This is a genomic window from Orrella dioscoreae (genome assembly GCF_900089455.2).
Lineage (GTDB): Bacteria > Pseudomonadota > Gammaproteobacteria > Burkholderiales > Burkholderiaceae_B > Orrella > Orrella dioscoreae.
Genome location: NZ_LT907988.1, coordinates 909,901 through 965,491, shown reverse-complemented (window position 1 = coordinate 965,491; position 55,591 = coordinate 909,901). Strand labels below are relative to the sequence as shown.

At 69.6% G+C, this 55,591-nt stretch carries 55 protein-coding genes (2 of these 55 running past the window's edge); 36 read left to right on the top strand and 19 right to left on the bottom strand.

All coding sequences use genetic code 11. The features are described from left to right. The 3 genes from atzF to uca all read right to left on the bottom strand — a co-directional run. On the bottom strand, nt 1-331 hold the 5' end (the start) of the coding sequence (gene atzF / locus ODI_RS04370) for an allophanate hydrolase (RefSeq protein WP_067752695.1). Its footprint begins 1,481 nt before the window's first position; 331 of the gene's 1,812 nt are visible here — the first part of the coding sequence; it begins with the start codon at nt 329-331; its stop codon lies beyond the left edge, outside the window. 259 nt (nt 332-590) lie between these two features. Beyond that, entirely contained in the window at nt 591-2,519 is a 1,929-nt protein-coding gene (locus ODI_RS04365; protein ID WP_067752692.1) for a putative bifunctional diguanylate cyclase/phosphodiesterase, read from the bottom strand. 165 nt (nt 2,520-2,684) lie between these two features. Next, on the bottom strand, nt 2,685-6,305 hold the full coding sequence (gene uca, locus ODI_RS04360) for an urea carboxylase (RefSeq protein ID WP_067752689.1): 3,621 nt from the start codon (nt 6,303-6,305) through the stop codon (nt 2,685-2,687). Between the two features lie 254 nt (nt 6,306-6,559). Between uca and ODI_RS04355 the strand changes: the two genes are divergently transcribed. Continuing rightward, nucleotides 6,560-7,753, top strand: a complete 1,194-nt coding sequence (locus tag ODI_RS04355) for an amino acid aminotransferase (RefSeq protein WP_067752687.1) — start codon at nt 6,560-6,562, stop codon at nt 7,751-7,753. Between the two features lie 82 nt (nt 7,754-7,835). Here the strand turns inward: ODI_RS04355 and ODI_RS04350 are convergent, their stop codons facing one another. Further along, nucleotides 7,836-8,498, bottom strand: coding sequence for a DUF883 family protein (locus tag ODI_RS04350; protein WP_067752685.1), 663 nt, complete (start codon nt 8,496-8,498; stop codon nt 7,836-7,838). After that, nucleotides 8,488-8,886: a phage holin family protein gene (locus ODI_RS04345; RefSeq protein WP_067752683.1), complete on the bottom strand. Its 399-nt coding sequence runs from the start codon at nt 8,884-8,886 to the stop codon at nt 8,488-8,490. The genes ODI_RS04350 and ODI_RS04345 overlap by 11 nt, the downstream gene beginning before the upstream one ends. Before the next feature lie 350 nt (nt 8,887-9,236). Here ODI_RS04345 and ODI_RS04340 point away from each other — a divergent pair, with 350 nt between their 5' ends. From ODI_RS04340 to ODI_RS04290, 11 genes are all read left to right on the top strand, one after another. Further along, a complete protein-coding gene (locus ODI_RS04340) occupies nt 9,237-12,341 on the top strand; it encodes a response regulator (RefSeq protein WP_067752804.1) in 3,105 nt (1,034 codons plus the stop codon). 68 nt (nt 12,342-12,409) lie between these two features. Further along, nucleotides 12,410-13,225: a CheR family methyltransferase gene (locus ODI_RS04335; RefSeq protein WP_067752681.1), complete on the top strand. Its 816-nt coding sequence runs from the start codon at nt 12,410-12,412 to the stop codon at nt 13,223-13,225. Further along, entirely contained in the window at nt 13,222-13,866 is a 645-nt protein-coding gene (locus tag ODI_RS04330) for a chemotaxis protein CheB (RefSeq protein WP_067752679.1), read from the top strand. Before ODI_RS04335 ends, ODI_RS04330 begins: the two co-directional genes overlap by 4 nt. After that, nucleotides 13,863-14,942, top strand: a complete 1,080-nt coding sequence (locus ODI_RS04325) for a hybrid sensor histidine kinase/response regulator (protein ID WP_067752675.1) — start codon at nt 13,863-13,865, stop codon at nt 14,940-14,942. The genes ODI_RS04330 and ODI_RS04325 overlap by 4 nt, the downstream gene beginning before the upstream one ends. Further along, nucleotides 14,926-15,546 carry a tRNA-uridine aminocarboxypropyltransferase gene (locus ODI_RS04320; RefSeq protein WP_074046791.1) on the top strand — a complete coding sequence of 207 codons (621 nt, stop codon included), beginning with the start codon at nt 14,926-14,928 and terminating at the stop codon, nt 15,544-15,546. Before ODI_RS04325 ends, ODI_RS04320 begins: the two co-directional genes overlap by 17 nt. 138 nt (nt 15,547-15,684) lie before the next feature. Further along, nucleotides 15,685-16,839, top strand: a complete 1,155-nt coding sequence (locus ODI_RS04315) for an ABC transporter substrate-binding protein (protein WP_067752672.1) — start codon at nt 15,685-15,687, stop codon at nt 16,837-16,839. 104 nt (nt 16,840-16,943) lie between these two features. Beyond that, a complete protein-coding gene (locus ODI_RS04310; protein WP_067752669.1) occupies nt 16,944-17,825 on the top strand; it encodes a branched-chain amino acid ABC transporter permease in 882 nt (293 codons plus the stop codon). Between the two features lie 5 nt (nt 17,826-17,830). Next, nucleotides 17,831-18,697, top strand: coding sequence for a branched-chain amino acid ABC transporter permease (locus ODI_RS04305; protein WP_067752667.1), 867 nt, complete (start codon nt 17,831-17,833; stop codon nt 18,695-18,697). Further along, entirely contained in the window at nt 18,690-19,478 is a 789-nt protein-coding gene (locus ODI_RS04300; RefSeq protein WP_067752664.1) for an ABC transporter ATP-binding protein, read from the top strand. The genes ODI_RS04305 and ODI_RS04300 overlap by 8 nt, the downstream gene beginning before the upstream one ends. A gap of 61 nt (nt 19,479-19,539) precedes the next feature. Beyond that, on the top strand, nt 19,540-20,250 hold the full coding sequence (locus ODI_RS04295) for an ABC transporter ATP-binding protein (protein ID WP_067752661.1): 711 nt from the start codon (nt 19,540-19,542) through the stop codon (nt 20,248-20,250). Between the two features lie 105 nt (nt 20,251-20,355). Then, nucleotides 20,356-21,003: a carbonic anhydrase gene (locus ODI_RS04290; protein ID WP_067752658.1), complete on the top strand. Its 648-nt coding sequence runs from the start codon at nt 20,356-20,358 to the stop codon at nt 21,001-21,003. Between the two features lie 64 nt (nt 21,004-21,067). Here the strand turns inward: ODI_RS04290 and ODI_RS04285 are convergent, their stop codons facing one another. Beyond that, complete coding sequence (locus ODI_RS04285; protein WP_067752655.1) at nt 21,068-21,442, bottom strand: MAPEG family protein; 375 nt, start codon at nt 21,440-21,442, stop codon at nt 21,068-21,070. Nucleotides 21,443-21,483: 41 nt separating this feature from the next. On the opposite strand from ODI_RS04285, the gene ODI_RS04280 reads away from it, so the two are divergent. Genes ODI_RS04280 through murI form a run of 3 tightly spaced genes read left to right on the top strand, consistent with a single transcriptional unit; the run spans nt 21,484 to nt 23,393 of the window. Further along, nucleotides 21,484-22,062, top strand: a complete 579-nt coding sequence (locus tag ODI_RS04280; RefSeq protein ID WP_082985272.1) for an Lcl C-terminal domain-containing protein — start codon at nt 21,484-21,486, stop codon at nt 22,060-22,062. Next, nucleotides 22,059-22,538, top strand: coding sequence for a lysozyme inhibitor LprI family protein (locus ODI_RS04275; protein WP_067752652.1), 480 nt, complete (start codon nt 22,059-22,061; stop codon nt 22,536-22,538). Before ODI_RS04280 ends, ODI_RS04275 begins: the two co-directional genes overlap by 4 nt. Nucleotides 22,539-22,577: 39 nt before the next feature. Continuing rightward, the gene (gene murI, locus ODI_RS04270) at nt 22,578-23,393 is read left to right on the top strand and encodes a glutamate racemase (RefSeq protein ID WP_067752649.1); all 816 of its coding nucleotides are present in this window, start codon (nt 22,578-22,580) and stop codon (nt 23,391-23,393) included. 48 nt (nt 23,394-23,441) lie between these two features. Here murI and ODI_RS04265 read toward each other — a convergent pair whose 3' ends face one another. Then, a complete protein-coding gene (locus ODI_RS04265) occupies nt 23,442-24,134 on the bottom strand; it encodes an SDR family NAD(P)-dependent oxidoreductase (protein WP_067752646.1) in 693 nt (230 codons plus the stop codon). A 111-nt stretch (nt 24,135-24,245) separates the two neighbouring features. Between ODI_RS04265 and ODI_RS04260 the strand changes: the two genes are divergently transcribed. Together ODI_RS04260 and ODI_RS04255 are read left to right on the top strand one after the other, a co-directional pair. Next, on the top strand, nt 24,246-24,881 hold the full coding sequence (locus ODI_RS04260; protein WP_067752643.1) for a CDP-alcohol phosphatidyltransferase family protein: 636 nt from the start codon (nt 24,246-24,248) through the stop codon (nt 24,879-24,881). Nucleotides 24,882-24,936: 55 nt separating this feature from the next. Beyond that, complete coding sequence (locus tag ODI_RS04255; protein ID WP_067752641.1) at nt 24,937-25,278, top strand: thioredoxin family protein; 342 nt, start codon at nt 24,937-24,939, stop codon at nt 25,276-25,278. Here the strand turns inward: ODI_RS04255 and ODI_RS04250 are convergent. Next, a complete protein-coding gene (locus ODI_RS04250; protein WP_067752640.1) occupies nt 25,275-26,180 on the bottom strand; it encodes a LysR family transcriptional regulator in 906 nt (301 codons plus the stop codon). The two genes, ODI_RS04255 and ODI_RS04250, sit on opposite strands and share 4 nt — an antisense overlap. A gap of 54 nt (nt 26,181-26,234) precedes the next feature. On the opposite strand from ODI_RS04250, the gene ODI_RS04245 reads away from it, so the two are divergent. From ODI_RS04245 to ODI_RS04220, 6 genes are all read left to right on the top strand, one after another. Further along, nucleotides 26,235-27,566, top strand: coding sequence for an MFS transporter (locus tag ODI_RS04245; protein ID WP_197707136.1), 1,332 nt, complete (start codon nt 26,235-26,237; stop codon nt 27,564-27,566). Nucleotides 27,567-27,651: 85 nt separating this feature from the next. Further along, on the top strand, nt 27,652-28,134 hold the full coding sequence (locus ODI_RS04240) for a MarR family winged helix-turn-helix transcriptional regulator (protein ID WP_067752639.1): 483 nt from the start codon (nt 27,652-27,654) through the stop codon (nt 28,132-28,134). Beyond that, the gene (locus ODI_RS04235; protein WP_067752637.1) at nt 28,131-30,191 is read left to right on the top strand and encodes an FUSC family protein; all 2,061 of its coding nucleotides are present in this window, start codon (nt 28,131-28,133) and stop codon (nt 30,189-30,191) included. The genes ODI_RS04240 and ODI_RS04235 overlap by 4 nt, the downstream gene beginning before the upstream one ends. Further along, a complete protein-coding gene (locus ODI_RS04230) occupies nt 30,188-30,406 on the top strand; it encodes a DUF1656 domain-containing protein (RefSeq protein ID WP_067752634.1) in 219 nt (72 codons plus the stop codon). The genes ODI_RS04235 and ODI_RS04230 overlap by 4 nt, the downstream gene beginning before the upstream one ends. Next, the gene (locus tag ODI_RS04225) at nt 30,403-31,311 is read left to right on the top strand and encodes an HlyD family efflux transporter periplasmic adaptor subunit (RefSeq protein WP_067752632.1); all 909 of its coding nucleotides are present in this window, start codon (nt 30,403-30,405) and stop codon (nt 31,309-31,311) included. The genes ODI_RS04230 and ODI_RS04225 overlap by 4 nt, the downstream gene beginning before the upstream one ends. Further along, complete coding sequence (locus tag ODI_RS04220) at nt 31,308-32,813, top strand: efflux transporter outer membrane subunit (protein ID WP_067752629.1); 1,506 nt, start codon at nt 31,308-31,310, stop codon at nt 32,811-32,813. The genes ODI_RS04225 and ODI_RS04220 overlap by 4 nt, the downstream gene beginning before the upstream one ends. On the opposite strand, the gene ODI_RS04215 is transcribed toward ODI_RS04220, so the two are convergent. Further along, entirely contained in the window at nt 32,791-33,153 is a 363-nt protein-coding gene (locus ODI_RS04215; RefSeq protein WP_067752627.1) for an I78 family peptidase inhibitor, read from the bottom strand. The genes ODI_RS04220 and ODI_RS04215 overlap by 23 nt on opposite strands. A gap of 121 nt (nt 33,154-33,274) precedes the next feature. On the opposite strand from ODI_RS04215, the gene ODI_RS04210 reads away from it, so the two are divergent. From ODI_RS04210 to ODI_RS04195, 4 genes are all read left to right on the top strand, one after another. Further along, entirely contained in the window at nt 33,275-33,643 is a 369-nt protein-coding gene (locus ODI_RS04210; protein WP_067752626.1) for a winged helix-turn-helix domain-containing protein, read from the top strand. Nucleotides 33,644-33,770: 127 nt separating this feature from the next. Continuing rightward, the gene (gene modB, locus ODI_RS04205; protein WP_067752624.1) at nt 33,771-34,445 is read left to right on the top strand and encodes a molybdate ABC transporter permease subunit; all 675 of its coding nucleotides are present in this window, start codon (nt 33,771-33,773) and stop codon (nt 34,443-34,445) included. A gap of 28 nt (nt 34,446-34,473) precedes the next feature. Then, a complete protein-coding gene (gene modA, locus ODI_RS04200) occupies nt 34,474-35,223 on the top strand; it encodes a molybdate ABC transporter substrate-binding protein (RefSeq protein WP_067752622.1) in 750 nt (249 codons plus the stop codon). A gap of 20 nt (nt 35,224-35,243) precedes the next feature. Further along, nucleotides 35,244-36,026: an ABC transporter ATP-binding protein gene (locus ODI_RS04195; protein WP_067752620.1), complete on the top strand. Its 783-nt coding sequence runs from the start codon at nt 35,244-35,246 to the stop codon at nt 36,024-36,026. A 71-nt stretch (nt 36,027-36,097) separates the two neighbouring features. Here the strand turns inward: ODI_RS04195 and ODI_RS04190 are convergent, their stop codons facing one another. After that, a complete protein-coding gene (locus ODI_RS04190) occupies nt 36,098-37,366 on the bottom strand; it encodes an adenosylmethionine--8-amino-7-oxononanoate transaminase (RefSeq protein WP_067752617.1) in 1,269 nt (422 codons plus the stop codon). A 90-nt stretch (nt 37,367-37,456) separates the two neighbouring features. On the opposite strand from ODI_RS04190, the gene ODI_RS04185 reads away from it, so the two are divergent. From ODI_RS04185 to bioD, 3 genes are read left to right on the top strand one after another with little or no spacing between them, the layout of a single operon-like run. Further along, complete coding sequence (locus tag ODI_RS04185; protein WP_067752614.1) at nt 37,457-38,650, top strand: aminotransferase class I/II-fold pyridoxal phosphate-dependent enzyme; 1,194 nt, start codon at nt 37,457-37,459, stop codon at nt 38,648-38,650. Further along, nucleotides 38,647-39,333: an alpha/beta fold hydrolase gene (locus ODI_RS04180; protein WP_067752611.1), complete on the top strand. Its 687-nt coding sequence runs from the start codon at nt 38,647-38,649 to the stop codon at nt 39,331-39,333. Before ODI_RS04185 ends, ODI_RS04180 begins: the two co-directional genes overlap by 4 nt. Beyond that, nucleotides 39,330-40,754 (top strand): dethiobiotin synthase, encoded by a 1,425-nt coding sequence (gene bioD / locus ODI_RS04175; RefSeq protein ID WP_098020837.1) that lies wholly within the window; start codon nt 39,330-39,332, stop codon nt 40,752-40,754. The genes ODI_RS04180 and bioD overlap by 4 nt, the downstream gene beginning before the upstream one ends. Nucleotides 40,755-40,821: 67 nt before the next feature. On the opposite strand, the gene ODI_RS04170 is transcribed toward bioD, so the two are convergent. From ODI_RS04170 to ODI_RS04155, 4 genes are read right to left on the bottom strand one after another with little or no spacing between them, the layout of a single operon-like run. Beyond that, complete coding sequence (locus ODI_RS04170; protein WP_067752211.1) at nt 40,822-41,304, bottom strand: YajQ family cyclic di-GMP-binding protein; 483 nt, start codon at nt 41,302-41,304, stop codon at nt 40,822-40,824. Between the two features lie 18 nt (nt 41,305-41,322). Further along, a complete protein-coding gene (locus ODI_RS04165; RefSeq protein ID WP_067752214.1) occupies nt 41,323-41,823 on the bottom strand; it encodes an OmpA family protein in 501 nt (166 codons plus the stop codon). After that, nucleotides 41,816-43,123, bottom strand: coding sequence for a diguanylate cyclase (locus tag ODI_RS04160; RefSeq protein ID WP_067752217.1), 1,308 nt, complete (start codon nt 43,121-43,123; stop codon nt 41,816-41,818). Before ODI_RS04160 ends, ODI_RS04165 begins: the two co-directional genes overlap by 8 nt. After that, a complete protein-coding gene (locus ODI_RS04155; protein ID WP_074046787.1) occupies nt 43,120-43,710 on the bottom strand; it encodes a YfiR family protein in 591 nt (196 codons plus the stop codon). Before ODI_RS04155 ends, ODI_RS04160 begins: the two co-directional genes overlap by 4 nt. 380 nt (nt 43,711-44,090) lie before the next feature. On the opposite strand from ODI_RS04155, the gene ODI_RS04150 reads away from it, so the two are divergent. Beyond that, nucleotides 44,091-44,666, top strand: a complete 576-nt coding sequence (locus ODI_RS04150) for a DNA-3-methyladenine glycosylase I (protein WP_231968195.1) — start codon at nt 44,091-44,093, stop codon at nt 44,664-44,666. After that, entirely contained in the window at nt 44,653-45,768 is a 1,116-nt protein-coding gene (locus tag ODI_RS04145; protein WP_197707135.1) for a CaiB/BaiF CoA transferase family protein, read from the top strand. Before ODI_RS04150 ends, ODI_RS04145 begins: the two co-directional genes overlap by 14 nt. Before the next feature lie 14 nt (nt 45,769-45,782). On the opposite strand, the gene ODI_RS04140 is transcribed toward ODI_RS04145, so the two are convergent. Then, nucleotides 45,783-47,000: a GGDEF domain-containing protein gene (locus ODI_RS04140; RefSeq protein WP_067752353.1), complete on the bottom strand. Its 1,218-nt coding sequence runs from the start codon at nt 46,998-47,000 to the stop codon at nt 45,783-45,785. A 243-nt stretch (nt 47,001-47,243) separates the two neighbouring features. Here ODI_RS04140 and ODI_RS04135 point away from each other — a divergent pair, with 243 nt between their 5' ends. Further along, a complete protein-coding gene (locus ODI_RS04135) occupies nt 47,244-48,737 on the top strand; it encodes an NAD(P)H-hydrate dehydratase (protein ID WP_231968194.1) in 1,494 nt (497 codons plus the stop codon). A gap of 25 nt (nt 48,738-48,762) precedes the next feature. Here the strand turns inward: ODI_RS04135 and ODI_RS04130 are convergent, their stop codons facing one another. Beyond that, nucleotides 48,763-49,695, bottom strand: coding sequence for a LysR substrate-binding domain-containing protein (locus ODI_RS04130; RefSeq protein WP_067752223.1), 933 nt, complete (start codon nt 49,693-49,695; stop codon nt 48,763-48,765). Nucleotides 49,696-49,810: 115 nt separating this feature from the next. Between ODI_RS04130 and ODI_RS04125 the strand changes: the two genes are divergently transcribed. The 3 genes from ODI_RS04125 (at nt 49,811) to ODI_RS04115 (ending at nt 51,985) form a co-directional block, all read left to right on the top strand. Further along, on the top strand, nt 49,811-51,199 hold the full coding sequence (locus ODI_RS04125; protein ID WP_067752226.1) for an L-serine ammonia-lyase: 1,389 nt from the start codon (nt 49,811-49,813) through the stop codon (nt 51,197-51,199). A 187-nt stretch (nt 51,200-51,386) separates the two neighbouring features. After that, nucleotides 51,387-51,686: a type II toxin-antitoxin system RelE/ParE family toxin gene (locus ODI_RS04120; protein ID WP_067752359.1), complete on the top strand. Its 300-nt coding sequence runs from the start codon at nt 51,387-51,389 to the stop codon at nt 51,684-51,686. Nucleotides 51,687-51,688: 2 nt separating this feature from the next. Next, on the top strand, nt 51,689-51,985 hold the full coding sequence (locus ODI_RS04115) for an addiction module antidote protein (RefSeq protein ID WP_067752229.1): 297 nt from the start codon (nt 51,689-51,691) through the stop codon (nt 51,983-51,985). Between the two features lie 27 nt (nt 51,986-52,012). Here the strand turns inward: ODI_RS04115 and ODI_RS04110 are convergent, their stop codons facing one another. The 3 genes in view from ODI_RS04110 to ODI_RS04100 are tightly spaced (at most 36 nt apart) and all read right to left on the bottom strand, a layout consistent with a single transcriptional unit that may run on beyond the window. Beyond that, on the bottom strand, nt 52,013-53,185 hold the full coding sequence (locus tag ODI_RS04110) for a M20 aminoacylase family protein (RefSeq protein ID WP_067752232.1): 1,173 nt from the start codon (nt 53,183-53,185) through the stop codon (nt 52,013-52,015). Between the two features lie 36 nt (nt 53,186-53,221). Beyond that, a complete protein-coding gene (locus ODI_RS04105; RefSeq protein WP_067752234.1) occupies nt 53,222-54,739 on the bottom strand; it encodes an aldehyde dehydrogenase family protein in 1,518 nt (505 codons plus the stop codon). Continuing rightward, nucleotides 54,736-55,591 carry the 3' portion of an NAD(P)-dependent oxidoreductase gene (locus tag ODI_RS04100; protein WP_067752237.1) on the bottom strand. 38 nt of this gene lie beyond the right edge of the window, so only the last 856 of its 894 coding nucleotides appear in the window; the start codon falls outside the window, past its right edge; the stop codon is at nt 54,736-54,738. Before ODI_RS04100 ends, ODI_RS04105 begins: the two co-directional genes overlap by 4 nt.

The following is a 55,591-nucleotide window of genomic DNA, read 5'->3' as shown; positions in this document are numbered from 1 at the left end:
CGGCGGGGGTGTAGGCGTAAGCCGGGCACGCGGCCGTGGTGGGCCAGCCCGCCACGTCGATGTTGTCCTTCACGACGAAGGGCACGCCGTACAGCGGGAAGCCTGCCAGCGAACCGCCCGCCGCCGCCACGCGGGCGGCCAGCGCCTCGGCCTGCTGGGTCAGCCGCGCCGCATCGGCGCGCAGGATCAGCGCGGGATCGGCATCGTTCGCGCGCGCGGCGAAATCCGCCAGCACGTCCGCCAGCGCGAGCCCGTCACGCCGGTAGGCCGACTGCCAGTCGGCAAGGGTCCAGCCCTGGCGGGGAAAAGAGGCGGAGGGTTGCGCCGGCATGTTGAATTCCTTCTTGTATACAAGTGCGGTTCCCTCCTCTTAAGCAAGCGCTGTGCCAACTTGGCGGCCGTGTGGCGCCGGGGCGGGCATCACGAGGCAAGGCCGATCCCATGGAACACCGCGATGCGCGCACCGGTGCGGCGCAGGCACCAAAGCCGGTCGCGCGCACGCGGGCATGCACCGTCATGGCGCATGCCGCGAGGAAGGAAAGCAGGAGGAAGGAAGAAGGCGGGCCGTTGCCGGCGCCTGTGCGCCAGCGCTAATGCGCCAAGGGCTCGTCTGGAAACAGCACGCCGGCCGGCACCGGACGGCCGAAGAAATACCCTTGCGCCAGGTCACAGCCATGGGCCACGAGGAAGTCAAGCTGGGCCTGCGTCTCGACGCCTTCGGCCAGCACCTTCAAGCCCAGTTGATGGGCCAGGGAAATGATGGCCAGCACGATGGCGCGGTCGCCCTGGCTGTCCGGCAGGCCGCGCACGAAACCCTGGTCGATCTTGAGCTTGTGCAGCGGCAGCAGCTTCAAGCGCAGCAGGGAGGAATAGCCCGTGCCGAAGTCATCGAGCGCCAGCCGCACGCCACGCACGTGCAGGCGGTCGAGTTGCGCAAGCGCCCGGTCGGGCTGGTCCATGATGGCGCTCTCGGTCACCTCGATCTCGAGCAGGCTGGCGTCCATGCCCGTCTGGGCCAGCACCTCCTCGACGCGCGGCAACAGCATGTCGCCGCCGAAGAGACGGCTGGACACGTTCACCGCGACGAAGCCCGGGGAAACGCCGCGCTGCCGCCAGGCCTGCATCTGGGCACAGGCTTCGCCCATGACCCAGGCGTCGACCCTGTCGATGAGACCCATTTCCTCGGCCAGCGGGATGAACTCGCCCGGCGGCACGAGCCCGTGCACCGGGCGCTGCCAGCGCACCAGCGACTCCACGCCAGCCAGGCTGCCGGTGCGCAGGTCATGTATCGGTTGGTAGTACAGCACCAGTTCCTTGCGTTCGACGGCAAGCCGCAAGGCCGCGCCCAGCTCCAGCCGGTGGCGCGCCTGCAAGGTGAGTTCTTCGGTGTAGAACGCGAAGGAAGGCCTGCCGCCGCGGGTCGCCTCGGCGTAGGCGGTGGTGGCGTTGCGCAGCACTTCGTCGACGCCAGCCGTGCCTTGCGGGAACAGGCTGATACCCATGTAGGCCTGCACGAACACCGTCCGCTCGTTCACCTCACAGGGCGCCAGCATGCCCTGCAGCACGCGCTCGGCCAGGCCCGCGACGCGCAAGGGATCGGCGCTCTTCTCATAGAGCAGCGCGAACTCGTCCGCGCCCAGGTGATAGAGCGAGGCCTGTCCGTCGCAGAGTTTCGCCAGGCGCTTGCCGGTGGCACGCAGCACCTCGTCGCCCACGGCATGGCCGTAGCTTTCGTTGACGTGGCGGAAGTGATCGAGGTTGACGACCATCAGCGCGCCGCCGCGGCCTTCAGCCTGCAGGCGCGAGAAGGCGTGGCCCAGCCGCTCCATGAAAAGCAGCCGGTTGGGCAGGTCCGTGAGCGGGTCGTAATGCACGAGGCGGGCGCGCTCATCCTCGGAACGCTTGATGGCGCTCAGGTCCGAGAACACGGCCACGAAATAGCGCGGCTCGCCCGCCTCGTTGCGCAAGACGCGCAGCGTTTGCCACTGGGGATAGATATCCCCGCTTTTGCGGCGATTCCAGATTTCGCCCTGCCAGACATCGTCACGGACCAGGGCATGCCAGAGGGCGTCGTAGAACGGCTTGTCGTGGTAGCCGGATTTCAGCACGCGCGGGTTCTGGCCGCGGATCTCGCTCTCGCTGTAGCCGGTGATGCGCGTGAAGGCGGGATTGACGTGGACGACCTGGTTGTGCGCGTCGGTGATCAGCACGCCTTCCTGGGTGCTATCGAAGACGGCGGCGGCCTGTACGAGGTAATCGCGCATGGCGGCATCGAGCTGGCTCTCGCGCTCGACCCGGCGCAGCAGGAAGTAGAGCCCCACGGCGGTGAGCAGGACGAAGAGCAGACTGGCGACCAGCGACCCCAGTACCCTGCCGGCGGGCGGGCCGGCGAGCAGCCACAGGTCGATGACGACAGCGCACCCCGATGCGGCCGTGCCATACAGCAGGCTGTACCAGCCCGCGCGGCTGCGCGGTTTTTTCTGCTTCGTTGCCAGCGGACTCTCCCGGTGTTTCGGCATCCGGGACGGGCCACGCCGGCCAGCGTGGCACGGCTTGATACGCCCCGGAAGCGTCGGGCGCAAACCTGGCGATGGCCGCCAGCCCGACAGGGGGCGATTCTAACGCGATCCCAACAGATGCTTACAAATAGGGATGACGCCACGCACGTGCGCAGGCGGCCGGGCTCAAGCCGCCAGGCTGTCCTCCGTCTCTTCCATCACGACCAGGGCATCGCCCGTGACCACGGCCTGGCCGGGCACGCAGGCGACTGCCTTGACCACGCCGTCAGCCGGCGCCAGCACGGCCAGTTCCATCTTCATGGCCTCCACCACCACCAGCGTGTCGCCCGCCCGCACGGCCTGGCCCGGCTCGGCCAACACCTTCCAGACGCTGCCGCACATGTCGGCGGCCACGACGCGCCCCGCGGCCAGTTCCGCCTGCGGCGCGACAGGCGCCTCCTGCGGCGCCGCCGCGTCATCGGCCTGCCACAGCGCCACTTCCTCGGCGTACGCGCGCTGCTGGCGCGCGGTGAAGGCTGCGATGCTTCCGGCCTGCTCGGCCAGGAAGGCCCGATGCCGCGCAAAGTCGAACACTTCCTCTTCGATGCGCACGCTGGCGCGGCCCTCGCGGAAGTCTTCGCGCAGCACCGCCAGCTCGTCCTCGGTCACCTTGTAGAAGCGCACCTGGTCGAAGAAGCGCAGCAGCCAGGGCTTGCCGTCGGCGAACACCGGGTTCTTCAGGAACTTGTTCCAGATGGGCAGGGTGCGCCCCACCAACTGATACCCGCCGGGCGAGTCCATGCCGTAGATGCACATGTAGACGCCGCCGATCCCGACCGTGCCCTCGGCCGTGAAGGTGCGGGCGGGGTTGTACTTCGAGGTCAACAGGCGATGGCGCGGATCGATGGGCACGGCGCAGGGCGCGCCCAGGTAGACATCGCCCAGCCCCATGACCAGGTAGCTGGCGTCGAACACGACGCGCTCGACGTCCTCGCGGCTTTCCAGGCCGTTGATGCGCTGGATGAAGTCCACGTTGTTCGGCAGCCAGGGCGCCTTGGCCCGCACGGTCTCGCGATAGCGCTGCACCGCGCCCAGCGTCGCCGTGTCCTCGAAGGCCATGGGCAGGTGCACCACGCGCGTGGGGATGCGCAGCGTATCGACGTCCGGCAGGCCGCGCTCGATCTCCAGCAGGCGTTCGATGAGGGTTTCCTGGCGGATGACGCGGCTGTCGTAGCGCACCTGCAGCGAACGCACGCCAGGCGACAGCTCAGCCACGCCCTGGATGGGCCTGGCGTGCAGCGCCTCCATCATCAGGTGCACGCGCATGCGCAAGGCCAGGTCCAGGATGTTCTCGCCATACTCCAGCAGCAGATAGCCATCGCCTGCCTGGCGGTAGGTGATGGCGGGCTGGGTTCCCTGGGCGGGCAGGCGCGCGCAGACGGCGTCGGCCCGGACCGGCATGGTTGCGGGCGCGGCGGGCGCGGCGAGCGTCTCGACGGCACGGTCCTGCGCGGCCTCCAGCGCCACCGCCTCGGCGTAATCCAGGCGGCGGAAGCGGATGCGGTCGCCGGGCTTGACCTGCCCCACCTTCCACAGCTCGGCGCGGGCGATGGTGGCCGGGCAGACGAAACCGCCCAGGCTGGGACCGTCGCGCGTCAGGATGACGGGGCTGTCGCCCGTGAAGTTGATGCTGCCGATGGCGTATTCGCAGTCATGGATGTTGGACGGATGCAGGCCCGCCTCGCCGCCGTCGCTGCGCGCCCACACGGGCTTGGGCCCGATCAGGCGCACGCCCAGGCGGTTGGAGTTGTAATGGACTTCCCACTCGGCGGCGAAGAAGGCCTCGATGAATTCAGGCGCGAAGAAATCAGGCGCGCCGTGCGGGCCGTACAGCGCGCCGATCTCCCAGGTCGTGCCGTAATGCGGCACCAGGGCGTCGGGCAGCGGCGCTGCCGAGGGCGCCGCCACGGGCGCCGGCGCCAGCGTGGCTGGCAGGTCCGCCTGGGCCAGCGCCAGCATGTCGCCGGGCCGCAGCGTGCGGCCGGCGTGGCCGCCGAACTGGCCCAGCACGAACGTAGAGCGGCTGCCGAGATAGACCGGCACGTCCAGCCCCTGGCGCACGGCAAGGTAGCTGCGGCAGCCTTCCATCACGCGGCCCAGCGCCAGCACCTGGCCGGCCTTGACCGGCACCGCGCGCCAGAACGGCACGGGCTCGCCGTCCAGCGTGGCGGGCGAAACGCCGCCCGTCAGCGCCACGACGGCATCGCAATGGAAGCGCAGTGTCGGGCCGACCAGCGTGGCCTCCAGGCCCGCCGCGCCCGCATCGTTGCCCACCAGCCGGTTGCCCAGGCGGAAGGCGTAATCGTCCATCGGTCCCGAGGGCGGCACGCCGATGTCCCAATAGCCGGTGCGCCCCGGATAGTCCTGCACGCTGGTATAGGTGCCGGGTTCCAGCACCTCGATCATCGAGGGGCGGAAGGTGAAGTCTTCCAGGAAGCGCGTGGACAGGCGGGCCTGGACGAAGCGCGGCTCGTCCACGATCTGGCGCAGGTAGTCCAGGTTGGTGGCGATGCCGTGCAGGCGCGTCGCCGCCAACGCCCGGGCCAGGTTGGCGCGGGCGGCCTCGCGGGTCTCGCCGTGCGCGATGATCTTCGCCAGCATGGGATCGTAGAAGGCCGGCACCTCGGTGCCCGTGGCCACCCAGCCATCCACGCGCACGCCATCGGGGAAATGCACGTCCGTCAGCACGCCGGGCGAAGGCTGGAACTGGCGCACCGGATCTTCGGCATAGACCCGCACCTCGATGGCGGCGCCGCTCGGCGCGGCTTCCAGCGCGGCCCAGTCCAGCGCATCGCCGGCTGCAACCTTCAGCATGCAGTCGATCAGGTCCAGGCCTGTCACGGCTTCCGTCACCGGGTGCTCGACCTGCAGGCGCGTATTGACCTCGAGGAAATAGAACGCGTCGCGCGCGCCGTCGTAGATGAACTCCACCGTGCCCGCGGACTGGTACGAGACCGACTCGCCCAGCCGCACGGCAGCGGCATGCAGGGCGCGGCGCGTGCCTTCGGGAAGATCCGGCGCGGGCGTTTCCTCCAGCACCTTCTGGTTGCGGCGCTGGAGGGAGCAGTCGCGCTCGCCCAATGCCACCACGCGGCCCCGCCCGTCGCCGAAGATCTGCACTTCGATATGGCGGGCGTGCTCGACATAGCGCTCCAGGAAGGCGCCGGCGTCGCTGAAGAACTGCTTGCCCATGCGCTGGACCGTCTCGAAGGCCGCCGCCAGCGCGGCCGGATCATCGCAGCGCTGCAGGCCGATGCCGCCGCCGCCCGCGGTGCTTTTCAGCATGACCGGATAGCCGATGCGCGCGGCTTCGCGCAGCGCCTCGTCCGCATCCGCCAGCAGGCCGGTGCCCGGCGTCATGGGCACGCCCGCGGCGGCGGCCAGTTCACGCGCGCGGTGCTTCAGTCCGAAATCGCGCAGTTGCGCGGGCGTCGGCCCGACGAACACCAGCCCCGCCGCCGCGCAGGCTTCCGCGAACTCGGCGCTTTCGGACAGGAAGCCATAACCGGGATAGATCGCCTGCGCACCGGTCTGGCGCGCGGCCTCCAGCAGCTTGTCGATACGCAGGTAGCTGTCGGCCGGCTTGTCGCCGCCCAGCGCCACGGCCACGTCGGCCTGCGTGACGTGCGCCGCGTTGCGGTCCGCATCGGAATGCACGGCCACGCCGCGCACGCCCAGGCGTTTCAGGGTGCGCAAGGTCCGCACGGCGATCTCGCCACGGTTGGCGATGAGGACGGTATCGAACACGGTCTGCTCCTGGAGAGAGTGGGGCCCGACAAGTCCTCCGCGCCGCGGCGCTTGGATTCCTTGTTGTATACAAGCCGATTCCCCGTTGAAGCAAAGCCCGTGCCACCCTTCGCGCCAGAGGGAAGCAGCCCGCCGGAGACCCTTGCCCGCACCGTGACGGGGCACCAAAGCCGTGCGCCCGGCACCGATCTGGGACAGGACTAGAATGGTCGGTTTCCGCCTTCCCCCTTGCCTCCTTTTCCGGATTGCTTGCCATGTTCGAACACGTTGACGCCTATGCCGGCGACCCCATCCTGACGCTGAACGAGAACTTCCAGAAGGATCCTCGCCAGGACAAGATCAATCTGAGCATCGGCATCTATTTCGACGACGCGGGCCGCCTGCCCGTGCTGGATTCGGTGCGCCGCGCCGAGACGCAAGTGCTGTCCGCCATCGGCCCGCGCCCCTACCTGCCCATGGAAGGCGCGGCGGACTACCGCCAGGCAGTGCAGGAACTGCTGTTCGGCGCCGAGCACGACGCCGTGCGCGGCGGCCGCATCGCCACCATCCAGACGATTGGCGGCTCGGGCGGCCTGAAGGTCGGCGGCGACTTCCTGAAGCGCTATTTCGGCGACGCCGAGGTGTGGGTCAGCGATCCCACCTGGGACAACCACCGCGCCATGTTCGAGGGCGCGGGCTTCCCGGTGCACACCTATCCCTATTACGACGCCCGGACGGGCGCGCTGGCCTTCGACGCCATGCTGGCCGCCATCCAGGCGCTGCCCCGCGGCAGCATCGTGCTGCTGCACGCCTGCTGCCACAACCCCACGGGCGTGGACCTGTCGGCCGAACAATGGGCCGCGCTGATCCCGGTGCTGAAGTCGCGCGCGCTGGTGCCCTACGTGGACATCGCCTACCAGGGCTTCGGCGATGGCCTGGAAGAGGACACGCACGCCTTGCGCGCCATGGCCGACGCCGGCCTGTCCTTCTTCGTGGCCAGCTCGTTCTCGAAGAGCTTCTCGCTGTACGGCGAGCGTTGCGGCGCGTTGAGCGTGGTCTGCCACGACGACGAGGAAGCCGGCCGCGTGCTGGGCCAGTTGAAGGCGGCCGTGCGCCGCAACTACTCCAGCCCGCCCACGCACGGTGCGCGCATCGTCGCCACCGTCCTGCGCGATCCGCAATTGCGCGCCGACTGGTCGGCCGAGCTGGCGGCCATGCGCGAGCGCATCAAGGCCATGCGCCAGGCGCTGCACGACGCCGTCGCCAGCCGCCTGCCGGGCCGGGACGTGTCGTACTTCGTGAAGCAGCGGGGAATGTTCAGCTATACGGGCCTGTCACCCGCGCAGGTGGACACCTTGCGCGAAACGCATGGCGTGTACCTGGTGCGCTCGGGCCGCATCTGCATGGCCGGCCTGAACCGCAACAATGTGGAAGCGACCGGCAAAGCCATCGCCGCAGTGCTGGCGTAAGGCTTTCCGGCCGCTGGTCTCTCTTGGCAGTGCAGGTCACCTGCCGGCGCGGCCCTCCCCGCGCCAGCAAGCCGGACGCGCCTTAGCGGCGGCCGACCAGCAGGCCCAGCAGGAAGGCGATGCCCGCCGCCGTGCCCACCGATTGCAGCGGACGCGTGCGGATGTGGTCTTCCGCGGTGTCCACGGCATCCTGCACGAAGCCCGCGGCCAGGCCGGCGGCCTGGTCGGCAGCCTCGCGGGCCTTGCCGATCTGTGCGTTCAGGCGGGTGCGCAGGGCCTCGATATCGGTATCCGAGTTGCTGCTCAGCGTCTCTTCCAGATCAGCCAGCAGGTTGTTGAAGTTGACGCGCACGTCTTCCTGGGCCTCACGGCCCGTGGCGCGCAATTCGCGGCTGGCGCGGCGGCCAGCGCGCTTGGCATCGTCGATGCCCCGGTCCAGTTCACGTTCGGTACGAGCGAAAACACCCATGTCATTCTCCTTGCTGGTTTGCGCGGTCGAGGTAAGTTGCATTCGAAGCCAAGGGCGCACGTAATCGCGCAAGATTACAGGTGCAGCCACTCCGATGGCGGAACGCACGAGCGGGGGGGAACGCCAGGCCAGAAGACCCAGCAGGGCGGCGCCCCCCGCGAGATAGGCGCCGGGCACGGAACGTCCCGACGGCACATAACGATAGGTGTAGACCGCCAGGCGATCCTTGTCCATGCGTTCGAGCAGGGCGCGGCGGCTATCGGTGTCAGTGGTCATGACGGTCTCCCTTGTCGCCCGCCCCGGCCCCGCGGATGGCGGCCAGGTCCAGGTTCAGTTCTTCGCTCAGGGTGGAGAAGACGGGCCGGTCCCGGTTGGCGGCGCGCGCCAGCCCCCAGGAGGCCAGGGCCAGCACGCCCCAGAGGGCGGCGATCCCCCAGGCGGCCTGCACCCGATACGCGCTGTCCCAGTAGCTGACGATCACCGCCACCGAGATGAACCCGGCGCACGCCAGGCCGCATACGACCAGCGCTATCCAGCCGACCATCCCCAGCACGACACTGCGCCGGTATTCCACGAGTTCCAGTTTCAGCAACTCGGCGTAATCCGATATTCGCCCGGTCGCAAACGCGGCGACGACCCTGGCACGGGCGATCTGGCTCAGCATGGCGTTCTCCTCCGTCTTGAAAAGCGGCCCGACCGGCGGGCCTCCCCTTCCTGCGTCCCTGTTGGTGCCCATTATGGAGCGCGCAGTCGGGCAAGCCGTATGTCCGAATGCAATAATCTGCGAGCGCATGACTCGGGGCGCAGCCCCCTCTCCCGGCCCGATGAGGGCCTGTGCCGGGCGGTCCCAAAAAGCGGGGGACGCATGGCTTGCGGGATGCAGTAACATCGCCTTGCCTCATCGCCTCAATCCTGCCTGTTTCTCTCTTCGTGGAAGGACGCCCCGGCCGGGCGCCTCCCGCTCCGCCGCGCGGCCCTCCCGCCGCCATCGGCAGCTTGCCCGAAGCGTTCACCATGCCCGCACAACAGAACACCAACTCCCTGATCCATCTCTCCATCGGCCTGTTGTGCGCCATCATTCTGGTGCTGGAAAGCGCCACGCAGATGGGCGTCATCCTGTGGGTGCTTTACCTGGTGCCGGTGCTGCTGACCGCCCTGCTCAACAACCGCAATCTGCCCCTGATCGTGGCGGGCGTGGCATCGGCGCTCATCATGCTGAGCCTGGTGAGCAGCACGACCAATGTCTCCATGGGCATCCTGGTGGCCAACCGCCTGATCGGCGTGGCGCTGGTCTTCGGCATCGCGTTCCTGATCCGCCACATCATCATCGAACGCCAGCGCGTTGCCCACCTGCTGTGGCTGCAGAAGGGCGAGAGCGAAGCGGCCGCCAGCGTGATCGGCGAGCCGAATGTCCAGGACGTGGGCAACAACGCGCTGGCGGTGCTGGCCGCCTACCTGGATGCCCAGGTCGCGGTGTTGCATCGGGTGGACCGGGGCAATCTTCTTCCCGCCGGCAGCTACGGCCACGACAGCAGCCTTCCCCTGCCTAACGGTTCGGGCTTGAGCCAGGAGGTCGCGCGGCACGGCAAGCCCGTCCTGGTGACGGACGTGCCGGCGGATTACCTGCGCGTGAGCTCCGGCCTGGGCGCGCGCGCGCCGCGCACGCTGCTGATCGTCCCCTTGCGCGCGGAAGGCCGCACGTCGGCAGTCGTCGAATTCGGATTCATGCGGGAAAAGATCGACATGACCCGCAAGACCGAGCTGCTCGACCACATTGCGAGCCTGCTCATCACCGCCCTGCGCGCCGCGGCCTATCGCCAGCACCTGGCCGAGCTGCTGGAGCAGACCCAGCGCCAGAGCGAAGAGCTGCAGGCGCAACAGGAGGAACTGCGCGTCTCGAACGAAGAACTGGAGGAGCAAAGCCGCGTGCTGCGCGAATCGCAGGCGCGGCTGGAAAACCAGCAGAGCGAACTGGAGCAGACCAACGTCCAGCTGGAAGAACAGACCCAGCGCCTGGAACGCCAGAAGCGCGAACTGCTGGATGCCCAGCGCGCCCAGGAGATCAATGCCAGCGAACTGGCGCGGGCCAACCGCTACAAGTCCGAGTTCCTGGCGAACATGTCGCATGAACTGCGCACGCCGCTGAACAGTTCGCTCATCCTGTCGCAGATCCTGTCGGAGGCCCGCGCCAAGGAACTGGACGAGGAGCAGGCGCGCAAATACGCCCGCACCATCCACGAGGCGAACAACGACCTGCTCGCCCTCATCAACGACATCCTGGACCTGTCCAAGATCGAGGCCGGCCACGTCGAGATCGACGCGCAGCCCGCCACGGTGGCCGGCGTGCTCGGTTCGGTACGCCAGCAGTTCGAACCCATCGCGGCTTCCAAGCAGGTGGAGTTCGTGGTCAACATCCAGCCCGGCACGCCCGCCACGCTGGTCACCGACCAGGGCCGCCTGCAACAGGTGCTGAAGAACCTGCTGTCCAACGCCTTCAAGTTCACGTCCGCGGGCAGCGTGACGCTGGAGGTCTCGGCCCCGCAAGGGGGCCGCCTCGCCTTCGCGGTACGCGACACCGGCATTGGCATTCCCGCGGCGCAGCAGGACATCATTTTCGAGGCCTTCCGCCAGGCGGACGGCACCACCAGCCGCCGCTATGGCGGCACGGGCCTGGGCCTGTCGATCTCGCGCGAACTGGCGCGCCTGCTGGGCGGCAGCATCCGCGTGGAAAGCACGCCGGGCCTGGGCAGCACCTTCACCGTGGAGGTCACGACCGACCTGAGCAGCGCCGTGGTCGAACGCGAGGAAACGCCTGCGCCCCTCCCGCCCCCCATGCCCGAGGCGCCCGCGCCGCGCCCGGAAGAGGTGGCCAGCGCCCCCGCCTCCAGCACGGACTGGATGCTGCGCACGCAATCCATCGAAGACGACCGGGCGCGCCGCCAGCGCGACAAGCTGGTGCTGGTGGTGGAAGACGACGAGCACTTCGCCTCCGTCCTGTACGACATCGCCCACGAACAGGGCTTCGACTGCATCCACGCCAGCAGCGGCGCCGAGGCCATCCGCCTGGCGCGCGAGACGCCGCCACACGGCATCCTGCTGGACATCGGGCTGCCCGACCAGTCCGGCCTGAGCATCCTTGAACAGTTGAAGCGCGATCCGGCCACGCGCCACGTGCCCATCCATATGCTGTCGGTGTCCGATCACGTGCAGACCGCGCTGGAACTGGGTGCCGTGGGCTACGCGCTGAAGCCCGTGGCCCGCGACGAACTGATCGAGGCCTTCCGCCGCGTGGAAGAAAAGCTGCAGGCCCGCGCGCGCCGCGTGCTGGTGGTGGAAGACGACGAGACGCTGCGCGAGAACATCGGCCTGCTGCTGCAGGCCGACGATATCGAGATCACCACCGTGGGCACCGCCGCCGAGGCGCTGCAGCACGTGGCCGAGCACACCTTCGACTGCATGGTCATGGACCTGATGCTGCCCGATGCCACCGGCTACGAGCTGCTGGAGCAGATGGCCTCGGGCCAGAAATATTCCTTCCCGCCGGTCATCGTCTATACCGGCAGGCAGCTGGACCGCAGCGAGGAACAGCGCCTGCGGCAGTACTCCAAGTCCATCATCATCAAGGGCGCGAAATCGCCCGAGCGCCTGCTGGACGAGGTCACCCTCTTCCTGCACCGGGTGGAATCGTCCCTGCCGGCCGACCAGCGCCAGCTGCTGCAGCAGGCCCGCCAGCGCGACCAGGCCTTCGAAAACCGCCGGATCCTGCTGGTGGAAGACGATGTGCGCAATATTTTCGCGCTCTCCAGCGTGCTGGAGCCGCTGGGCGCGAAGCTCGTCATCGCCCGCAACGGCCGCGAGGCGCTGGAGCTGGTGCAGAAGGACCCCGACCTGGACCTGGTGCTGATGGACCTGATGATGCCGGAGATGGACGGCCTGACGGCCACCCGGGCGCTGCGCAAGCGTCCCGAGCTGGCACGCCTGCCCATCATCGCGCTGACGGCCAAGGCCATGCCCGATGACCGCCGCAACTGCCTGGACGCCGGCGCCAACGACTACATCGCCAAGCCCATCGACGTGGACAAGCTGGTGTCGCTGTGCCGCGTGTGGCTGCCCAAGTGAGCCACGCCCTGCCCCGGCCCCAGACACGAACCCGATAACACCAAGCCCGATACGTGCCGGAATCTTCCATGAACACGCTTTTCGACATCGAGCTCAAGCTGCTGCTGGAAGGCGTGTACCTGCGCTACCAGCATGATTTCCGCGGCTATTCGATCGCCTCGATGCGCCGGCGCATCAAGCAGGCGGTGGAACATTTCGGCTGTGAGTCGGTGTCGCAGTTGCAGCATATGGTGCTGCACCAGCCGGCCGTGTTCGCCCAGATGCTGCAGTACTTCACGGTCCAGGTCAGCGAGATGTTCCGCGACCCGGCCTATTTCCTGGCCCTGCGCGAGGAAGTCGTGCCCGTGCTGGACACGTATCCATCCATCAAGATCTGGGTGGCGGGCTGCAGCACCGGCGAGGAAGTCTGGTCGCTGGCCATCATGCTGGAGGAGGAAGGCCTGCTGTCGCGCAGCCTGATCTACGCCACCGACATCAACCCCGAGGCGCTGAAGACGGCCGAGGCCGGCATCTATCCGCTGGAGCGCATCGCGCAGTTCAGCATCAACTACCGCCAGGCGGGCGGCAAGCAGTCGCTGTCGGACTATTACGTGGCCACCGGCGACGGCGCCCTGTTCCAGCGCGAACTGCGCAAGCACATCGTGTTCGCCGACCACAGCCTGGCCACCGACAGCGTGTTCTCGGAAGTCCACTTCGTGTCCTGCCGCAACGTGCTGATCTATTTCAACCGCGCGCTGCAGGACCGCGCCATCCAGCTCTTCGACGAGTCGCTGGTGCACCGCGGCTTCCTGGGGCTGGGCTCGAAGGAAAGCCTGCGCTTCACCGCGCGGTCCGACAGCTACACCGAGCTGCCCTCCGGCCAGAAGGTGTACCAGCGCCTATGAGCCCGAGCGACGTGACCGCCAGCACGCTGCCCACCGTGCCCGCCGGTGTCAAACTGATATGCGTGGGCGCGTCGGCGGGCGGCGTGGAAGCGCTGGGCGTGCTGCTGGGCGGCCTGCCCGCCGGCTGCCAGGTGGCGGTGGCGGTGGTGCTGCACATTCCGCCGCGCCACACGAGCCGCCTGGCCGAAGTCTTCCAGCCGCGCTGCAAGCTGCCGGTCAAGGAGGTCGAGGACAAGGAGCCCGTGCTGGCCGGTTGCGTCTATGTCGCGGCCCCTGCGTATCACATGCTCGTCGAGCCCGACCATAGCTTCTCGCTGTCCTGCGACGAGCCGGTCAACCATTCCCGCCCGTCGATCGATCTCCTGTTCGAATCGGCGGCCGCCGCCTATGGCAAGCAAGTCCTCGGTATCATCCTGACCGGGGCAAGCGCGGACGGGGCCGTGGGATTGGCGGCGATCCGCGAGCTGGGCGGCGCCGCCTGGGTCCAGGATCCCAACGACGCGCGCGTGCCGGCCATGCCTGCCGCCGCGCTGGCGCAAGCGGGCGCCGACCACGTCCTGACAGTCCGGAACATGGCGCAAGCCCTGTCCAGGCTGCCGGCCAGGCCACAATCATTCCAAGCTGACCCTCCGAGACAATGAATATCAACGTACTGGTTGTCGACGACATTTCGCAGAACCTGGTCGCCATCGACGCGCTGCTCGCGCGCCCGGGGCTGACCGTGCTGCAGGCATCGTCCGGCACCGAGGCCCTGGAACTGCTGTTGACGCACGAGGTGGCCCTGGCTCTGATCGACGTGCAGATGCCCGGCATGGACGGCTTCGAACTGGCGGGGCTCATCCGGGGCAGCGACCGCACCCGCAACGTGCCGCTCATCTTCCTGACGGCGGCGTCGCGCGAGCCCCAGACCAGCTTCCGCGGTTACGAAGCCGGCGCCGTGGACTTCCTGTACAAACCCATCGACCGCCACGTCCTGCTCAGCAAGGTCAACGTCTTCGTCGAGCTCCACACCCAGCGCCAGCAGTTGGCCACCCAGCTGGAGGCGCTGCAGCAGGCGCTGCACATGAACGACCTCTTCACGGCCGTGCTGGGCCATGACCTGCGCAACCCCTTGTCGGCCGTGGTCAGCGGCGCGGTGCTGCTGCAGCGTGTCTCGGAAGATGGGTCGGTGCAATCCGTGGCGCAGCGCATCGAAGCCGCCGCCACGCGCATGAACCGCATGGTGAGCCAGTTGCTGGACGTCGCGCGCATCCGCGCCGACGGCCTGGTGCTGGCCCGCAGTGAAACCGACTACGGCCAGTTGTGCCACACCATCGTCGACGAACTGGTCAGCGCCAATCCCGAGCGCCAGGTCGACATCCAGGTGCAAGGCAACGTGCGCGGTCCCGCCGACGTCGACCGGCTGTCGCAGGTCATCTCGAACCTGGTCGGCAATGCGCTCAAGCACGGCGCGCCCGACGCGCCCGTGCGCCTGGACGTGGACGGCACCGATCCGGCGCGCATCGTCGTGCAGGTCGCCAACCGGGGCGCCATCCCCCCCGACCGCATGAGCCACCTATTCGAGCCCTTCCGTGCCGGGCTGAACGAGGCCCGCCGGGAAGGCTTGGGATTGGGCCTGTACATCGTGAAGCGTTTCATCGACGCGCATGGCGGCGAAGTGAGCGCGCGCTCCGATGCCGAGACCGGCACGGTGTTCGAGCTTGTCCTGCCCCGCTGAGGCTGCCCCGGCGCGGCGCGCCACCTGCGCGCGCTGCGCCCGCCCCCTGTCGCATTGCCTGTGCGACCGGATTCCCCGCCTGGAGAACCGCACGCCCGTGCTGATCCTGCAGGACAGCCGGGAAAGCCGCCATCCGCTGAACACCGCCCGCCTGGCCGCCCTGGGGCTGGCGCGCGCCACGCTGCTGGCCGGCACCGATTTCGACCCGGCGCTGTGGGCCACGCCCGGCGCGATGCTGCTGTTTCCCGGCCCGGATGCCAGAGTGCTGGCGCCTGACGGGCCGGTTCCCGCGCCCAGCCTGCTGGTCGTGCCCGACGGCACCTGGCGTCAGGCGCGCGGCCTGCTGGCACGCCACCCCACCCTGGCTGCCCTGCCCCGGCTGACGCTGCCAGACGGCCTGCCTGCCCGGTACAGGGTGCGGCGCGCCCCGGATACGGGCGCGCTGTCGACGGTGGAGGCCATCGCCCACGCCCTGGCCGCGCTGGAGGCGCCCAGGCGTTTCGACGCCCTGCTTGCGCCTTTCGAGGCGCTGGTCCAGGGGCAGATTTCCGCCATGGGCCCCGCCATTTATGCCCGGGATCATCTCGGCCCGCGCCAGGACTAGGCCTGCGGGCCAGCCAAGTGTGGGGTTTCCCCCACTCACTCGGGCTTAACGCCGAGTTTCCGGAAGAAACAAAAAAGGTAATATTGCAGGCTTCCCGTCGAGCGGGAAAGAGACCATAACGATTAGGGTGGTGCATCCATGACAAGCAAATTCAAGACCCTGCTGGCCGCGCTGGTCGCCGCTGGCGCCATCCCCGCCGCGCATGCGGCCGACCTGAAGATCGGCGTCGCCGCAGCCCTGTCGGGCGGCGCCGCCCAGTACGGCATCTCGATCCGCAACGGCTTCGAGCTGGCCGCTGCCGAAGTGAACGCCGCTGGCGGCGTGAACGGCAACAAGATCAGCCTCGTGGTCGAGGACGAGCAGGGCCGCAAGGAAGAGGCCATCAACGTCTTCCGCAAGCTGGTGTTCCAGGACAAGGTCCTGATGGTCTTCGGCCCGACGCTGTCGAACTCGGCCCAGGCTGCCCACCCGATCGCCCAGGGCGCCAAGACCGTGGCATTCGGCACGTCCAACACCGCCGACGGCATCACCTCCATCGGCAACTTCATTTTCCGCAACTCGGTCACCGAAGCCGACGTGCTGCCCGCCACCATCGAGATGGTCAAGCGCAAGACCGGCCTGAAGAACGTGGCCGTGCTCTATGGCAACGACGACGTCTTCACCAAGAGCGGCTACGACAACTTCGCCAAGGCACTGAAGGACCAGAACATCCCGGTCACCACGACCGAGACCTTCGCCAAGGGCGACGTGGACTTCAAGGCCCAGCTCACCAAGATCAAGAGCACCAACCCCGACGCCCTCGTGATGTCGGCGCTGATCGCCGAAGGCGCGCCCGCCATGGTGCAGGCCCGCCAGGTCGGCCTGAACGTGCCGGTCATCGGCGGCAACGGCATGAACTCGGTCAAGATCTTCGACCTGGCCCCCGGCGGCAACTCCAACAACCTGTGGATCGGCAGCCCCTGGTCCATCGAGAACAAGGCTGCTGAAAACGCCAAGTTCATCGAAGCCTACAAGGCCAAGTACAATGTTGCGCCCGATCAGTTCGCCGCCCAGGCCTACGATGCCCTGTACATCGTGACCCAGGCGCTGAAGAACACCCAGATCACCGGCAACCTGCCCGCCGATCGCATCGCGCTGCGCGATGCCCTGCCCGCAGTCCAATGGACCGGCGCAACCGGCCCCTTCAAGTTCCGCCAGGCTACCGACCGTGCCGGAAAACCCGCAGGCTACGACGCCGACCAGGCGCCGATCGTCAGCGTGACGAAGGATGGCAAGTACGTGATCGAGAAGTGATCGACAGTCAGTAAGGCTCTACCCAACCGCTAAGCGCGGGTGCGCCTTGCGGACGACGCGTGTGCGTCGTCCGCAAGGCGTTTTGATTTGGAAAACCCCTCATCATGCTTGAACAACAACTCATCAACGCGCTCTCGCTGGGCAGCGTGTATGCCCTGTTCGCGCTGGGCTTCACGCTGGTCTTCGGCGTGCTCGGCGTGATCAACCTTGCCCACGGGGCCGTGTTCATGGTGGGCGCGTATGCCGCGCTGACCGTCATCACCGCGCTGAACCTGCCGCTGTGGGCCGGCCTGATCGCCGCCATGCTGGCCGCCGGCGTCGTGGGCGCGCTGATCGACTTCCTGGTGCTCAAGCCCCTGCGCCGCCGCAACGCCCCCCACCTGATCCCCATGATCGCCACCATCGGCGTGGGCATCATCCTGAACAACACCGTGCAGGGCATCTTCGGCGCCAGCAACCTGCGCTTCCCGCACGGCACCGTGCCCGAGGAGTCGATCCAGATCGGCGACCTGCACGTGACCGCCATCGAACTGGGCATCATCCTGGCCTCGTTCGTGCTGATGGCGATCCTGATGATCGTCATGCGCCGCACGCAGTTCGGCCGCGCGCTGCGCGCCATCGCCGAATCGCCCAAGGCCGCCTGGCTGCTGGGCATCAACGTCGAGCGCCTGTTCCTGGTGACCTCGTTCGCGGCAGCCGCCCTGGGCGGCATCGCCGGCGTGCTGATCGGCCTGTACTCCAATGCGCTGTTCCCCCTGATGGGCCAGCCGATGCTGCACAAGGGCATCGCGGTCATCATCCTGGGCGGCATGGGCGACATCCGCGGCGCCATGATCGGCGGCCTCTTCCTGGGCTTCGCCGAGGTGCTGTCGGTCGTCTACATCGGCTCGACCATGCGCGACGCCGTGGCTTTCGGCCTGCTGTTCCTGATCCTGCTGATTCGTCCGCAGGGCCTGTTCGGCAAGATCGTGCAACGCAAGGCATAACGGCAATGAGCGGATTCGAGAATTTCTGGGCCATCTACGGCAACCTGGTGCTCAGCCTGGGCACCAACTCCCTCCTGGCGCTGTCGATCTGGCTGACGCTGTCCTGCGGCATGCTGGCCATGGCCAACGCCGCCTTCATGGGCATCGGCGCCTACACGGCCTCCATCCTGACGATGAACTACGGCGTGTCCTTCCCGGTGGCGCTGGCCGGCGGCATGGCCGCGCCTGCCCTGGTGGCCGCCATCATCGCGCTGCCCACCTTGCGGCTGTCGGGGGTATACCTTGCGATGGCCACGCTGGGTTTCGGCGAAGTGGTGCGCATCACGGTGCTCAACACGGAATCGCTGACCGGCGGCGCGCTGGGCCTGAATGGCATCCCGCAGGTCACCCAATGGTGGCACGTGCTGCTGGCCGTGGTCATCGTGGTGTTCGTGCTGTGGCGCGTGCGCGCCTCGAAGGTGGGCCGTTCCTTCGACGCCATCCGCGGCGACGAGACGGCTGCCGGCCTCATGGGCATCAACGTCCGCTCGGCCAAGACCCTCGCCTTCGTGGGCGGCGCGGTCATCGCCGGCCTGGCGGGCGCCCTGAACGCGCACCTGACCTTCTTCATCGGCCCGCAGGAATTCGGCTTCGACCGCGGCGTGGAAATCCTGACCATGGCCATCCTGGGCGGGATCAACAGCCTGGCCGGCCCGATCCTGGGCGCCACCATCATCACCATGCTGCCCGAGCTGCTGCGTGGCTTCAACGACTTCCGGCTGGTCGTGAACGGTCTCATCCTGGTGCTGATCGTTCTTTTCCTGCCGCAAGGTATCTGGGACCCCGCGCGCATGAAGCGCTGGTTCCGCAAGGAGGGACGCCGCCATGCTTGAACTGGGCGCCATTTCCAAGAATTTCGGCGGCCTGCATGTGCTGCATGACGTCAACGTGTCGGTGCCGCAAGGCGCCATCTTCGGCCTGATCGGCCCGAACGGCGCGGGCAAGACCACGGTGTTCAACCTGATCACCGGCCTGCTCGCCCCGTCCGGCGGCACCATCCAGTTCGATGGCCAGAGCCTGCTGCAGAAGAAGCCGCACGAGATCACCCGCCTGGGCATTGCCCGCACCTTCCAGAACATCCGTCTCTTCAAGGAGATGACGCTGCTGGAAAACGTGGTCGTCGGCGCCTATCGCCACATGCACTACGGTTTCGGCGGCCTGCTGCTGGGCCTGCCGGGCTACCGCAAGCACGAGGCCCAGGCGCGCACGCGCGCCCTGGAGCTGCTGTCGTGGATGAAGCTGGACCACAAGGCGCACGACCTGGCCGACAACCTGTCCTACGGCGAGCAGCGCCGCCTGGAGCTGGCGCGCGCGCTGGCCACCGAGCCGCGCCTGCTGCTGCTGGACGAGCCCGTGGCCGGCATGAACACCGGCGAGCGCGCCGAGCTGATGCGCGAGATCACCGCCATCCGCGACCGCGGCTACACCATTCTCATGATCGAGCACGACATGCGCTTCGTCATGGGCCTGTGCGAACGCATCGCCGTGCTGAACTTCGGCAAGATCATCGCCTGCGGCCGTCCCGACGAGATCCGCAACAACGAACAGGTCATCGAGGCCTACCTGGGCCGCGAGGACGACGACGAGCCGAGCGCTGAAGGAGTCACCCAATGAGCGCCGCACGGCCGCCCGAAGGCGCGAAATCCGGAGCCCGCCAGGGCGGAGGTAAAACCCAATGAGCGCACTGCTGGAAGTCCGCGGGCTGGAGATCAACTACGGCCACATCGAGGCGGTGCGCGGCATCGACTTCGACCTGAAGGACAAGGAAATCACCGCCCTGGTCGGTGCCAACGGCGCCGGCAAGTCGACCACGCTGCTGGCCCTCTCGGGCCTGATCCCGAAAGTGCGCGGCACCGTGCGCTTCGCGGGCGAAGACGTGAGCCGCCTGTCGCCCAGCGACCTGGTGGCCCGCGGCATCGTGCAGGTGCCCGAGGGCCGGGCCATCCTGACCACGATGACCGTGCTGGAGAACCTGGAACTGGGCGCCTACCGCCGCGGCATGAAGAACGCCGCGCAGGACCTGGAATACGTCTTCCACCTGTTCCCCCGCATCAAGGAGCGCATCGATGGCCTGGCGGGCAACCTGTCGGGCGGCGAGCAGCAGATGCTGGCGATCGGCCGCGCGCTGATGGCCAAGCCGCGCCTGCTGCTGCTGGACGAGCCGTCGATGGGCCTGGCCCCCATCGTGGTGCAGGACATCTTCCGCTCGCTGCGCACGATCAACGGCGACGGCATCACGCTGTTCCTGGTCGAGCAGAACGTGCGCCAGGCGCTGAAGATCGCGCAGCACGGCTATGTGCTGGAAAACGGCGCCATGGCGCTGACCGGCACCGGCCGAGAACTGCTGAACCATCCCCGCGTGCTGGAAGCCTACCTGGGCGCCTGAGCCCCAGCCGCCACGCGCCGCGCCATCCCTGCCCCGCCATCCGGCGGGGCCGCAGTCCCGCCGGCCGCCTGCCCCGGCCGCAAGCAGACAGAAGGAGTCGACCCCGTGAAAGTTTTCCCTCAACGACTCAACGAGGGCTACCGCAACTTCCTGGAAGGCCGCTTCAACAGCGAGCGCCAGCGATACCGCGACCTGGCCGAGAAAGGCCAGAACCCCGAGATCCTGATCATCGGCTGTTGCGATTCGCGCGTCTCGCCCGAGGTCATCTTCGACGCCGGCCCCGGCGAACTGTTCGTGGTGCGCAACGTGGCCAACCTGGTGCCGCCCTATGAGCCGGGCACCGGGTCCTATCACGGCGTCAGCGCGGCCATCGAGTTCGCCAACAGCGGCCTGAAGGTCAAGCACATCGTCGTGCTGGGCCATGCCTCCTGCGGCGGCGTGAAGGCGTTCTATGAAGACGGCAAGCCGCTGTCGGACAGCGACTTCATCGGCAAGTGGATGTCGCAGATCCAGCCGGCGGCCGACGCGCTGGGTGAGCTGGGCGACGACCACATCGCCAACCTGCGCAAGCTGGAGCTGGCCACGGTCAAGCTCAGCCTGCGGAACCTGATGACCTTCCCCGGCGTGCGCCGCCGCGTGGAAGCCGGTGAGTTGCAGCTGCACGGCACGTATTTCGGCGTGGCGACGGGGCTGCTGTTCATCCTCGACCACGAAAGCGACGACTTCAAGCCCTGCGTGGAACAGCCGGGCTGATCGGTCCCGTCACGGGCCGCGGCGCACTGCCCCGGCCCGCTCGCACCGCCCCGCCTGTCCGGGCCTAGAGTCCCGCGAACAGGATGATGGCATTGACCGCCAGCGCGGCCGCCCAGCACAGCGAGCGCAACAGGCCCTGGCCGGCGATATACAGGCCCAGGTAGGCCACGCGCAAGGCCAGCCAGATTCCCACCAGGCCGTCGAGATAGGCGGGATCCACCTGCCTGACGAGGGCGAACAGCACCGCGGCATAGAAGAACGGCAGCGCCTCGAAGGCGTTGTTCTGCGCCGCATGCGCACGCGCGCGCCACCCCTGCTGCTTGGCCAGCCACTCACGCGGCGCATTGTTGTTGAACCCCTTGCCGCCCACCTTGGCGATCAGCGCGCTGACCGGGGGCAACAAGGCGGCGGCCAGCATCAGCCAGGCGATCGTGATCATGACATCTCCTGCGCAACGCGCGCGATCCGGAAGTGCCCATTATGCAGCCAGGAAGACCGGCAACCGCCAGTTTCCAGTTTTGCTACGCTAGCCGCTTTTTTTCCATGCCCATAATCCCGCGCCGCCTCCCTCCCGCCCTTGTCCTGGCCGCCTGCACAGCCCTTGCGCAGGCACAGTGCCCACCTGCCCAGCCCGACCGATACCGCATCCAGGGGGCGCAGGTCGCCGATCGCGCAACCGGGCTTGAATGGCAGCGCTGCAGCATGGGCACGACCGTGACCGCCAGCGGGCAATGCCAAGGCGTACCGGCACTGTTGAGCCTGCCCGACGCAGGCAAGGCTGCCGCAAGCGCGGGCCAGGGGTGGCGCCTGCCCACCGCGCAGGAACTCCTGACCCTGGTGACGGCGCCCGGCTGTCCCGCGCCGACGCTGGATGCGGCCGTTTTCCCGGGACTGGCGGACCTCGGCGACGGCATTCCCTATTGGAGCGACACGCCCGCCGACCTGCCCGTTCCCATGCGCATGCACTACTACGTCGATTTCGCGGATGGCCGGGTGGATGCCCACACACTGGGTTTTCCGCTGGCGGTGCGCCTCGTGCGCGGGGGAGCTGGGCAATGAAGCATGCCGCGCTCGCAAGCGCGATGGCCTGGCTGGCATTGGCTGGGGGCATGGCCTGCGCGGCGCAACCTGACTCGCCGGGTTGCGCCGATGGCGTGGACGACAGCCTGGTCGCCGCGCAGCAATGCGCCAGCCTGGATCAGGAGACCCAGCACGCACGGTTGTCCGGCGCCCACCAGGCCTTGCAGGCCCGCCTGTCCCGCGAGGAGGTCGAAGGGCTGGCCGCTGCGCAGGCGCAGTGGCAGTCCTATCAGACCAGCCACTGCGCGCTCGTCGTGGCCATCGCCGGCCGGGACAACCCGGCGTGGCGTATCTCCTGGGCGGAGGTCGCGGACCTGACGTGCAGGGCCGAACTCGCTCAGGCACGCGCGCTGCAACTCGAGGACCTGCTCGCCATCGCACAGCGCCTGGACGCAAGGCAGGCCAGCCGGGAACCTGCGACGGCGCCCGCCACAAACGCAGGCCCTGGGCGATAATGCGCCCCTGAACTCCCGCGTCTCCTGCTCACGGCAACCATGCGCCCGCCTTTCCTCCCGCACGCTCCCATCGGCATCTACGATTCCGGGGTGGGCGGTTTCAGCGTGCTGGCCGACATCCAGCGGCTGTTGCCGCGCGAGCGGCTGCTTTACGTGGCCGACACGGCGCACGTGCCCTATGGCGAGAAAACCCCGCAGTACGTCCTGGCGCGGGCCTGCCGCCTGGCGGATTTCTTCGTGTCGCGCGGGGCCAAGGCCATTGCCATTCCCTGCAACACGGCCACCGCGGCCGCCGTCGCGCAGTTGCGCGCGCGGCACCCCGGCCTGCCCATCATCGGCATAGAGCCCGCGGTGAAGCCCGCGGCCACGCTGACCCGCAGCGGGGTGGTCGGCGTGCTGGCCACCTCGGGCACGCTCGCCAGCGCGCGCTTCGCCGCGCTGATGGCGCGCGAGGCGCCGAACGCGCGGGTGCTGATGCAGCCCTGCCCGGAATGGGTCACGCTGGTGGAGCGCGGCGAACTGGATACGCCCGCCGTACAGGCCAGCGTGGACCGGGCCCTGACGCCGCTGCTGGCGCAGAGCGCCGACGTGCTGGTGCTGGGCTGCACGCACTTTCCCTTCCTGCAGGCGGCGCTGCGGCGCCGCGTGGGGCCCGACCTGCCGATCCTGGAAACCGGCGCGGCATTTGCGCGCCAGCTGCAACGGCGGCTGGCCGAGCAAGGCACGCTGCGGCCAAGCGGCATCGGACGCTGCGTGCTGCTGGCCAGCGGCGACCCGGCGCCGTTGCGCGCGCACGCGCGGGCCTTGCTGGGCCAGGCGTTTCCCGTTGGCGCCTTGCCCGCCGACTACTGCTGAACGACACGCCGCGCGGGCCTGCCGCGGCGGCCCGCCACGGCGAGACGCTTACCAGGCCAGCGTCTCGTTCCGGTAATCCACGAACACGCAGTCCGACCCCGCCTGCGCATGATGCTCGATGGTCGTGACCAGGCCATCCGCGCTTTCGTCCACGGAAAGGTCGGCGCCGCTGCCGCCCATGTCGGTGCGCACCCAGCCGGGGTGCAGGGCCAGCAAGGCGAACGGCAATGCCTTGTCTTCCTCGGCCCACCAGTTGCGCATCAGGCTGTTCAGCGCGGCCTTGCTGGCGCCATACAGGGGGATGCGGGCCGACAGCGCCAGCTCGACGCTGCCCATCTGCGAGCTCAGGAAGGCCACGGCGCCGCCCTTCACGACGCGCGGCGCAAGGCTGCGCGCCAGGCGCAGCGGCGCGACCGCATTGGTCACGAACAGGCGCGCGGCGTCGGCGTCGCTCAGGTCGTAGAGGCTGTCGAGCTTGGGCTGCGAAATGCCTGCGTTGACGATGACGCGGTCCAGCAAGGCATCGCCCTGCACCGCCAGCAAGCGCTCGGCCACGTCGCGGTCGGTGATGTCGGCCGCCAGCGTGCGCAGCGTGCCGGGATAGCGGCGCGCGAGCGCGGCCAGGCCTTCGGATTGCTCGGGTTGGCGGGCCAGCGCCAGGACATGATGGCCTTGCGCCAGGTAGCGGTCGGCCAACGCCAGGCCGATGCCGCGCGAGGCGCCGGCAATGAGGATATGCATGGAGGACTCCCGGTATGTTCCGCCGTCCATTGTCACACGCCGCCCGGGCGGCGCGACGCGCAGGCCCGTGAGGCGCTACAGTGGAGGGGTTTGCGACACGAGGAACCCGACATGACCGACCCCACCCGTCCCCCGCGCCGGCATTTCTCGATGATCCGCGAGTTCCATCTCGCCGATTTCTTCACGCTGGGCAATGCCGCCTGCGGCATGGTGGGTGTGTTCCTGGCCATGCGCTACATGGCGCAGCAGTCCCCGGACATCTTCCTGTGGGCCGCGGCCATGGCGCCCGCCGCCTTCGCCTTCGACGTGCTGGACGGCCACGTGGCGCGTTGGCGGCAGAAGCACTCGGCCTTCGGCCGCGAGCTGGACTCCCTGGCCGACGTGATCTCGTTCGGCGTGGCGCCCGCCGCCCTGGGTTACGCGGCGGGCATGCAAGGCGGCTGGGACCTGGTCGCGCTGATCTATTTCGTCTGCTGCGGCGTCAGCCGCCTGGCGCGTTTCAACATCACCGCCGAGACATTGTCCGAAGGCGGCGCCAAGGTGCGCTATTTCGAGGGCACGCCCATCCCCACCAGCGTGGTGTTGACCGGCGTGCTGGCCTGGGCCTGCTGGGCCGGCAAGCTGGGCCCCGCCCTGCCGGGCGGCGTCTGGACCATCGGGCCCTGGCAACTGCATCCACTGGCGCTGCTTTTCGTGGTGTCCGGCTCGCTCATGGTCAGCAAGACGCTGCGCATCCCCAAGCTGTAAGCTTTCACGCGCGCCCGGCCGGGCGCCGCCCCCCCCTCCCCCGCAAGCCCCACGCATGAGCACCGACACCCTGGACCTGGACGATGGCACCGCCGACCGCGCGCTGCTGGATGCGCGCGGCCTGACGCTGCTGGTTTTCACGAGCCAGGGCTGTCCCAATTGCCGGCAGGCGCGCGAGGCGTTGCCGGACATGAACCTGAACGTGGACCGCATCGCGTGGGTCGACGCCGGCCGCAGCGGCGGCCTGGTGGCGCGCTATGAAGTGTTCCACCTGCCGGCCATGTTCGTGATCCGCGATGGCGTGTACTACGGCGCGGTGCAGGCCTCGCTGGCGCACTGGGACATTTCGCGCCAGGTGGCGCTGGCGCTGGACGGCTATCCCGCCGAACTGCCCTAAGACGGCTCGCGCGCGGCGGTCGCCTCCGCCATGAGGCCGCGAAACGCCGCGACCAGGGCAGAGGTTTCGTCGCGCCGCGTCACCAGCCACATCGCCGAGGTCGCGCCTTCGTCTTCGAGGCGCCGGTACGTCACCCCTTCCATGCGCGTGCGCCGATAGGTCTCCGGCAGCACCGTCACCCCCATGCCCGCCGCCACGAGCCCGATGATGATGAGGGTCTCGCTGGCCTCCTGCACGATGTTCGGCGTGAAGCCCGCGCGGCGCGCGAGCGTCAGCAGCTGGTCATAAAGCCCTGTGCCGAAGCTGCGCGGGAAGAACACGAAGGGCTCGCCAGCCAGCGCAGCCAGCGGCAGGCTGTCGGGATGCCGGCTCGCCAGGGGATGGTCGGCGCGCAGGGCCGCCACCAGCGGCTCGCGTTGCAGCGCCAGGGCTTGCAAGGCGTCGGGCAACACGATGGGCCGGATCAGCCCCACCTGCAGGCTTCGGGCCAGCAAGGCATCGGCCTGCTGGCGGCTGCTCATTTCCTGCAGGTCCAGGTGGACGTCCGGGTGGGACTGCCGGAACGCGAACAGCGTACGCGCGATATTGGGCACGAAGGGCGAGGACGAGGTGAAGCCCACGCGCAGTTGCCCGAGCTCGCCCCGCTGCGCGCGGCGGGCGACGGTGACCGCGCGCTCCACCTGGGCCAGGGCCTGGCGGGCCTCGTCCAGGAACAGCCTGCCGGGTTCGGTCAGCGCCACCTTGCGGTTGGTGCGCTCCAGCAGGCGCACGCCCAGCGCCTGCTCCAGCGCCTGGATCTGCTGGCTGAGCGGCGGCTGGGAGATGCCCAGCTGTTCGGCGGCCCTGCCGAAATGCAGGTGTTCGGCCACGGCGACGAAGTAGCGGAGATGCCGGAGTTCCATGAGGTGCCCTGCGCTATTGATATTTTTTACGAATCATTCCTGTCGAACAATATATTGGAAATATCGTTCCCCGAGGCGTATCGTGAAGTCCTGCCGCGCGCCGTCGCCGCGCCGCCCCTCTTCCCGCCTGCCGTGAACGCCGTTCCCTCTCCTGCCCGCCCCCCGTCCGGAACCTCGGACAGCCCCTATCTCCAGAAAAACACGCGTGCCTTCGTGCACGCCATGCTGGCCCTGTTCTGCGGCGGCTTCGCCACCTTCGCGCTGCTGTATTGCGTGCAGCCCATGATGCCGGGCTTCTCGCAGTCCTTCGGCCTGAGCGCGGCGCAAAGCAGCCTGGTGCTGTCCATCGCCACCGGCCCCATGGCGCTGGGCCTGCTCATCACCGGCCCGATCTCGGACGCCGTGGGCCGCAAGCCCATCATGGTGGTGGCGCTCTTCACCGCCGCCGTCTGTACGCTGGCGGGCGCGCTGATGCCCAACTGGGAAGGCCTGCTGGCCATGCGGTTGCTGGTGGGCCTGTCGCTGTCGGGCCTGGCGGCGGTGGGCATGACCTACCTGGCCGAAGAGATCGACCCCGCCCACATGGGCTATGCCATGGGCCTGTACATCAGCGGCAACGCGATGGGCGGCATGAGCGGACGCCTGATTTCCGGCGTGATGATCGATTTCGTGTCGTGGCGGGTCGTGCTGCTGGTGCTGGGCGTGATCGCGCTGGCGGCGGCCACGCTGTTCGCGCGCCGCCTGCCGCCTTCGCGCCATTTCGAGCCGAGTTCGCTGCGCCCGCGCGATCTCTACGCCAATTTCGCGCTGCACTTCCGCGACCCTGGCCTGCCCTGGCTGTTCCTGGAAGGCTTCCTGCTGATGGGCGCCTTCGTGACGCTTTTCAACTACATCGGCTACCACCTGCTGGAAGCGCCGTACGCGCTGAGCCAGGCCGTGGTCGGCCTGGTGTCGGTCGTCTATCTGGCCGGCATCTACAGCTCCGCGCGCGTCGGCGCCCTGGCCGACCTGCTGGGCCGCCGCCGGGTCTTCTGGATGGTCATGGTGGTGATGGGCGCCGGCCTGCTGCTGACGCTAGCAGAAACGCTGTGGCTGGTCCTGCCCGGCGTGCTGATCTTCACCTTCGGCTTCTTCGGCGCGCACTCCGTGGCCAGCAGCTGGGTGGGCCGGCGCGCCCTGCATGCGCGCGGCCAAGCCTCCTCGCTGTACCTCGCCAGCTACTACCTGGGCTCCAGCGTGGCGGGCACGCTGGGCGGCCTGATGTGGCAATGGGGCGGCTGGGAAGGCGTGGTCGGCTTCATCGGGCTGATCCTGGCGGCAGGGCTCGCGGTGGCGGCAAGGCTGGCGCGGCTGACGCCGCTGCAGGCCGCCAGCACACGACACTGAGCCCCTGACGCGCCACCGTTCAGGCGCCTGTCAAGCGTCCGTCCATATACTTAGCAAGCTAATTAATTACTTGCTAAGCATTCCGATGACACGCCCACGCACGCCTCCCCCCGCCGCCAGCGACACCTGCCTCATGGACATGACCATGAGCCTGACCCGCACGGCCCGCCGCTACCGCAACGCGGCGGACCGCCAACTGGCCGAGCTGGGCCTGTCGCAGGCCACCGCCTGGCCCATCTACCTGATGGGCCGCCTGGGCGATGGCGTGCGCCAGGGCGCCCTGGCGGAGGAACTGGGCGTGGAAGGCCCGACGCTGGTGCGCGTGCTGGACCACCTGGAGGCTGCCGGCTACCTGCAGCGGCGCGAAGACGCCAACGACCGGCGCGCCAAGACGCTGCACCTGACGCCCGCCGGCGAGGCATTGCGCAAGCAGGTCGAAACGCTGCTGGCCGACTTCCGCCGCCAGGTATTCGCCGGCATCGCCGAAGCCGACCTGGCCGTGTGCCTGAAGGTGTTCGCGCGCGTCACCACCAGCCTGCGGGGAGGCAACTCGGAGGGCGCGCGATGACCTCGCCCCTTGCCTTGCTGCCCACCCGCGACGAAGCCGTCTTCTCGCTGAAGTGCTTCGGCAGCGCCACCCTGGCGCTGTACCTGGCCTATGCCATGGGACTGCCCCGCCCGTTCTGGGCCATGATGACCGCCTATATCGTCGCCCAGCCTTGGTCCGGCGCGGTGCGCTCGCGCGCCTTCTACCGCCTGTGCGGCACCTTCGCGGGGTCGGCCGCCACGATATTCCTGATCCCGCGCCTGTCGCATTCGCCCGAGTTGACCGTGCTGGCGATGGCGGGCTGGGTGGGGCTGTGCCTGTACGTGTCGCTGCTGGACCGCACGCCGCGCTCCTATCTTTTCATGCTGGCCGGCTACACCGCCGCGCTGGTGGGCTTTCCCAGCGTCAGCGATCCGTTCACGGTCTTCGACGTGGGCCTGGCCCGCGTCGAGGAGATCAGCCTGGGCATCGTCTGCGCGGCGCTGGTGCACAGCCTGGTGCTGCCGCGCGGCATCGCGCCCGCCGTCATGGACAGGCTGGACGCGATCATCCGCGACGCCGGTACCTGGATCACCGACACCCTGGCCGCGCGCGCGCCCGCCGACCGCGACAAGGCGCGCCGCACCTTCGCCAGCGACCTGACGCAGTTGCGCGTGATGTCCATGCACGTGCCCTACGACACCGGCAACATCCGCTGGACGAGCCGCGCGCTGCACCGCATGCAGGACAGCCTGGCGGCGCTGACGCCCGTGGTCTCGGCCGTGGAAGACCGCTTGGCCGCCCTGCGCGCCGACGGCACGCCGCTGCCCGCGCCCGTGGCGGCCCTGCTGGCCGATATCGAGACCTGGGTGGCGCAAGGCACGCACGCCGATCCTGAACGCGCCATCGCCTTGCGCGCCAGGCTGCGCCAGCAGATGCCGGCCGTGGACAGCCGCAGCGCCTGGCGCGATCTGCTGCTGACCAGCCTGCTGGCACGCCTGCACAACCTGGTGGACGGCTATGCCGACAGCCTGCGCCTGCGCCGCCGCATCCAGGCAGGCCTGGCGGGGCTGCCCACGCGGCACACGCGGCGCGGTCCCGGCGCGAACCAGGGCCTGCACCGCGATCACGGCCTGGCCTTGCTGTCGGGCATGGCCGCGGTCATCGCCATCGTGGCCTGCTGCGTCTTCTGGATCGGCACGGCGTGGACCAACGGCGCCACCGCCGCCACCATGGCCGCCATCTTCAGCAGCTTCTTTGCCGCGCAGGACAACCCCACCCCCAGCATCATGGGCTTCCTGCGCTACACGCTTTATTCCGTGCCGCTCTCGGCGCTGTACCTGCTGGGCATCCTGCCCGCGCTGCATTCGTTCGAGATGCTGGCGCTTGCGCTTTTTCCCACGCTCTTCGTGCTGGGCGTGCTGATCGCGCGGCCGCAGCACTTCGGCAAGGCCATGCCGCTGCTCTTCGGCGTGCTGGGCAGCCTGGCGCTGCAGGATACCAACACCTCGGACCTGGTGTCCTACCTGGACATCACGATGGCCCAGGTGGCGGGCGTGGGCCTGGCTGCGCTGGTCGCCTCCCTCATCCGCACCGTCAGCGCCGACTGGGCCGCGCGCCGCCTGCAGGGCGCCAACTGGCGCGAGCTGTCCACGCTGGCCGCCGCCGCCGATGCGCCGACGGGCCACGGCTATGCGCTGCGCATGCTGGATCGCGTGGGACTGCTGCTGCCGCGCCTGGCCTTCACGGTGCGGCCCGACGACGCCTTGCGCGACCTGCGCATCGGCCGGGAGATCGTCACGCTGCAACGTGCGCGCCGCCAGCTGCCCATGACGCGCGCGGCGCTTGCGCCCGTGCTGGCCACGCTGGCGCGCCACTTCGGCGACCGCTCGTCGGCGCGCAGCCTGGCGCGCCATCCGCGCCTGCTGCCCGACATCGACCGCGCATTGGCCGCGGTGGGCGCCAGCACGGGCAGCATTCCCGGCCGCCTCCGTGCCGCCGTGGCGCTGGTGGGCATCCGGCGCGGGCTGTATCCGGACGCGCCGGCATACCGGCACGGCCAAGGCCCCGAGTCCGCCGCCCTGGAGACCACGCCATGATCGGCGAATTCAACCTGTACGGCGTCTACCTGCCCTGGCTGCTGGTGCTGGCCTTCGCCACCCTGCTGTGCGCAAAGCTGCTGCGCCGCGTGCTGGCGCGCGCGGGTTTCTATCGCCACGTCTGGCATCCCGCCCTCTTCGACCTCGCGCTGTTCGTCGTGCTGCTGTATGCCGCCGCGCAGGTCTCACCCCTCATCCTGTCGAGCACGTCATGAAACTCCCCTATGCCTTGCGCCCCGCCGCCCTGGGCCGCTACGCGGTCACCGCGATTGCCGTGACCGCCGCGGTGATCGCGGGCTGGCGCCTGTGGGTGCGCTATGAAGTCGAACCCTGGACGCGCGATGGCCGCGTGAAGGCCTACGTGGTGCAGGTCGCCCCCGATGTCTCGGGCCTGGTCGCCGCCGTGCCCGTGCACGACAACCAGGATGTGCGCGCGGGCGACGTGCTGTTCGAGATCGACGGCGCGCGCTATCAACTGGCCCATGACCAGGCCGCTGCGCAGGTGCGCGCGCAGGCAGCCGCACGCGACCAGGCTCGCCGCGATGCCCGCCGTGATCGCGCGCTTGGCACGCTGGTGGCCGCCGAGGCGCGCGAACAGAGCCAGTCCCGGCTGGCCCAGGCCGAAGCCGCGCTGGCGCAGGCAATCGTGCGGCGCGATGCCGCCGCGCTGGACCTGAAACGCAGCAGGATCGTGGCGGTCAGCGATGGCCGCGTCACCAACCTGGACTTGCGCGTGGGCGCCTATGCCACCGCCGGCAAGCCGGTGCTGGCCCTGATCGATGCGCAATCCTTCTATGTGGAAGGCTATTTCGAGGAGACCAAGCTCACCCGCATCCATGAAGGCGATCCTGTCACCGTCACGCTGATGGGCGACTCGCGCGCCCTGCGCGGCCACGTCGAAAGCGTGGCCCTGGGCATCGCCGAACGCGAGCGCAGCACGGGCGCCAACCTGCTGCCCAACGTGAACCCCACCTTCAACTGGGTACGGCTGGCGCAGCGCATTCCGGTGCGCGTGCGCATCGACGACGTGCCCGAGGGCGTCCGGCTGGTGGCCGGACAGACGGCGACCGTGGCGGTCGATGGCTCGGCTCGGCCTGCCGGCAAGGGGAGCGCATCATGAACGCGCGCGTCGCACGCCTGGGCGCGGTGAGCCTGCTCACGCTTGCAATGGCTGGCTGCGGCGCGCTGGGCCCGGACCATGCCGTGCCGGACAATGCCGCCGTGCGCCAGCCCGCCGCCCAGGCGGCGTTCCTGGGCGCGCAGGAAGCGAGCTTCCGCCGCGAGGAGCCGCCCGGCCGCTGGTGGCATCTGTATGACGATCCGCGCCTGGACGCCCTGGTCGAGGACGCGCTAGCGCGCAACGCCAGCCTGCGGCAGGCCGCGGCCAACCTGGCGCGCGCGCAGGCCGTGGTGGATGAGGCGGGCGCGCAGCAATCGGCGCAGGTCGGCGTGAACGCCTCTCCCACCTATGGCCATCCGTCAGGCGTGCAGGTGCTGCAACCGGGCGCGCGGCCAGCGAATCGCTGGCGCTATTCGGGCGGCATCAGCGTGTCGTACCAGCTGGACCTGCATGGACAGATCCAGCGCGCCATCGAAGCGGCCCAGGATGATGCGCAAGCCGCGCAGGCCGCCTACGACGCCACGCGCGTGGCCGTGGCCGCCCACACCGCCGATGCCTACGCGCAGTTGTGCGGCGCGGGTCTGCAACTGGCCTCGGCACGCCGCTCGCTCGCCTTGCAGCAGGACGCGCTGGACATGGTCGAACAGCTGGCGCGCGCGGGCCGCGGCACCGCGCTGGATGTCAGCCGCGCCCGCAGCCAGGCCGCGCAACTGAAGGCCGCCCTCCCGCCGCTGCTGGCGCGGCAACGCATCGCGCTTTATCAACTGGCGGCCTTGCGCGGCAAGGCGCCGGCCGAGATGCCTGCCGCCCTGGCCGAGTGCGCCACCCCGCCGCGGCTGGCCCAGGCGCTGCCGGTGGGCGATGGCGCCAGCCTGCTGCGCCGGCGTCCCGACATCCGCCGGGCCGAGCGCACGCTGGCCGGCGCGACCGCGCGCATCGGCGTGGCCACCGCGGATCTTTATCCCCGCATCTCGCTGGGCCTGTCGGCGGGCTCGGCCGGTCCCGCCTCCCTCATCGGGGAACGCGGCACTTTCAGCCTGAGCGCGGGGCCGCTGATTTCCTGGACGATTCCCAACACCGGCGCGGCGCAGGCACGCATCGCGCAGGCCGAGGCAGGCGCGCAAGGCGCACTGGCGGCATTCGACCAGACGGTGCTGGACGCCTTGAAGGAAACCGAGAGCGCGCTGACCCGGTATGCCCGCCAGCGCGACCGCGTGGCGGCGCTGGCCGAGGCACGCGATGCTGCGAAGCTGGCCGCCACGCAGGCGCGCACGCTGTTCGGACACGGCAAGATCGATGCCTTGCAGGCGCTGGATGCGGACCGCACGCTGGCTGCCACGGAAAGCGCCCTGGCGGACGCCCAGGTGCAGCGCAGCGCCGCCGAGATCGGGGTGTTCCTGGCGCTGGGTGGCGGCTGGGAAGACAGCGCGTCCGGGCAGGCAGGCAAGACCGCCGCGGCAGCCTTGCCTGGCCCTGGCGTCAACCGCAGCGGATCGCTGTGATGACGCCCGCGTCGTCCACCAGGATGTTCAGGCGCTGCGGGTTGTACTCCATCGTGACGACCTGACCCGGCCGCAGGGTACGGCCCGTGGCCGAGCCGCTGCGTTCGCGCAGGGTGGCGGCCAGGCTGTCGCTGATCGTCTTGCCCAGCGCATCCTGCACGGTATCGGCATTGCATTCGCCACCCGCCGCCGGCGGCGGGGTCGTGGCGGCGGCGCTGCCACTGGGTGCCGGCTCGGCGGCGGCGGGACGCGAGACATCGGAACGGCCTGCGCAACCGGCAAGGATGCCGGCGGACACCAGCAGCGCGACCGGGGTCAACCCGGAACGGACGTGAAACATGATGGTTCTCCTTGGTAGTGCTGGCTGACCGGTCATGATACAGCCCGGCCCCGGCACGCCCCCCCCTGCCGGCCGCCGCGCCTGTGCGAGAATCGGCTGTCCTCTTCCCCACGCATCCGCCATGTCTCCTCGCTACCAGTTTCGGCTGCGCGTCTATCACGGCGAGCACATCGCGCTCGGACCGGGCAAGATCGCGCTGCTCGACGCCATCGCGCGCGCCGGCTCCATCTCGGCCGCCGCCCGCGAGCTGGGCATGTCCTATCGCCGCGCCTGGCTGCTGGTCGACGAGACCAACCGCTGCCTGCGTGAACCGGCAGTGGTCACCGCCGCCGGCGGCGCCCACGGCGGCGGCACCGCGCTCACGCCCGTGGGCGAGGCACTGATCGCGCGCTACCGCGCCATCGAGGCTGCCGCCCTGGCCGCGGCCCAGGACGAGATCGACGCCATCACCCGGCTGCTGACCCCCCAGCCGCCCTCGGTTCAGGGATAACGACTCGCCCCTGATGCCGGTCGAGCCGAAGGTCTGTGCGACAATTCCACTATATTCCTAAAAATATTACGCAACCGCTTACGTGTCCTCACAGGCACCGACGCGCCTGCCCTGTGGCTCTCTCCCGATGCTGGAATTTCTGTCGACGGTCGACTGGCACCCGCTGACCCTGTCCCTGAAGGTCGCCTTCGTCGCCACCCTCGCCGCGCTCGTCGCGGGCCTGGCGCTGGGATGGGTCTTCGCCCGCAAGCGCTTCCCCGGCCGCAACGTGCTGGAAGCCTTCTGCATGCTGCCGCTCGTGCTGCCCCCCACCGTCATCGGTTACGCCATCCTGGTGGCCGCCGGCCGGCGCAGCCCGCTGGGCGCCTGGCTGCGCGAGAACCTGGACTACACGATCATCTTCAACTGGCACGGCGCCGCGATCGCCTCGGCCGTCGTGGCCCTGCCCCTGGTGCTGAAGTCGGCCAGCGCCGCGTTCTCGAACGTGGACCGTTCGCTGGAGAAAGCCGCCAGCACGCTGGGGCAATCGCCCTGGTCCGTCTTCGTGCGCGTGACGCTGCCGCTGGCATGGCCCGGCATCCTGGCCGGCACGCTGCTGGCCTTCGCCCGCGCGATGGGCGAGTTCGGCGCCTCGCTGATGGTGGCCGGCTCCATTCCGCAGCAGACCCAGACGCTGTCCATGGCCATCTATGACGCGGTGCAGGCCGGCCACAACGACCTGGCGCTGCTGCTGGTCGTGGTCACCTCGCTGCTGTCGATCTTCATCCTGGTGGCGTCCAACCGCTACCTTTCCCTGCGTTGAGTTTTCACCCCTGATCCCGGAGCTTTCCATGCGCGCTTCCCGCCTTGTTTCCGCCCTGCTGCTTTCCGCCCTGCCGCTCTTCGCCAGCGCGCAGCAACTGACCGTTTCGGCCGCCGCGAGCCTGACCGACGCCTTCAAGGAACTGGGGCCGCAGTTCGAGAAGGCCCATTCGGGCGCGACGCTGCGCTTCAATTTCGCGGCCTCGGGCGTGCTGCTGCAGCAGATCGAACAAGGCGCGCCGGTGGATGTCTTCGCCAGCGCCGACCAGACCACCATGGACCGCGCCGTCAAGGCCAAGATGATCGACGAGGCGACCCGCCGCGACTTCGTCTCGAACAGCCTGGTGCTGATCGAGCCGGCCCAGGGCGGCCACGGCATCAAGGACATCAAGGACCTATCCAAGTCCGAGATCAAGCGCATCGCCGTCGGCAAGGTCGACACCGTGCCGGTCGGCCGCTACACCAAGGAAGCGCTGGAAAGCGCCGGCCTGTGGACCTCGCTGCAGCCCAAGTTCGTGCAGGCCGACAGCGTGCGCCAGGCGCTGGACTACGTGAGCCGCGGCGAAGTGGACGCGGGCTTCGTGTACCGCACCGACGCCACCATCATGGGCGACAAGGTGAAGATCGCCCTGACCGCCGGCGGCCACACGCCCGTGACCTACCCCGTCGCCGTGGTGGCCGACAGCAAGCACAAGGACCTGGCCAAGTCGTTCCTCGAATTCCTGGCCTCGGCTGACGCGCGCAAGGTGCTGGACCGCTACGGTTTCGGCAAGCCCTGAGACCGGACACGCGTGACGCCATGATCGATGTCGACATCCGCCTGCACGTCCAGGACGGCAAGCGCCACTTCGACCTCTCGGCCTGCTTCCAGGCCGAGGCCCAGGTGGTGGCGCTGTACGGCCCCTCGGGCGCCGGCAAGTCGCTGACGCTGCAGGCGCTGGCCGGCCTGCTGCGTCCCTCGGCGGGCCACATCCGCATCGGCGAGCGCACGCTGTTCGACGCGGCGGCGGGCATCGACCTGCCGCCACGCCAGCGCAAGCTGGGCTACCTGTTCCAGGATTACGCGCTCTTTCCGCACCTGAGCGTGCGGCAGAACGTCTGCTTCGGCCTGACCGACTGGCTGCGGCGCCGCCCGCAGGCTGCCGACGCGGCGCGTGTCGATGCCCTGCTGGAAAGCTTCGGCCTGTCGGCCCTGGCCGACAGCCGTCCGGCCACGCTGTCGGGCGGGCAGCGTCAACGCGTGGCGCTGGCGCGAGCCCTGGCATGCGAACCGCGGGCCCTGCTGCTCGACGAGCCCTTTGCCGCGCTGAACCCCATGCTGCGGACCTCGCTGCGCCAGGAGCTGGCGCAGATCGGCAGGCAATGGGGCATCCCCATGGTGATGATCACGCATGACGTCGAGGACGTGATCGCGCTGGCCGACCTGGCTTTCGTCTATGAAGCCGGCGCCATCGTGCAACGCATCGACCTGCACACGGCCACCAGCCAGGAGGCCGCGCGCAGCCAGCTGGACCCGTCGCGGGCACAGGCGCGCACGCCGCGCCAGCTGCGCTTGCGGGCCTTGCTGGGCGCGCCGGACTGAAATATCACTGCACGACGCGATGGAACTGGCACGCCACACCCCGCCGGGAACCTGGACTTAGCAGCGCACCGTCAAGGCGCGCCGCTGCCCAACACGTCCCGCACCACCGCCATCAGGCGCGCCAGCGACGCATCGTCCATCACCAGGGCAGGCGTCAGGTACACCACCCGGCCGAAAGGACGCAGCCAGACGCCGTGCTCGACGAAACGCGCCCGCAGCGCCTTCAGGTCGCGGATCTCGGTCAGCTCCACCACGCCGATCGCACCCAGGCAGCGCACGTCCGCCACCCAGGGCAGGTCCCGGCACGCCGCCAGACCTGCCTCCATGCGTGACTGCAGGCGGCGCGCCTGGGCCAGTCGGGGCGCCTGCTCGAAGAGGTCCAGCGAGGCATTGGCCGCGGCGCAGGCCAACGCATTGCCCATGAAGGTGGGGCCATGCATCAGCGCCCGCGCGGGGTCGTCATCCAGAAACGCCGCTTCCACCTTGCGGTTGGCGACGGTGGCTGCCAGCGGCAGCGTGCCGCCGGTCAGCGCCTTGGACAAGGTGATGATGTCCGGCGCCACGCCGGCGTGCTGGAAGGCGAACATCTCGCCCGTGCGGCCAAAGCCGGTGAATATCTCGTCGAAGACCAGCAGCAGGCCGTGGCGGTCGGCCAGCGCGCGCAAGCGCCGCAAGGTCTCGGGCGAGTGGAAGCGCATGCCGCCCGCGCCCTGCACCAGCGGCTCGACCACGATGGCGGCGATCTCCGCGCCGCGCTCGGCCAGCAGTGCATCCAGCGCCTGGGCGCTGGCCTCGTCGCGCGGCAGCTCGGCCACCAGCGCCTGCGGCAGGATGCCCTGCCAGCGCCGGTGCATGCCGGCATCGGGATCGCACAGGCCCATCGTGCCGAAGGTGTCGCCGTGATAACCGTCGCGGAACGCCAGGAAGCGCGTGCGGCCGCGCTCGCCCTGGTTCAGCCAGTACTGCACGGCCATTTTCAGCGCCACTTCCACCGAGACGGAACCCGACTCGCAGAAGAAGGCGCGTGCGAACTCGCCCCCCAGCAGCGCACGCAGGCGCTCGGCCAGCCGCAAGGCCTGCGGGTGGGCCAGGCCGCCCATCATCACGTGCGGCATGTCGTCCAACTGCGCACGCACGGCCTGGGCAATGGCGGGCGCGTTGTAGCCATGGCAGGCGGTCCACCACGAGGCGATGCCGTCGATGAGCTCGCGGCCATCGGCCAGTTGCAGACGGCAGTCGCGCGTGGCGACGACCACGGGCGTCTCGGTGGTGGTCAGCGAGGAATAAGGCGGCCAGAGCGCGGACTCGGCGGCGCGGAAGTGTCGGGGCAGATCGGTCATGGTCGAGGACTGTAACGCATCGCCCGTCCGGGCCAAGGCGGGCGGGTGGCCGCCGCCGGGCTAGAATGGCCGCCGATAACGTCTTGCCTCATGTCCCTGCTCGATCCCCTCTTCCATTCCCTGCTGGCCCAGGCCGACGCGCGGCGCATGCGCCGCGTGCTGCGCCCGCTGTCCACCCAGGCGCCCGCCGGCCACGTGCTGCGCGATGGCACGCCCCTGGTGGACTTCTCCAGCAACGACTACCTTGGCCTGGCGCGCGACCCCGCCATCGCCCGGCAGGCGGCCCGCTGCGCGCTGCGTCATGGCGCGGGCGCGCGCGCGTCGCGCCTGGTCACCGGCACGCTGGACCTGCACGCCGAGGCCGAGGCCGCCATCGCCGCCTTCAAGGGCACCGAGGCCGCCCTGCTGCTGGCCAGCGGCTGGCAGGCCAACGCCGCCGCATTGCCCGCGCTGATCGGCGCGGTGCAGGGACCGGCGCTGGTCTACACCGACAGGCTGATCCACGCCAGCCTGCATGCGGGTTGCGCCCAGGCAGGCGTGCGCCAGATCCGCTACCGCCACAACGACCTGGACCACCTGGAACACCTGCTGGCCGAACGCGCGCAGGAGCCCGGGCAGCGCTTCATCGTCACCGAGAGCGTTTTCAGCATGGATGGCGACCAGGCCGACGTGCCAGCGCTGGCCGCGCTGGCAGAGCGCCACGGCGCCTTCCTGTACCTGGACGAGGCACACGCCACCGGCGTGCTGGGCCCGCAAGGCCGGGGCCTGGCGGCCCAGGCGGGCGGGCGCGTGGACCTGGTGATGGGCACGTTCAGCAAGGCAGCCGGCGGCTTCGGCGCTTACATCGCGGGGTCTCGCGCACTGTGCGACTACCTGGTGAATACCTGCTCGGGCTTCATCTACAGCACCGCGCTGCCGCCCGCCGTGGTGGGCGCGGTGCACGCCGCGGTGACCCGCCTGCCGGGCATGGATGCCGAACGCGCGCACCTGCACGCCCTGGCGACGCGGCTGCGCGCGGGGCTGGCGGACATCGGCATCGACACCGGCCTTTCCTCCACGCAGATCGTGCCCGCTATCGTGGGTGACGCCGGCCGTGCGCTGGCCCTGGCCGACGCGCTGGCGCAGGCAGGCATGCTGGTGGGTGCGATCCGGCCGCCCACGGTGCCCGCGGGCACCAGCCGGCTGCGCATCGCCCTGTCGTCCCTGCACACGGCCGGACAGGTCGACGCGCTGGTCACCCGGATCCGGGACAGCCGTGGCCCTTGCGCGGGAGCGGGCACATGAGCGCGGCAGGACACGCCCCCGCCAGCCTGCTGTGGGCGCACGGCTGGGGCTTCGACGCGCACTGCTGGGACGCGGTGCGCGCCCTGTTGCCCGCGCGCTGGCAAGCCTTGCAGCAAGCCTGCGCCGACGCCGGCTACCTGGGCGCCGCCCCCGTGCCGATCCGGCCTGCCGCAGTGCCCTATGTCGCCATCGGCCATTCCCACGGCGTGCAGCAGCTCCTGCAGGCCGGCCTGGCGGATTGCGTCGGCCTGGTCAGCGTGAGCGGCTTTCCGCGTTTTGCCGCCGCCGAGGACTGGCCGGCCGGCACGCCCGCCCGGCTGCTGGCCCGGATGCGCATGCAGTTCGACCGCCAACCCCTGGCGGTCTGGCGGGATTTCCGGTCGCGTTGCGGCGTGCCGTGGCGCGGCACGGACGCGCCCACGCTGGCGCTGCCCGCGCTGGCCGACGGCCTGCGCGCGTTGGCCGAGGACGATGCGCGCGAGGCGCTGGCGCAATGGCGCGGCCCGCTATGCGCGATCAGCGCCGAGGACGATGCCATCGTGCCGCCCGCCTTGGCGCACGCCGCTTTCGGCGACCGGCTGGTGTCGGTCCCCGAGGGCGCGCATGCCCTGCCGCTGACGCGCCCCGACCTCTGCGCCCGGCACATCTGCCGGTTCCTGGACACGCTTGCCGTCGCGCCATGAGTCTCGAGACGCCGCTGGCCATCACGTCCCGCAAGCAGGACATCGCCGCCCGCTTCGGCCAGGCCGCAAGCGCCTACGAGCGCCATGCCAGCGTGCAGGCGCGCGTGGTCGACGACATCATGCGCCGCCTGGAGGCCTTGCCCTGGCCCGCGGCGCCGCGCATTCTCGAGATCGGCTGCGGCTCTGGCCTGCTGTCGCGCCGCCTGCTGGCGCGCTGGCCCGAGGCGCGATTGACGCTTACCGATGTGTCCGCCGAGATGGTGGCGCACTGCCGCGGCAGCGCCGACTGGCCCGCCGGCACGCGCCACCTGCGGTGGGATGGCGAGCATCCCCCCGCGGACGCGGGCAACTACGACCTCATCGTGTCCACGCTGGCCGTGCAATGGTTCGATGACCTGAACGCAGGCCTGGGCCGGCTGGCGCGCCTGCTGGCGCCCGGCGGCCTGCTGGCCGTCGCCACGCTGGGCGCGCGCAGCCTGGCGCAATGGCGCGCCTGCCTGCACCAGGCAGGCGCCAGGCTGCCCGCCCCCGGCTATCCGCTGGCGCAAGACCTGCGCCCCGCCGCCCCCGCCCTGCAAGGCGCGGTGGACGCGGCGCTGCTGACCGAACACCCCGGCGATGCCCATGCCTTCCTGCGCGGCCTGCGCGGCATCGGCGCATTGTCAGGCGCGGGACTGGGCGCGGGCACGCTGCGCGCCGCCATGCGTCTTTACGACCAAGGAAACCGGCAAGTGCACTACGAGATCCTCTATGGCCTCTGGCGCGCCGCGCAGGCGCGCGGCGTATTCGTGAGCGGCACCGACACCGGCGTGGGCAAGACGCTGGCAAGCGCCATCCTGGCACGCGCCTGGCAGGCCGACTACTGGAAACCGATGCAGACCGGGCTGGCCGACGAGGCGGGCGACACGGCCACCGTCACGGCGCTGGCGGCGCTGGCGCCCGGCAGGCTGCATCCGCCCGCCTGCGCGCTGCAGGCGCCGCTGTCGCCGTGGGATGCCGCGCGCGAGGAAGGCATCACGCTGGACGCCGAGGCGCTGGCGCTGCCCGCCACCGACGCGCCGCTGGTCGTGGAAGGGGCGGGCGGGCTTTACGTGCCGATCGACGGACGCCACATGATGATCGACCTCGCCGCCCGCCTGGGGCTGCCGGTGGTGCTGGTGGCGCGCAGCACGCTGGGCACCATCAATCACACGCTGCTGAGTCTGCGCGCCCTGGCCAGCCACGGCGTGCCGGTGGCGGGCGTGGTCCTGAGCGGCCCGCTCAACGCCGGCAACCGCCATGCCATCGAGCATTTTGGCGGCGTGCCGGTCATCCTGGAGATTCCCGCACTGGACCAGGTGGACGCGCGGGCCGTGGCCGAGCTGGCTGGCAACGTGCCGCCACTGGCCTCTCTTTGCCAGCCACCGGCCTCGGCCCGTTGACCCCTGGCGCCCCGGCGGCGGTTGCTGCCGGGGCGCAGCCCAGCCGAAGGCGCGGCGTGGGGTGCTTTCAGTCCCGGAAGTTATCGAACTGCAGCGGCAGTTCGACGTCGGTCTTGCGCAGCAGCGCGATGGCCGTCTGCAGGTCGTCGCGCTTCTTGCCCGTCACGCGCAGCTTGTCGCCGTTGATCTGGGTTTCCACCTTGAGCTTCTCGGCCTTGATGGCGGCGATGAGCTTCTTCGACACCGACTGCTCGATGCCCTGCTTCAGGGTGATCTTCTGGCGCGCACCGCCCAGGTTCACGTTGGGGTCGGCCACGTCGAGGCAGCGCGTGTCGATGCCGCGCGCCGACAGGCGGCCGCGCAGGATGTCGAGCATCTGCTTCAACTGGAAATCGCTGGGCGCGATCTGGGTCACCACGAACCCGTCGAGCTCGAACTTGGCATCGGTGCCCTTGAAATCGAAGCGGGTGGCCAGTTCGCGGTTGGCCTGGTCGACCGCGTTGGAGAGTTCGTGCTTGTCGACTTCGGAAACGACGTCAAAGGAAGGCATGGCAATGATCCTGAATGCTTATTGGTTGGCGACCACGATGGAGACGCGGCGGTTTTCCGCGCGACCGCTGGCGCTGCGGTTGCTGGAGGCCGGCACGCGCTTGCCGAGCCCGCGCACGGCGATGGCGTCAGGCAGGAATCCGGCGTGCTCGACCAGAACCTGCGCCACCACTTCGGCACGGCGCAGGGACAAGGCATCATTGTAGGCATCGCTGCCGGCGCTGTCGGTATGACCGTCTATGCGCAACCGGGCGATGCCCACCGCCACCAGCGCCTTCCCCACGCGCATCACGGCCTCGCGGCTGGCGGCGCTGAGGGTCGACTCGTCCGAGGCGAAGAGCATCCTGGTCGACATGTCCAGCTCCCAGCCCGCCTCGCCCGGCTGGAACCCGTGCGCCTGGAGCACCGCGATCTGCGGGGCGGACAAGCCCTTGGGCACGGACTGGCAGCCCGCCAGCATGACGGCGGCCAGCACGACCCAGAGGGCGCGCCATGGCGCCAGGCGGAACACATCAAACATGGGCACGCGGCCTCTCCTGGATATCGATGTCCGAATGGGGGGAGGGGTCGGCGGCGCGGCGGCCATCGGCCCGCCGCCGCGACTTCGCGGTGTACATGGCAGCATCCGCGCACATCATCAGCGCCTGCGTGCTGCGGCCATCCTCGGGGTAGATCGCCACGCCGACGCTGACCGAGGTCTGCAGGGTCGAGCCTTCCGGCAGCGGCATGGGTTCGCGCATGCAGGCGGCAAGATTCTCGGCGATGTGGCGGGCGTCGGCGGCGTCGTGCAAGGGCGTGATCAGGATGGCGAACTCGTCGCCGCCCAGGCGGCCGACCAGATCGGTCTCGCGCACCTGGGCGCGCAGCCGCGAGGCCAGGCACACCAGCACGGCATCGCCCGCGGCGTGGCCCCAGCTGTCGTTGATGTCCTTGAAGCGGTCTGCATCCACGAACAGCAAGGCAAGGCGCTCGCCGGTCTCTTCCGCCTCGCGCACCGCCCGATTGAAGCGGCTCTCGAAGAACGCCCGGTTGCGCAGGCCCGTCAGGCTGTCGTGCGACGCCCGATGCGCCAGGGTGCTGTTCTCGTCCTGCAACGTGCGCTGCCAGCCCTCGAACTCGTCGAGCAGGCCATTGAAATCTTCGCCCAGGGTATTCAGTTCGCGGATTTCCGAGGCCGGCACGCGTTGCGCGAAGGCACGCTCGCGCCGCACGGCGTGGGCCACCACGGCCAGGTTCGTGAGCGGCCGGGTGATATGCCTGACGACGCGCCGGGAGGAGTACGCGGCAGCCAGGGCGCTCAGGAACAGGCAGACCAGCAGCCCGGCCAGGCCCATCAGCAGGAAATGCAGCAAGGCGCCGCCGTGTCCCACCAGGCGCACCGAGCCGATGGTGTCCGGCCCGCGCACCAGCGGCAGGACGACAGGCTCGGGAAACACGAGGCGGCCCACGTGGTCCTCCAGGCCCTGGAAGCGCCCCTCGTCGGGCCGCCGCCACAGGGCGAAGGGCTGTCCCTGCGCATCCGACACGGCGATCTCGGCCACATCCTCGGGCGAGGCGATCAGCGAAATCGCCTCGGCCGCCGCGGCGGGATCGCGAAAGACCAGCGCGGCCTCGACCGTGTAGCCCACCGAGCGGGCGACCAGTTGCAGGTTGTGCGCGGCGTAGGCGCGCAGGGCGACAAAGCCCACCACGGACATGGCCAGGCCCGCCAGGCTGACGGCGACCAGCGCCACCTTCAGCTTGGCGAACCACATGACCCGGCGCAGGGAGCGGCGCGCCACGGGCGGCGCGGGCGGCAGCGGCAACAGGCTGTTCCTCATCGTTGGACCGCCCGGCTGCGGCCCAGCTTGAGCACATTGGGATTGATGCGCACGCCGCTGCGGGCGACCGAGTCGAGATTCACCTGGAAAGCCACCTGCGCATCGCTGACGTCCAGGCAGAACATGGGGCCGACCACGCACTCCGGATCGTCCTCGCTGATGCTCAGCACGGCCTGGCCGTTCAGCTGGCGATAGAGCCCCCGCTTCTCCTCGGCCGTCAGCACGCCGGTATAGATGGCGTCGCAGGCATGCGCCAGCCCGGGGCTGTCCACCATATAGCGCTGGGAGACGACCTTGCGTCCCGCCGAGACTTGCGGCTGCCCCAGCAGCGCATCCGCGTATTGGGTAGGCGCCAACACGCAAAGGCGGAGGTCGGCCGACATGCCGGGCCAGCGCGCGTAGCTCAGGATGCCCAGCACGACGGCGGCCACCGAGGCCGAGCGGACTTGCGCCTGGGTGAGCGCCGCCGCGGGCGCGGCCTGCGCGCCGGCAGGCCACGCGCACACCGCCAGCGGCGCCAGCCTGAGCAGGACGCCAGCCAGCGAGCCGCGCCAGACGCGGCCCGTCACCCAGGCGGAAAGAGGCACGCGGCTCTCCTTGTCTTGGTTGGGGCGGACGCGGAATGGGGAGGCGCTCGCCGGGAGGGGTGGCGCAGGCGCCGGGTCCGCTGGGGACGCCAGGATGGCGCGCGCCTGTCCCGGCATGGCCGGCTTGGGCGCCGGCACGGCATCCGCAATGCCGAGACAATATGTTTCCAGCGCTTACAGAGTGAGCGCTGGCGAAGCTTACCCCAGAGGGGACGCGCAGCGTAATGCCTGACACACAGCCTGTAACACTTCTCCGGCCCGTCGGGGCCCAAATACCTATTTCCAGGGATACGTGGACACGCCCGGCACGCCGGCCACTTGCTTCCCCGCCCATCATTCCCGAGAATTCCCGGCTGGCTTTCCCTCTGGCGAACACTCCCTTGACCGACCTTTCCAAGCCCCGCTGCGCCTGGGCGCAGACCGACCCGCTGCTGGCGGCCTATCACGACGCCGAATGGGGCGTGCCCGAACGCGACAGCCGCGCGCTGTGGGAAAAGCTGATGCTCGACGGCTTCCAGGCAGGCCTGTCGTGGCTGACCGTCCTGAAGAAGCGCGACGCCTTCCGTGCCGCATTCCAGGGATTCGATCCCGAGAAAGTGGCCCGCATGGGGCCGCAAGACGTCGAGCGCCTGCTGGCCGACCCCGGCATCATCCGGTCTCGCAGCAAGATCGAAGCCACCATTGGCAATGCGCGGGCCTATCTGGCCATGCAGGCCCGCGGCGAGGATTTCTCCACCTTCGTCTGGACGATGGCCGGCGGCGCCCCGGTGCGCCAGCGCCGCCGCGTGCCCGCCGACGTGCCGGCCCAGACACCGCTGTCCCTGGACATGTCGAAGGCGCTCAAGCAGCGCGGCTTCAAGTTCGTGGGGCCGGTCATCGTCTATGCCTGGCTGCAGGCCACCGGCGTGGTCGACGACCACCTGGACACCTGCTGGCGCTGCCATGGGGGCCACTGAGATGGAAGGACCGCTCTTTGGCATCCGCATCGTCGAATTCGCCGGCATGGGGCCCGCGCCCTTCGGCGCCATGCTGCTGGCCGACATGGGCGCGGACGTCGTGCGCATCGAGCGGCCCGTGGCGGGCACGCCCGACGCCGAGGCCTTGCGCCATGACACGCTCAACCGCGGCAAGCGCTCGGTGGCCCTGGACCTGAAGACCGACGCGGGGCGTGAGGCCGCCCGCAGGCTGGTTGCCCAGGCCGACGTGCTGGTCGAGGGCTTCCGCCCTGGCGTCATGGAGCGCCTGGGGCTGGGGCCGGACACGTTGCGCGCCAGCCATCCGCGCCTGGTCTACGCCCGCATGACGGGCTGGGGGCAGACCGGTCCACTGGCGCGGCGCGCCGGGCATGACATCAACTACCTGGCGCTCAGCGGCGCGCTGCACGCCATCGGCACGGCCGACAGCGGCCCCGTCGTGCCCCTGAACCTGGTCGGGGATTTCGGCGGCGGCGGCACCTTCCTGGCGCTGGGCATCGTCAGCGCGGTGCTGGCCGCGCAGCGCAGCGGGCACGGACGGGTCATCGACGCCAGCATCCTGGACGGCACGGCCAACCTGCTGGCCATCACCTATTCCCGGCTGGCCACCGGCCAGTGGCAGGACGCGCGCCAGGCCAACACCTATGACGGCGCCTCGCCCTATTACACGACCTATGCCTGCGCGGACGGGGGCTGGATGGCGGTGGGCGCGATCGAACCGCAATTCCTTGCCGCCCTGCTGGAGAAACTGGAAATCAGCCCGGCGGACTACGGCGACCAGCACGACCGTGGCAGCTGGCCGGCGCAGCGCGCCCTGCTGGCGGCGCGCTTCGCCACCCGCAAGCGCGATGCCTGGGCCGCCCTGCTGGAAGACAGCGACACCTGCGCCACGCCGGTGCTGTCGCTGGCCGAGGCGCCCCTGCATCCGCACCATGTGGCACGCGGCACGTTCCTGGCAAGCCCCGCGTATGCGCCGGCGCCCGCGCCACGCTTCTGCGGCCCGGCAAGCAGGACTGCCGCGCCCGCCCCGGCGCCGGGCCAGCACGACGCCGCATTCCTGGCGGGAGACTGGCCGGCGCGCTAACGGCCGGCCTGGCGTCATTGGGCCGCCGAGGCCTCCGGCAGGCGCGACTCCGCCGACGCCGCGCCCACGCCGACCGGGCCGCTTTCCTGCGTTTCGGCCATGACCCAGCAGGACTTGCCCGCGGTCTTGGCGCGATACAGGGCACGGTCGGCCGCGACCAGCACGCTGGCCGTCTCGGCGCCATGCTCGGGCACCAGCGCCAGGCCGACGCTGCCGCCGACCTGCACCGTGATGCCGCCCGCCAGCTCATAGGGACGGCAGACCACCTCGACGATGCATTCGGCGAAGGCACGCGGATCAAAGCCCGCCTCGATGCAGGCCAGCACCACGAACTCATCGCCGCCAATCCGCGCCGCCACGCCGCTGCCGGGCTTCACCAGCGCCAGCCTTTCGGCGACGGCCTTCAGCAGGCTGTCGCCCATGCCATGGCCATACGTGTCGTTGACGGCCTTGAAGCCGTCCAGGTCCAGATAGAAGACGGCGAAACGCGCATGGCCTGCCTGCGCCTGCCGCAACGCGCGGTCCAGCATCTTGAACAGCCCCGTGCGATTGGCCAGGCCAGTCAGCGGATCCTGTTGCGCGCGCTGTTCGCTTTCCCGCTCGGCGCGCATGGTCGACACCAGCATCTTGTTCAGCCGGTATGACGCGATCGTCATGCTGACCAGGTACGCGGGGATTTGCGCCAGGACAATGCCCAGGACGGGTTCGTTGGTGAAAAAGGCCGCCACGCAGCACGGCCCCAGGGTGAAGCCGATCATGATGCCGGTCATCCGGGGCGCGCCGAAATTGCGGAAGCAGATGCCGCCCACCATGGCCGCCGCCGACAGGCAGGCGATGCATGCCGCCACCCAATCGCCGCTCAACAGGCAGATGAAGGCGCCATACCCCACCGACATGGCCCAGACCACGGCCAGCAACAGCGTCATGTCGGTATAGGTGCTTTTGCCCACCAGCGCATTGCGGCGCGCCACGACGAGCAGCACGAGACGGGCCATGCAGACCAGCACTTCCAGGCCCAGCCAGAAGAAGAAGGCTGGCTCGGGCTGGCGTAGGGTGACGATGAGCGCCACCAGGATGGTGTTGACCACGCCGCCGAAGAAGATGGGCAGGGTGCCAAAGAGGCCGCCAATCAAGGCGACCCGGATGTCCGGGGGTACGTCCGGCCCCGCGTCGGCGAGCCATTTCGTCAGCCGCCACTTGGGCAGACTGAAAACCCTGCTTTCATTGTTCATGCTTGCCATTTCGGCATCCGGGATGCCGCTGGAGAAAAAAGAGCGGCTCTGCCCTTGTGCAGCAGCCCGTCCCCAGGTGGCCTGTTCCACGGACCCACCCTCAGTGCAGGCGCAGATTACCGGAAAACGGGAATGCCCATTCCGACGAATAAGCGGTCAGGTGCAACCTTAGAATATGTGCAGGGTAACGTCGTGGCATTCCGGCCACGCCCGCATGCCCCAGGAACGTGCAAGGACGCCGCCGTGGATGCCGACAAGACCGCCCTGCTGACCGTGGCCCAGATGCGCGAGGCCGACGAACGGGCCATCGCGGCGGGCACGCCCGGCACGACACTCATGCAACATGCCGGTGACGCCGTGGCCCAGGCCATCGCGCGGCGCTGGACGCCCCGCCCCCTGACCGTGCTGTGCGGCCCCGGCAACAATGGCGGGGACGGATTCGTCGCCGCCCGCCTGCTGGCGCAACAAGGCTGGCCCGTGACCGTCGCGCTGCTGGGCGACAGGGAAGCGCTGCGTGGCGATGCCCGCTTCCACGCTCACCAATGGGGCGGTCCACTGGTCTCGCTGTCGCCTGACGCCGTGCGCCACGCCCGCCTGATCGTCGACGCGCTCTTCGGCGCGGGCCTGTCGCGCCCGCTGCCGGACGTCGCGGCCCAGACCCTGGCCGCCGCCCGTGCGCGCGGCGTGCCCGTGGTGGCGGTGGACGTCCCCAGCGGCGTGGACGGCGACACCGGCGCGTCGCTGGGCGCGGTCGGCGCCGACCTGACGGTGACGTTCTTCCGCAAGAAACCCGGCCACCTGCTGCTGCCCGGACGCACGCTGTGCGGGGAGATCGAGGTGGCCGATATCGGCATCGCCGCCCCGGCCCTCGCCGCCCTGCAGCCCCAGGCGCACGAGAACGCCCCAGCGTGCTGGCTGCCCAGCCTGCCGGCCCTGGGGCACGGCACCCATAAATACCAGCGCGGCCATGCCCTGGTCCGGGGCGGCTACCCCACGACGGGCGCCGCCAGGCTGGCGGCGCTGGGCGCGGCCCGCGCCGGGGCGGGGCTGACCTCCGTGGCCGTGCCCGCCGAATCGCTGGCGATCTATGCCAGCCACCTGTTGAGCGTGATGGTCCAGCCGCTGGCCCAGCCCGCCGACCTGTCCGCCTTGCTGGAGGATGGCCGCCACACGGCGCTGCTCGCGGGCCCGGGACTGCCCGACGATCCCGTTACCCGCGACGCGGTGCTGACCTTGCTGGGCACGGGCAAGCCTTGCGTGCTGGACGCCGGCGCGCTCACCGCCTTTCGCTACGACCCCGAGACGCTGTTCCGGGCCATCGAAGGGCCCTGCGTCCTGACGCCGCACGAGGGAGAGTTCCAGCGCCTCTTCGGCATGGACGACGCCGACAAGCTGAGCCGCGCGCGACGCGCGGCGGCACGCAGCGGCGCCGTGCTGGTGCTCAAGGGCGCCGACACCGTCATCGCCGCGCCCTCCGGGCTGGCGATCATCAACGCGAACGCGCCGTCCACGCTGGCCACGGCTGGCAGCGGCGACGTGCTGGCCGGCCTCGTCACCGGCCTGCTGGCCCAGGGCATGCCGGCGTTCCAGGCCGCCGCCGCGGCCACCTGGCTGCACGGCGACGCCGCCACGCAATTCGGCCCGGGCCTGATCGCGGACGACCTGCCCGGGCTGGTGCCGGGGGCCCTGGCACGGCTGGCGCAACACGGCCAGGCACCGCAAGCGGAGATCTCCTGACCGGCAGGCACCGCGCGGCGCGCGGTCAGCCTGCCTCCGCGCGCGCCGCGGCCTCGACCAGCCAGTCGTGCACCGCCGCCACCCGCCTGTCGTCCAGGGCGCCCGGCGCATAGGCGATGCCATACCGCTTGCCCGTGGACACTCGCTGGGCGAAAGGCGCCACCAGGCGCCCGCGCGCGAGCTCGTCGGTCGTCAGGGTGCGCCGCGCAATCGCCACGCCCATGCCCGCGATGGCGGCCTCGATGGTCAGGTGGTTGCGGTTGAACATATACCCGCGCCGCACCTCCACCTGCGGCGCGCCGATGGCGCGCAGATAGCCTTCCCACTCGGCGTAGGGCGGGCTGCCGCGCCAGGCGGTCATGTCATGCAGCAAGGGATAGTGGCGCAGGTCGTCGGGCGTTGAAATGGGGTGGCTGGCATCCAGCAAGGCAGGCGCGCAGACCGGGAAGATCTCTTCCTCCATCAGCGGCGTGATGTCAAAGCCCGAGTACACACCGTCGTTCAGGTCGATGGCCAGGTCGAAAGCGCCGGGCTGCAAGGCCTGGCTGCTGTCCTCGGCTTCCAGTTGGAGCGCCAGCGCCGGATAACGCCGCTGGAAGTCCGGCAATCGCGGCACCAGCCACTTCGCCATGAAGGACGGCAGTGCGCGCACCTTCACGATACCGGCGAGGTTGCCGCCGCTGAGCCGGCCGATCTCCAGGTCCACGGCCTCATAGGCCGGCCCCACGGCGGCCTTCAGCCGCGCGCCCTCGTCCGTCAGCGTCAGGCGGCGCGGCAGCCGCACGAACAGCCGGAAACCCAGCCACTCCTCCAGTTGCTTGATCTGCTGGCTGACCGCGCCCACCGTCACGTGCAGGGCCTGCGCCGCCTGGGTGAAGGACAGCAGCTTGGCGCAGACCAGGAAGACCTTCAGGCGGGCATGCACCTGGGCCGGGATTTCACGCTTATCGTTTAGCATTTCTAAATCGAAGGCAGAATTTATGGCTTGAGAGGGGCGGAACAGCCCGGGAGAATAGAAAACACTTCACAAATACTAATTCAAGCGGTGTATCGACGCATCGCCAGCCGCCACCATGACCATCAGCACGCTCGATCTCTTCAAGGTGGGCATCGGCCCGTCCAGCTCGCACACCACCGGCCCCATGCGCGCCGGCCTGGCCTTCGCGCGCGACCTGCGCACGCTCGGCCTGAGCGCCCGCGTCGCCCACCTGGACATCCGCCTGTACGGCTCGCTGGCCGCCACCGGCATCGGCCACGCGACCGATCTCGCCGTGGTGGGCGGCCTGCTGGGCCATGATCCCGCCACGGTCGACCCGGACCAGTTCGAGGCCTATGTCGCCGCCGTGCGCCTGGACGGCGTGCTGCGCCTGGACGATGCCGTGGAAGTCCCCTTCGACTGGCGGCGCGACCTGCGCATGGTGCCGGTCGCCCTGGCCCGCCACCCGAATGCCCTGCGCCTCACCGCCCGCGACGGCGACGGCCAGGTACTGCATCGCAATACCTATTTCTCGATCGGCGGCGGCTTCATCATCGACGCCAACCGGGAACGCGAAGCAGGCGACCACCCCGCCGCCGACACGCCCGTGCCCTATCCCTACACCAGCGCCGCGGAACTGCTGGCGCTGTGCCGCCGCCACGACCTGTCCATGGCCGAGATCGTGCTGGCCAACGAGGCGGCGCTGCGGCCCGAATCCGACACGCGCACGGCGCTGGCCACCGTCTGGCGGGCGATGCAGGCCTGTGTCACGCGCGGCCTGCATCGCGAAGGCATCCTGCCCGGCGGCCTGAACACGCCGCGCCGGGCGGCCGCGCTGCGCCGCCGCCTCGAAGACGCCGCGCGCCAGCAGTCGGACGTGGTCTCGCGCACGCTGTCGGAAATGGATTGGGTGAACCTGTACGCGCTGGCCGTCAACGAGGAAAACGCCAGCGGCGGCCGCGTGGTGACCGCGCCCACCAACGGCGCGGCGGGCATCATCCCGGCGGTGCTGCATTTCTATGCGCGCAACCAGCCCGGCATGCAGCAGGCCGACGTGGACACCTTCCTTTTCACCGCCTCGGCCATCGGCGGGCTGTGCAAGCGCAATGCCTCGATCTCGGGCGCCGAGGTCGGCTGCCAGGGCGAGGTCGGCGTGGCGTGTGCCATGGCCGCCGCCGGCCTGGCGGCGCTGCTGGGCGGCACGCCCGAGCAGATCGAGAACGCCGCCGAGATCGGCCTGGAACACAACCTGGGCCTGACCTGCGACCCCGTGGGCGGCCTGGTGCAGGTGCCCTGCATCGAACGCAATGCGATTGCGTCGATGAAGGCCATCAACGCCGCGCGCATGGCGCTGCACGGCGACGGCCGCCACCTGGTCTCCCTGGACCAGGCCATCCGCACCCTGCGTGAAACGGGCCGCGACATGCTCAGCAAGTACAAGGAGACGTCGCTGGGGGGCTTGGCGGTGAGCGTGGTGGAGTGTTGAGAAGCGCGTTTGCACCCATCATCAATACGGAATAGCCGCAGCAGGAACAAAGCCTGCCAGGCTCGGCGCCGCCAAGCAACCGGCCTTATCGTGAACAGGTCCCGCCCAGCTCATCGAGCGGGCATTTCCCCCATGTTCACGCTTGCCCCTCCCCGGCGACAGGCGTATCCTGTTTTATACAGACCGCTTGATCCGCGTTTACACCACCCCCACATTTGATCGCTGGTTCGCACAGATCGACGACACGCTGACAGCCAAACGCATCCAAGTCCGGATTCGCCGCCTGCAGCTCGGCAACCACGGAGACTGGGCGCCAATCGGTGAAGGTGTCGCGGAACTGCGGATCCATCATGGCCCCGGATACCGCGTGGTTTTCATGCCGCGAACCACGGACATCATCGTGCTGCTGGCAGGGGGCGACAAATCCACCCAGCCGCGGGACATCCGCGCCGCCCTGTCGCTGGCGCGCCAATTAAGGGAAACATGATCATGACAAGGCCGACACTGCGGGAATGGGACAGCGCGGATCATCTCGGCACGGAGAAGGACCGCGTGCTGTATCTGCAGGCCTGCATGGAAGAGGCAGGCGACGATGCCACCTTCATTGCCAAGGCCCTGGGCGACATTGCCCGCGCCAAAGGGATGACGCAATTGGCACGAGACACAGGCCTGGGCCGGGAAAGCCTCTACAAGGCGCTGTCAGGCGAGGGAAATCCGAGTTTTGCCACCATATTGAAAGTGACCCGGGCGCTGGGCATCAGGCTGCAACCGCAACTGCAGGCCTGACGCCTCCGGGGCTGCGCAGGCAACGGCCTACCCCGGCAACCCTTCCCCACCCAGCAAGGACCGCACCAGCGCGGTCCAGTACTTCACGCCCAGCGGCAGCAGGGCATCGTTGAAGTCATAGCGCGGGTTGTGCAGCGACGCGCTGTCCTGGCCGTTGCCCAGCCAGATGTAGGCGCCCGGACAGGCTTGCGACATGAAGGAAAAATCCTCCGACGCCATGCTGGGCGGCAGGTCGCGATGCACGCGGCCTTCGCCCAGCACGCTTTCCAGCACCGTGGCGCAACGCGCCGCATGCGCAGGCGTGTTGATGGTGGCGGGATAGCTCACGCGGTAGTCCAGTTCCGCCGTCAGGCCATGCAGCGTGGCAATGGCCTGGATGGCGTCGCGAAAGCGCTGCTCGATGGACGCGCGCTGCGCCATGTCGAAGCAGCGCATCGTGCCGCGCAACTGCACTTCCTCGGGCATGACGTTATAGGTGTCGCCCGCATGGAAGCTGGTGATGCTGAGCACCGCCGGCTGGTGCGCGGGCGTCTCGCGCGCGATCAGCGCGGGCAGCTGCGTGACCAGCTGGCAGGCGGCCAGCAGCGTGTCCTTGCCCAGGTGCGGCATGGCCGCGTGGCAGCCCTTGCCGCGCAGGCTCAGGTTGAAGATGTCGAAGGCCGCCATGACGGGGCCCGCGTGCACCGCGGCCTCGCCTGCCGGCAGGCCCGGCCAGTTGTGCATGGCATAGACGCCCTGCACCGGATAGCGTTCGAACAGACCCGCCTCGATCATGGCGCGGGCGCCGCCCTCGTTTTCCTCGGCGGGCTGGAAGATGAAATGCACGCGGCCGGCGAAGTCCGGGTTGGCCGCCAGCGCCTGGGCGGCGCCCAGGAGCATGGTGGTGTGGCCATCGTGACCGCAGGCATGCATGCGGCCCGCGTGGGTGGAGGCATGCGCGAAACCGTTGAGTTCGGTGACGTGCAGCGCATCCATGTCGGCCCGCAGCCCGATGGCCGGGCCCTCGCCGCGCGCCCCTTGCAGGGTGGCGACCACGCCCGTGCCGGCGATGCCGGTCTCGACGGCCATGCCCCACTCGCGCAGCAGTTCCGCCACGCGCGTGCTGGTGCGATGTTCCTCGAAGGCCGTCTCGGGATGGCGGTGGAAATCATGCCGCCAGGCCGCGAGTTGCTTGGTGTCCAGGGTATCGGTGTCCGACATGGTGCCTGCTCCTTGTCCGTATGGCGTCAGCGACGATCAGAGATAGCCGAAAGCCGTTGCCGGCTCGGCGGCGGTCTCGACCCAGATGCTCTTGACCTGCGTGTATTCGCGCAGGGCATCGATGCCGCTGGAACGGCCATAACCGCTTTGCTTGTAGCCGCCGAAAGGCGAGGCCACGTTGATGGTCTTGTAGCCGTTGATCCAGAACGTGCCGGCGCGCACGCCGGCGGCCACGCGGTGGGCGCGGCCCACGTCACGGGTCCAGACGGCGCCGGCCAGGCCGAAGTCGCTGTCGTTGGCGATGGCGATGGCCTCGGCTTCGGTGTCGAAGGGGATCACCACGACCACCGGACCGAAGACCTCGGTGCGGGCGATCGACATCTCGGGCGTCACGCCGGCCAGGACCGTGGGACGCACGAAATAGCCGTCGCCGTCGAAGGGCTCGGGCGTGCCGACCAGGCGCGCGCCCTCCTGTTGGGCCGACGCGATCAGGCCACGCACGTGCTCGAACTGGCGCTGGCTGCAGATGGGGCCGACTTCGGTCTTGTCGTCCTGCGGATCGCCCACGCGGATGCGCGCGGCGCCGGCGGCGAAGCGCTCGACGAAGGCATCATGGATGCCGCGCTGGACCAGCAGGCGCGAACCCGCCACGCAGCTCTGGCCCGCGCCGGCGAAGATGGCCGCCTGCGCGCCCAGGATGGCGCGATCGATGTCGGCATCCTCGAACACGATGTTGGCCGACTTGCCGCCCAGCTCCAGCACGCAGGGCACGAGGTGCTGCGCCGCGTTGGCGGCGACCTTGGCGCCCGTGGGCACCGAGCCCACGAACACCGCCTTCTCGACCTGGCGCGTGGCCAGCGCGGCCGGCACGATGGTGTGGCCGTAGCCCGCCAGCACGTTGATGACGCCAACGGGCACGCCGGCTTCCTCGGCCAGCGCGGCCAGGGCCAGCGAGGTGAAGGGCGTCAGTTCCGACGGCTTCAGCACCACGGCATTGCCCATGGCGATGGCGGGGGCGATCTGCCAGCCGGCCGTGAACATGGGCGCGTTCCAGGGGGTGATCTGCAGCACCACGCCGATGGGCTCGCGGCGCGTGTAGTTCAGGTGCGAGGTGGGAACGGGGATGACGTCGCCATAGACCTTGTCGGTCCAGCCGGCGTAATACTCGAACATCTCGGCGACCTTCTGGGCTTCGCCGCGGCAATCGCGGATGGGCTTGCCGGAGGTCAGCGACTCCAGTCGGGCCAGCTCCTCGGCGCGGGCGCGCACGCGCTGGCCCACGGCGAACAGGATGCGGCCACGCTGCGCGTGGGTCAGCGCCCACCACTTGGCCTGGCCCGCCAGCGCGGCGGCCACGGCGGCCTGCGCGGCAGGCGCGCCGCCATCGGGATACGACACGCTGTCGGCGCCGGTGGACGCCTGCTTCAGCGCGACGACCTCGCCGGTGCCGGCCAGCAGCTTGCCGTCCACGTACGACGCGACCTGGGACGCGCCCGGGAAGAACGCCTGGAAGGCCTGGAACACGTCGGCGGTAATGGCTTGGGTGCTGCTCATTGCTTTTCCTCGTAGTTGACGATGCAGTTGAAGTCGTCGCTGTCGGCCACGTCGCCGGCCGACTCGCGCCACAGGCGCAGCGCTTCCGCCGAAAGCGGGGCGCCCGCGCCCGCGCGCTCGATGAGACCGGCGGCCAGGCGCAGGTCCTTGCGCATCAACTTCATGGTGAAGCCCGAATTGAAGGCGTCGTTCAGGATCCAGGTGGGATAGTTCACTTCGGTCACCCCGCTGCGGCCCGAGCCGGCGTTGATCCCCTTCAGGATCTCCTCGGGGTCCAGGCCGGCGCCACGCGCGATGCGCATGGCTTCGCCGGCGGCCACCAGGTGCACGCCGCACAGCAGGTTGTTCAGCAGCTTGGCCGAGTGGCCGGCGCCCACCGGGCCCACGCGCACGCGCTTGCCGGTCATGACGTCCAGGGCCGGCGCCAGGCGCGCCAGCACGGCCTCATCGCCGCCCAGCAGCATGGTCATGTTGCCGCTGTGCGCGGCCTTGGGGCCGCCGCTGACCGGGCCATCGACGAACGAGATCGGGCTGCCAGCCAGCGCCTGCGCGATACGCACGGTGCTGGTGGGGTCGGCGGTGGAGGTATCGAGCAGGATCACGGGATGCCTGGCGTGGGCCAGGATGCCGTCCTCGCCCAGCACGACCTTCTCGACGATGTCGGAGGTGGGCAGCGACAGGACGATCACATCCGAGGCCGCGACCAGCGCGGCGATGCTGTCGACCAGCGCCATGCCGCTTGCGGCCAGCGCCTCGCGCGCCGCGGGCGACGGATCGAAGCCCGTGACGGCGAAGCCCGCGCGGTGCAGCGACAGCGCCATGCCGCCGCCCATGTTGCCCAGTCCGATGACG

Bases quoted from the DNA above. Each gene is read 5' to 3' on its own strand.
- ODI_RS04140 (WP_067752353.1), bottom strand. From the start codon at position 47,000: ATGAACAATGAAAGCAGGGTTTTCAGTCTGCCCAAGTGGCGGCTGACG.
- ODI_RS04260 (WP_067752643.1), top strand. From the start codon at position 24,246: ATGACCGACCCCACCCGTCCCCCGCGCCGGCATTTCTCGATGATCCGC.
- modB (WP_067752624.1), top strand. From the start codon at position 33,771: ATGCTGGAATTTCTGTCGACGGTCGACTGGCACCCGCTGACCCTGTCC.
- ODI_RS04220 (WP_067752629.1), top strand. From the start codon at position 31,308: ATGAACGCGCGCGTCGCACGCCTGGGCGCGGTGAGCCTGCTCACGCTT.
- ODI_RS04185 (WP_067752614.1), top strand. From the start codon at position 37,457: ATGTCCCTGCTCGATCCCCTCTTCCATTCCCTGCTGGCCCAGGCCGAC.
- ODI_RS04115 (WP_067752229.1), top strand. From the start codon at position 51,689: ATGACAAGGCCGACACTGCGGGAATGGGACAGCGCGGATCATCTCGGC.
- ODI_RS04335 (WP_067752681.1), top strand. From the start codon at position 12,410: ATGAACACGCTTTTCGACATCGAGCTCAAGCTGCTGCTGGAAGGCGTG.
- ODI_RS04340 (WP_067752804.1), top strand. From the start codon at position 9,237: ATGCCCGCACAACAGAACACCAACTCCCTGATCCATCTCTCCATCGGC.
- ODI_RS04160 (WP_067752217.1), bottom strand. From the start codon at position 43,123: ATGAGGAACAGCCTGTTGCCGCTGCCGCCCGCGCCGCCCGTGGCGCGC.
- ODI_RS04355 (WP_067752687.1), top strand. From the start codon at position 6,560: ATGTTCGAACACGTTGACGCCTATGCCGGCGACCCCATCCTGACGCTG.
- ODI_RS04130 (WP_067752223.1), bottom strand. From the start codon at position 49,695: ATGCTAAACGATAAGCGTGAAATCCCGGCCCAGGTGCATGCCCGCCTG.
- ODI_RS04315 (WP_067752672.1), top strand. From the start codon at position 15,685: ATGACAAGCAAATTCAAGACCCTGCTGGCCGCGCTGGTCGCCGCTGGC.
- ODI_RS04330 (WP_067752679.1), top strand. From the start codon at position 13,222: ATGAGCCCGAGCGACGTGACCGCCAGCACGCTGCCCACCGTGCCCGCC.
- ODI_RS04215 (WP_067752627.1), bottom strand. From the start codon at position 33,153: ATGTTTCACGTCCGTTCCGGGTTGACCCCGGTCGCGCTGCTGGTGTCC.
- ODI_RS04265 (WP_067752646.1), bottom strand. From the start codon at position 24,134: ATGCATATCCTCATTGCCGGCGCCTCGCGCGGCATCGGCCTGGCGTTG.
- ODI_RS04305 (WP_067752667.1), top strand. From the start codon at position 17,831: ATGAGCGGATTCGAGAATTTCTGGGCCATCTACGGCAACCTGGTGCTC.
- murI (WP_067752649.1), top strand. From the start codon at position 22,578: ATGCGCCCGCCTTTCCTCCCGCACGCTCCCATCGGCATCTACGATTCC.
- ODI_RS04145 (WP_197707135.1), top strand. From the start codon at position 44,653: ATGGGGGCCACTGAGATGGAAGGACCGCTCTTTGGCATCCGCATCGTC.
- ODI_RS04345 (WP_067752683.1), bottom strand. From the start codon at position 8,886: ATGCTGAGCCAGATCGCCCGTGCCAGGGTCGTCGCCGCGTTTGCGACC.
- ODI_RS04235 (WP_067752637.1), top strand. From the start codon at position 28,131: ATGACCTCGCCCCTTGCCTTGCTGCCCACCCGCGACGAAGCCGTCTTC.
- modA (WP_067752622.1), top strand. From the start codon at position 34,474: ATGCGCGCTTCCCGCCTTGTTTCCGCCCTGCTGCTTTCCGCCCTGCCG.
- ODI_RS04110 (WP_067752232.1), bottom strand. From the start codon at position 53,185: ATGTCGGACACCGATACCCTGGACACCAAGCAACTCGCGGCCTGGCGG.
- ODI_RS04125 (WP_067752226.1), top strand. From the start codon at position 49,811: ATGACCATCAGCACGCTCGATCTCTTCAAGGTGGGCATCGGCCCGTCC.
- ODI_RS04210 (WP_067752626.1), top strand. From the start codon at position 33,275: ATGTCTCCTCGCTACCAGTTTCGGCTGCGCGTCTATCACGGCGAGCAC.
- ODI_RS04240 (WP_067752639.1), top strand. From the start codon at position 27,652: ATGACACGCCCACGCACGCCTCCCCCCGCCGCCAGCGACACCTGCCTC.
- ODI_RS04170 (WP_067752211.1), bottom strand. From the start codon at position 41,304: ATGCCTTCCTTTGACGTCGTTTCCGAAGTCGACAAGCACGAACTCTCC.
- ODI_RS04275 (WP_067752652.1), top strand. From the start codon at position 22,059: ATGAAGCATGCCGCGCTCGCAAGCGCGATGGCCTGGCTGGCATTGGCT.
- ODI_RS04365 (WP_067752692.1), bottom strand. From the start codon at position 2,519: ATGCCGAAACACCGGGAGAGTCCGCTGGCAACGAAGCAGAAAAAACCG.
- ODI_RS04280 (WP_082985272.1), top strand. From the start codon at position 21,484: ATGCAGCCAGGAAGACCGGCAACCGCCAGTTTCCAGTTTTGCTACGCT.
- bioD (WP_098020837.1), top strand. From the start codon at position 39,330: ATGAGTCTCGAGACGCCGCTGGCCATCACGTCCCGCAAGCAGGACATC.
- ODI_RS04285 (WP_067752655.1), bottom strand. From the start codon at position 21,442: ATGATCACGATCGCCTGGCTGATGCTGGCCGCCGCCTTGTTGCCCCCG.
- ODI_RS04105 (WP_067752234.1), bottom strand. From the start codon at position 54,739: ATGAGCAGCACCCAAGCCATTACCGCCGACGTGTTCCAGGCCTTCCAG.
- ODI_RS04225 (WP_067752632.1), top strand. From the start codon at position 30,403: ATGAAACTCCCCTATGCCTTGCGCCCCGCCGCCCTGGGCCGCTACGCG.
- ODI_RS04325 (WP_067752675.1), top strand. From the start codon at position 13,863: ATGAATATCAACGTACTGGTTGTCGACGACATTTCGCAGAACCTGGTC.
- ODI_RS04255 (WP_067752641.1), top strand. From the start codon at position 24,937: ATGAGCACCGACACCCTGGACCTGGACGATGGCACCGCCGACCGCGCG.
- ODI_RS04230 (WP_067752634.1), top strand. From the start codon at position 30,188: ATGATCGGCGAATTCAACCTGTACGGCGTCTACCTGCCCTGGCTGCTG.
- ODI_RS04180 (WP_067752611.1), top strand. From the start codon at position 38,647: ATGAGCGCGGCAGGACACGCCCCCGCCAGCCTGCTGTGGGCGCACGGC.
- ODI_RS04250 (WP_067752640.1), bottom strand. From the start codon at position 26,180: ATGGAACTCCGGCATCTCCGCTACTTCGTCGCCGTGGCCGAACACCTG.
- ODI_RS04195 (WP_067752620.1), top strand. From the start codon at position 35,244: ATGATCGATGTCGACATCCGCCTGCACGTCCAGGACGGCAAGCGCCAC.
- ODI_RS04310 (WP_067752669.1), top strand. From the start codon at position 16,944: ATGCTTGAACAACAACTCATCAACGCGCTCTCGCTGGGCAGCGTGTAT.
- ODI_RS04190 (WP_067752617.1), bottom strand. From the start codon at position 37,366: ATGACCGATCTGCCCCGACACTTCCGCGCCGCCGAGTCCGCGCTCTGG.
- ODI_RS04165 (WP_067752214.1), bottom strand. From the start codon at position 41,823: ATGTTTGATGTGTTCCGCCTGGCGCCATGGCGCGCCCTCTGGGTCGTG.
- ODI_RS04350 (WP_067752685.1), bottom strand. From the start codon at position 8,498: ATGACCACTGACACCGATAGCCGCCGCGCCCTGCTCGAACGCATGGAC.
- ODI_RS04300 (WP_067752664.1), top strand. From the start codon at position 18,690: ATGCTTGAACTGGGCGCCATTTCCAAGAATTTCGGCGGCCTGCATGTG.
- ODI_RS04295 (WP_067752661.1), top strand. From the start codon at position 19,540: ATGAGCGCACTGCTGGAAGTCCGCGGGCTGGAGATCAACTACGGCCAC.